Genomic DNA, 57,671 nt, shown 5'->3' with positions numbered 1-57,671 from the left:
GCTATGGAGACCGGGGAATGTTTATCGCGCTTTTGGAGAGCTGGGTAGAGGAGAGCGGGTGTAGCAGGGAGGGGACGTTTCCTTTTACCACCTATGAGACAGTAGCCCCGGGCCGCCCGGATGCCATAACGATGAGCGTGTGGATGAAGCTGAAAGATGTTAAGAAGTGATAATATTTACAAACCGTGAGCTACTATACTTGAGCTTAACCAGGAGAGGAGCTGACCTATGAATCTGAGCAAGCAAGCACTGCCGCAGCAAGCAGCTGAAGGCTATAGTCCCCGTGTGAAGCCGGTAATCCTGAGAATGGTGGAGGAGCTGAAGCAGATGGAGATGTTAAGTGAGGTTCATGTAGAGCAGGTTACGGAGCTGTGCAGCATTGTGGACAGGCCGGAAATGAAGGTTGTGGGGATTGCGCTGCCGATATCGTATGAGAGCCGGGGTTATGGCGGGTATTATGATTCCGGGCAGGCGGGCGGTACGATTAATGATTATTTTTATACGAAAAAGCTGGCGGCAGAAGGAGAGATTGCACTGCTCTCCAGTCTGATAGAGCACCAGATTAAGGGCCGGGAGATCGTCACAGTACGCACCGGGGTTCAGGGGGATGGCAACTACAAAGTGATTGTGGGCATGGAGGTAAGCAGCTTCGAGGGGCTGCCAGCGCATTTGCCGGAGTATACGGAGACGCTGACCGTACCCGCTTGCCGGTATGCCAAGGTTCTGATCAATGAATCGAAGAGCGCCGGGCGGACCGGCTACGAGGAACGGATGCACGCCGATGAATATTTCGTGGGTGAATTCCGCAACGATACAAGCTATGTCTATAATCCCGCCGGCCTCAGCTTCAATACATATGACCCGTCCGGTGAGATTCTTACCAAATACGAGCCGGTGATTCTGCCAGGGAATACGGCTGAACAGTTCGGCTCCCTGCGCTTCAAGCCGGTAACGCTGCCGGAGATGAAGATTGCCTGCAGCATGACGCTGCCGGAGGATGAGGAGTTTGTGATCACCAAATATTTCGGCGTGCAGGATCAGGTATTCGCCACCGGGGCAGCCCGTTATTACTTGCATGACTATTACGGATTCCCGGTGAACAGCGGGGAGGAGGGGAGGGTGAATTCCTGCTTCGGCACAAGGGTCAGCAGCTTCGATGGCCTTCCTGACAGTGTGGAGAAGATGACGGTGCCCGGGGGCATCTATCTGCATATTACCCAGCTTGAGGTGAACGGTGATCATCCGGGCATCCCGTATGATGCCGCATTCAATCATCTGGAGGAGCTGTACCTGAGCGCCCACCCTGAGTATACGCGTGACTGGAGCAGGCATGTGATTGCCCGGTTCCGCCAGGCGAACTGCGCCTCTGTCTTCGTACCGCTTGCTGCTGAATAGCTTGGCCGGGGGCCGGCGCGGGGATAATATGATAGTATAGAGGTACATTTATTTTCCCGTAGGGGTAGAAAAGAGCGTATCATGAGAATCATCATTTCACCTGCCAAAAAGATGAAAACGGACACGGATTTTCTGGAATCCCGCCAGGCTCCGCAGTTCTTAAACGAGTCACAGACGCTCCTGGCCCTGCTTCGTAAGTTGAGTTACGCAGAAGCCAAGGCGCTGTGGAAATGCAATGACGCTATTGCTGCGCTGAATATGCAGCGGATTGAAGAGATGGACCTGACCCGGAATCTGACCCCGGCGATCTTCGCCTATGAGGGCATCCAGTACCAGTACATGGCGCCGGGGATTTTTCAGACGGAGGAGCTGGACTATCTGCAGCAGCATTTGCGGATACTATCAGGATTCTATGGGATCGTCCAGCCGTTCGACGGGGTGGTCCCTTACAGGCTGGAGATGCAGGCCAAGCTGGGTGGGCGGGGCTTCAGTACCCTCTATGAGTTCTGGAACAGAAGATTAGCGGACCAGCTGTTCGCAGAGACTGACACGATTGTGAATCTGGCCTCCAAGGAATACAGCAGGTGCGTCTCTCCCTACCTCAGCAGTGATGTCCGGATGGTAAGCTGTGTATTCGGGCAGAACATCGGCGGCAAGGTGGTGGAGCGGGCGACACTGGTTAAGATGGCCCGGGGCGAGATGGTCCGGTTCATGGCGGAGCAGCAGATTACCAGCGTCGAGGAGATTCAGGGCTTCAGCGGATTTGACTTCCGGTATGAAGCGGCCTTGTCGGATGAGAACACGTATGTGTTCGTTCAAGCCAAGCAAGACAAAGAATAGGCTGATAGATTGAGCAGTATAGAGGGTAATCTTGAAGATGGTGGAAGCACCGGATTCGGGGTTACCCTTTTGTTTGAAATATTAGAATTTATATGTTTCATTCAATAACTTATCCTCATATTTCTCGCTGAAACGTTACCGTCCTTCAAAAGGACGGCAAAGCCGTTTCCACTTGTTGCGGGTGAAAGCTTACTTTTTGTAAAATAAGGAAGAACTCAGAACAGATTCAAGAGGAGGACTTATGACTGGGAGACGAGACCCATTGAATAAAGAGCGCTTACTGGGGGAGCTGGATGCCCTGGGGTATTCTGATAGAATCAAAACAATCACACGACTAGGCCGTGATCACCTGGGGTCCCCGGAATACTCACAGCTACTTACCTCCTTACTTGGGGGCGGGGTTTATGAAGCGCGGCTGGCCCTGATGGGGGCGATCGCTACGCTGGATGGTTCTGTGATCCGATCTGCGCTATATCATCCTATGGCGGGTATCAGGAAAATGGCTGCGGGCCTGCTGCCCAAGGCCGCTTCAGCCGAAGAGATTGAACACGAGCTTCCGCAGCTGTCACAGGATTGCCGCCGCAAGCTACTGCGCACGGTAGCCCTGATGAACCGCCAGGAGCTGGCGGAGCGGCTATTGCCAGTGGTACAGGCCCGGTGGGGCCCGGAGGAGGCAGCGATTGTGCTGCAGGCTTGCTCTGCGGCTACCGTCTGCGCGCGGCTGGCTGAGCTGGGGTACGCCATTAAGGATTGGAAAAAGCTGTCCAGCCGCCATCTGGAGGTGGTCGCGGAGTATTTCACCAGCGAGCTGGAAGCGGCCCCGCTAAGGGCTAAGGGGCTGGTCTGGTCGCAGTTCTCCTCCGCGATGGAGCATCTGAGTAGTCACAAGCCTGACCTGGTGCTGGCTTATGCGGTGAACCATGGGCCGGCAGACATGCTGCCGCCTCCGCTTAAGGCGAATCTTGGCACACTGATGCGCCTGAGACCAGGCGCGGTGTATGAGCTGCTGATCCGGACGCAGACGCGTGGTGAGCTTATGACTTATGGTGTGCCTGAAGCTGTGCTCAAGCGGGCGAAGCTCCTCTCCATGGATCAATTGTCGCAGCTTGCCAAGCTGCTGGCGGACGAGCCCTACCATGTGGCGCGGCTTCTGGAGCATCTTGCGCCTTCTAAGCGCCAGGAGATTTTCGATGCTGCGTATGAGGAGGAGAAGCGCCGGGAGCGGGTTTATCCGGAGGGGCTGCTGTATGTATTGCCGCATGCGCTGCGTGACCGGGAGGCTGCCCGGATGCTGGGCCTGCGTGAGATCAGGGAGAGCCGGGAGAACACCCTGCGCATCACAGCCGCCCGCCCGATTCTTCAGGTCAGAGAGCAGCTGGAGCAGGCCACCCGGGTATCGAATGCAGATGAACGCGCTACGGCGCTGATGCAGCTGGTCCGCAGCACCGTTCTGGCAAGGCAGGGAATGGATGCTACACTACTGACCTTAGGCCGCATCCGTAATGATCAGGACCCTGTCCGGGCGGCGGTGTTCAAGGAGCTGTCGGAGAGTCCGGCGTCTGTGTACGAGGCTGCCCATGTCCCTGCGCTTACTGTGCTGGTAGACAGTGTGATTGATGCCAGAGACACCTCCTATGGTACGAGGTACTCTGTGCAGCAATTGGCCTTCTCGATTCTGCGCCATCAGGCGGCGGAGACGGGCGGGGAGCTGTTCAAGTTCGCGCTGAACACGCTCCAGAAGCTGGCGAAGCAGGACGGGCAGCTCTCCCTGCCGTCCCTTGCGAAGAACATGCCGCGGGGCGTGGAAGAGATCATCTTTGACGGCATCTATTCCTACGCTGCGCAGGCGGGCAAGCGGGAGGATTACAACCTGGTGCTGAGCCTGGCAACTTCTTTTGGTAAAAGGGGGTACGGGATCTTCAAGCTACAGCAGCTTTTACGGGAAGCCACCCGGGCCAAAACCGAGGGAACCGCTATCCGGGCAACCCGTCTCTGGCTGGAGCCGCTGCAGACGCGCGATGAACGGGTGAAGGAGCTGCTGGATGCAGATCCAACGTATATCACCATCCACGAGGTGTTCTTGCATCTGCATCTGAAGCGCCAGGAATGGCTGGACCCTTATATTTCGGGCGCTGCGATCAAGGGCAAGTTCCTCTCGGGCAAAACGGTCTATCCCGTTCCGGCTGCGGACGGATTCTACCGCTGGCTGCCGCGCCAGCAGGAGGCGTACGGTGCTCTGTTAAGCACAGTCGCAACGGGTTCCAAGTACAGCTTGTTTGAGCGCTCGAGAGCGATTAGAATCATGGCCAGTATGCCGGATGGGAACCCGGAGCGGCTGTATGAACTGGTACAGGACAAAGAGGTGGCGGTAGTGGAGGCAGCGCTTCATGCCTTGTCCCTGCTGGAGGAGCCGGAGAAATCCCTGCCGGTGCTGCTGGAGCATCTGGATAGCGACCGGGCCCGTGTAGCGATGTACTCCATCCCAAGGTGTATCCGCCGGGTCAGTCCGCAGCGGCTGTCTCAGGCACTGAAGGCTCTGCTGAGCAGGGAGAAGCTGAAGATCACCGTCCGCAAGGAAGCCATCCGCCTGCTTGGTGCGTATAGAAGTGAGGACAGTCTTCCGCTGCTGTTGAATGAATTCGCGAAGCCTGCTGTGCATAAGGATGTGGTGATTGCTATAGGGCATGCTGCCAGAGGGCTGCTGGATGATGAACGGAGCTGGGAGGTGCTGCGTACCATCGCTGCTTCTCCAGAGCGTGATATCGCAGTAAGCTTGTTGTCCCAGCAGCCTGCTGGGCTTCCGCTTGCTTACAGACCGCGCTATCTGGACTTAATCATAGCCATTGCCGCTCACCCGGATGTATCCGTCATCAGCCAGGCTTATATTTCCATGAAGTGGTGGACAAGCGGTTATGAAGACACCGTTGCGGCGGCTGCGGCTCAGGCGGTTGCGGGTCTGAAGGACAGCTCCAGCTGGGAGTTCGCGATGATGACATTGATTGAAGCCGCCCGGGACGGCAAAGTGAACGCGGTTGTAGCCGATATCTGCCGGGAGCTGGCGGCAACACCCGTGACGCAGGAATGGAATGCAGCGGCGGATAGAGACCTGCCGCACCGGCAGCGCCTGCAGGTGCTCATCAAGCAGTTAACCGGTCTGCCTAAGAGTACAAGCATACAGCTTAACCCGTTGTACCTGGAGCTGGCCGGCACACTGGCCGCCGACGAGACTTTATATGAGCTTGTCTTGACCTTATATATCGCAGTGATCGATTGGAGTCGCGCAGAGGAGGCGTCCGGGTATGTGAAGCGGATCGCACGGGAGGTGACCCGTCAGCCTCAGCTCTTGAGCGAGTTGTACCGCGGGCTTGCCGCCAGCCTGGAGAACAGCGCCGGATTCTGGATACCGGAGACATTGCTTGAGATTGTGGATGTTCTGCGGGCAGAACCGTCTTACGAGGCTCCGTATCTCGGACTGTCGTTGCTGGAAGCGGCGGGAAGCGCACTGCGCTGGAGCCCGGAACCGTCAGAGCGTCTGCGGGAGTACAGGAATCATGCGAATCCCGCAGTCCGCACACAGGCGCTGAATATTTGGACGGCGAGAGAGTCACGGCTGTTTATGCTATAACCGCATATGCAGGATGGGCCAAGGCTTGCCTTGCTCATCCTGTTCGGAGCGGCCATAGACCCGGAAGCCTAAATGTTCATAGAATCCGGCAGCATTAAGAATAAATAAGAATCGAGATGAAGCGATATGATGACCCGTCAGCGGCTGATCCGGTTTGGCGGAATGGCGTTTATTTGTTCCGGCCTGCTCTTCCTGGCCCAATATCTGTTCCTGAGATCGGTGCCTGCTCCTCCGCTGGAGGATGCTGCGCTCTTATCATGGCTGAGCGAATGGCGATTCCAGCTCTCAATGGCAGACGAGGTGCTGTTCTTTGCTGCGGTATTGCTCATCCCCTCCATCGCGGCATTATACCGGCTGCTGGTGCAGGTGAATCCGGTCCTGACTGAGTTTGGCTGCGGCCTGCTGGCGGTTAGCGTTCCTGTCTATATCGTGTTGGTTATTATTCTGGGGAGGCTGGTCTATCCGGTATATGGGATTGAGCTTACGCCGGAGAGCTACAGGCTGATCATCAGCTTCTATTACGGGGGCGTGCATTGTGTCGCATTAGTTGTTGGAATCGCAACGATTCTGCTGAGCCTTGTGATTTGGAAGAGCGGACTGGGACAATTCACGGCAGCCCTCGGGCTTCTGACCGGGGTGTTTGATCTAATCGGCTCCTATCCATGGTTACTTGGTGAGGGAATGATCCTGATCTCCCAGTTGCTGTTCTCCGGTTGGCTCGTCATTCTTGGCGTTAACATGCGAATGAGTGCGACAAGAGGGACCGATTAAGGCCATCGACCCAAAAGATTAATGACGGGCCTTCCAATTCTTGATACAATAAAACCACTTAAGTGAAATTATTCACAACTAAAGCGGCTAATGATTGCTATAACGGGTGTGATTGCATATTATATGTATAAAATTATAAAGCACATTTGTAAAAGTGAGGGGGATTGGAATGGCGACACATCGCTTGAACAGTATGGAAGTTAAAAAGATGAACCGGAATGCCATTTACCGGTACCTGTATCACCGTGAATCCACTTCCATTCAGGAGATTGCACAGGCGCTGGGTCTAAGTCTTCCAACCGTGACACAGAATCTCAAGGAACTGCAGGAACGCGGGCTGATTGAGGAGACCGGGCTGTATGAATCCACCGGGGGGCGTAAGGCCAAGTCGATGGCCTGTAACAGTGTGGCGGGATATGCCGTCGGACTGGATATTACCCTGAATCATGTGGGGATTGTCGTCATTGACTTGAGCGGCAGAATCATTAAGAATGTCAGGAATCATTATCCGTTTGCAAATGAGGAGACCTACTTCCATGGGGTAGGCAAGCTGGTGGAGGAGTTCGTAGAGGAATGTCAGCTGGACCGCAGCCGGATTCTGGGAGTAGGCATTGCGCTGCCTGCGATTCTATCCGGGGACCGGCAGACGGTAAGCTATGCTACAGTCATAGATTTCAAGGGAGGCAGTGTCCGGCGGTTCGCCGAATACATCCCTTATCCCTGCGTCCTGAGCAATGATGCGAATGCGGCGGGACTCACTGAACTGTGGGGAGAGCAGGACATACACAATGTGGTCTATCTGTCCCTTAACAATAGTGTGGGTGGTGCCATTATAGCCGGTAACCAGATCTATGCAGGCCAGAACCACCGTAGCGGAGAGTTCGGGCATATGACGATTGTGCCTGAAGGGCGTACATGTTACTGCGGACAGAAGGGCTGTGTAGATGCCTATTGCTCAGCGAGGATTCTATCGGACAGCACGGGGGGGAGCATCGCGGAATTCTTCCGGCTGCTGGGAGAGGGCAAGGAGGAGCAGCGGGCTATCTGGCAGGAATATCTGGGCTATCTGGTGCTTACAGTGAATAACCTGCGGATGCTGTACGATTGCGATGTGATTCTCGGCGGCTACGCCGGGGCTCACATGGAGGAATACATTGATGAGCTTCAGGCGCTGGCAGCCCGCAAGAACACCTTCGAGCAGGATGGCTCCTACCTGCGGGTCTGCAAATATAAGCTGGAGGCCACCGCTGTGGGCGCTGCCCTGGAGCTGGTGACTGAATTTATCGACAGAATCTAGATCCGGGTTGATTTTACCCTAATACAATATCTGCTTTCCCCGCTCCTCCGGAAGAGGGACGTTGCTGCAATCGCAGCCTTGTCCTTCTCTGGGGGAGTTTTTGTTGACTTCACCCCAATTCCGTTTATAATCTTATTTAAATGGTTTTATAAAAGTATATTATTATTGAATGGTTGAAGAAGGAAGGCAAAATCCTTGAAGTAACAGGAGTTTGTTAAAGAGTATGCTAATGTTCCTGAGGAGGAGAAATGGATGAAGAACAGAGCTTTTTATATGACAGATCTGAAGCAAATGGCAATGAAGGACATCGATATGCCCGCAGTCCGGGAGGGCGAGGTCATTGTGAAGCTGGAGGTTGTCGGCATCTGCGGATCGGATGTACATTACCTGGAGCATGGCCGGATCGGTGATTTCGTGGTGGACGGAGATTTCATTCTGGGGCATGAATGCGCCGGGGAAGTGGTGGAGCTTGGCCCTGGCGTGAAGCATCTGAAGGTGGGGGACCGGGTGGCGCTGGAGCCTGGTGTGACTTGTGGCCAGTGTGAGTTCTGCAAGAGTGGCAAGTACAATCTCTGCCCGGATGTACAGTTCCTAGCTACGCCGCCGTACCATGGCTGTCTGATGGACTATATCGCTTACCCCGAGAATATGGCCTTCAAGCTGCCGGATAATGTGTCTTCGGAGGAGGGCGCACTGGTCGAGCCGCTGGCGGTAGGACTCCATGCTGCGGCGCAGGGCGGCGTTAAGCTGGGGGACCGTGTTGTGATTCTTGGAGCTGGCTGTATAGGACTGGTTACACTACTAGCCTGCAAGGCTTACGGGGCTACGGAGATTGTGGTGGTGGACATTATCGGGAAGCGGCTGGAAGCGGCGATGAAGCTGGGAGCTACGCGGGTCATCCATGCCAAGCAGGAGAATGTGCTGGAGACCATTGCGGCTTGGACCGATGGCGCGGGCGTGGATAAGGTGATTGAGACGGCAGGCAGTGAACATACGGTGAAGCAGACGCCATATCTGGTCAAAAGAGGCGGAACCATCGTCCTGGTTGGCCTGGCCGCCAAGGATATCATTGACTTCGACTTCATGCAGATTATGTTCAAGGAAGCCGGCATCAAGTCGGTCTTCCGGTACCGCAACCTGTATCCGGCAGCCATCGGAGCCATCGCGGACGGCAAGATCGACGTCAAGGGGATCGTCACACACGAATTCAACTTTGAGGAGACGCAGCAAGCGTTCGATTACGTGATTAATAATAAGGAGGATGTGGTTAAGGCGGTTATCAAGATGGGCTAGAGGGACTAAAGTTGATGGGGAATAGCTAGATGGTGAATAGAAAAAGTTAATAGATTAGCTATGGATGAATAGTGACAAGTGAGTATGGCAGAATAGCGCAGAGCTGCCCCGTTTGGGGCGGCTTTTTGGCGTTGGTCGGCTCTGAAGACGGGGTGAGGTGGAAGAAAGGGACCAATTCCTTTAGTGGGCTGAAGGTGAGCCGGAGGATGAACTGATAGGCCCCTCTTAGGTTACGAAGAGCATTAGTGCACCTGATTCCAGCCAACCCATCCTGAAGGAGTAAATGGTAGTCCGCCGCTGCCGAATTTCCCCCAATTTCCGCCCCTATCTTCGGCGAGAGTGGAATTCTCGTCGATTCATCCCAATAATTTCATAATATCAATAAAAATTGGGGGTTAATCTTTAGTTTGCGGAGAGTAATGTAAACGCTTACTAGATATAATTTTCTCGAAAGGAGGACAAGTAAATATATGGGATAACCATCAGGATAAGTTATTATTCTGTTGGGGGAAGCAAGCTGCAAGCAAACACATTATAATCGGGAGGTATTAATTGACAATGAAAAAGAAACTTCTTACGGTATTAATGACAGCGGCACTGAGCTTCAGCGCGTTCGCAGCTACTGCAGGCGCAACAGATTATTGGCAGAACTGGACCGATGGCGGCGGAACCGTGAATGCGGTGAACGGAAGTGGCGGGAATTATAGTGTGAACTGGTACAATACCGGGAACTTCGTAGTGGGTAAAGGCTGGACTTACGGATCACCGAACCGGGTTGTAAATTATAATGCAGGGGTTTTCGCGCCTTCCGGCAACGGCTACCTGACCTTATACGGATGGACCCGGAATTCCCTTATTGAATATTACGTGGTAGACAACTGGGGAACTTACAGACCAACCGGCGATTACAAAGGCACGGTGAACAGTGATGGCGGCACTTATGATATCTATCGTACCATGCGTTACGACGCTCCTTCTATTGACGGAAATGCTACGTTCCCGCAGTACTGGAGTGTAAGACAATCTAAACGGCCAATCGGCAGCAATGTCCAGATTACATTCAGCAACCACGTGAATGCCTGGCAGAGCAAATCAATGTATCTGGGAAGCAGCTGGTCATATCAGGTACTGGCTACCGAAGGATACCAGAGCAGCGGCAGCTCCAACGTAACCGTGTGGTAATGGACAAGCTGACAGGCGCCTTGCCGTTCCGGCAGTGCCGTAAGTTCAGCTAACCGTTGACAGGCTAAGGCCGGCCGGGTGGACAAGCTGCCGGCCTTATCATTTTCATGCACCGATCTGTGCTTAGGTCCTGTACCTTGCCCATCTGCTCAAAGGAGAGGTATTCATGAGAAAACCATTAATGATTCTGATTCTGTGTATGGCAATCGCGGTTATAGCCAGTGCCTGCGCGCAGGAGAAGCCTGCCGCGGATGAGCGTTTAGTGCGGATAGAAGGCGGTACTTTTAAAGATACGAAATCCAATTACTACGGGACAGAGATGACCCTCCCGGACTTCTACATTGGTAAATATGAGATCACCCAGCAAGAATGGCTGGAAGTGATGAAGAGTAACCCCTCGCAGTTCCAAGGAGACAAGCTGCCGGTGGAGAGCGTAACCTGGTATGATGCCGTGGAGTACTGCAATGAGCGGAGTGTGAAGGAAGGCCTGGCCCTCTATTATAATATAGACAAGAATACGGTTGATTCGAATAATACAAGTGACCGGGATTTCATGAAATGGAATGTAACGGCAAATGAAGGGGCGGACGGTTACCGTCTGCCGACAGAAGCCGAGTGGGAATATGCAGCAGGCGGAGGCCAGATGAGCACAAGCAATCCGTATAGCGGAAGCGACAACCCGGAGGAGGTAGCCTGGTACTGGAGGAACTCCGGCGATCAATTCCTGACTGGGGACTGGACCTGGCCTGCGATTGAGAACAACCATAGCCAGCCGAGAAATATCGGCCTCAAGCAGCCCAATGAGCTGGGACTGTACGATATGTCAGGCAACGTAAGGGAATGGTGCTGGAACTGGTACGGGAAAGCGGATTCGAATAGCAAGACCGGCTCGGTCCGGCTCGTGAAGGGCGGTGGCTGGATCGGCGGAGTGAACAATACGGAGGTATCCTTCCGCGGCCAATTCGACCCAAGCAGCCGGGGGAATGACCAGGGCTTTCGTGTGGTTCGTGCTGTTGCTGACAAGTGATTCACCCGCACGTATTCAACAGGAACAGAATAGTTTAAGCAGCAAGCCTTCGGGAACATTTTCCGGCATGAGCGCATCTATGGATGCAGCGGCTGGAGAGGACCCGGAGGTTTTTAAAAAATATAAGAATTTATATGTTTCACACGATAACTTATCCTTCTATTTCTCGCTGAAACGGTACCGTCCTTTAAAAGGACGGCAAAGCCGTTTCCACTTGTGATAAGGAAGCATCCTTTCAACTAACATTCAGATTCACTATGTATACTCCGTATATGGATTAAGGCACATGCGAAAGACTCGCCGGACGCTGCCGATCAGGAGGGTATCATGGTAAAAAGAATCCAGCAAATCGTAACGATCATCCTCGCCTTGTTCATTGGGCTGTTCATCGCTTCATCCCTCTTTTTCCGGGCAAAATATAATTATTCCGTGTATGGAGACCGGGCGGTGCTGGAAGGGCAGCAGCCGCTTATTTTCCTGCTATGGATCGTAGTTGTTCTGGGACTGGGCTTCGTGCTGTACAGACTCTCACGGAAGCTTGAAGGCTATAGCCGGGCCAAGATTATTCCAGCCGTTCTGCTGTCGTCTGGTATCCTGCAGCTCGTGATTATTTTTCTGTTCACCCGCATGCCTACAGATGATTCACAGACGGTGCTGTCCCTGGCCTGGGCTATGCTCTATGACAAGGACTATTCCTCCTTTCAGTCAGGCGGATACCTCTACATGTTCCCGTTCAATTTCTCCTTCGTGCTGTATCTGAAGACGCTGCTGCTTCTGTTCCCGGACAATTATCTGGTGATCAAAAGCTTCAATATCCTCTTCTCCCTCGTCACTACGCTGGTCATCTACCTGCTTTGCCAAGAGCTGAATCCTAAATCAAGCAGGAAGGACTATGGCCTTCTGATTGTGGCTGCGACCTATGTTCCAGCTTTGTTCATGAGCAACTTCATCTATAATGATGGAATTGCCACGGCTCTGCTCACCAGCGCGCTCTACTTCGCAGTCAGGTTCATCCGCAGAAGATCCATGAAGGATATACTGTTCGCGGCAGTTCTGCTGACACTCGGCAACTACTTCCGTAGTATAGGTATGATCTTCCTGATTGCCATTGTCCTCGGTCTGCTCCTGAACCTGCGGGCGATTGGCGTGAAAAAGGTCATGGCTGCCCTTGGAGTAACGCTGCTGCTGTGGGTTCTCCCTGCCTGGATTCAGAATACGGCGCTTCAAGCAACAGGCATTGTGGACGAATCGCCGTCCAGCAATTCTGCTCCAGTGTACATGTGGCTGAATATGGGGATTAATCTGGAGACACTCGGGTTCTGGGATGACCGGGAGAGCTATAATATCTACCAACAGGAGGCCGGCTATAATAAGGCGGAGAGTGTAGAACTGTTCAAGGCGTCTATCCGCAGCAAGCTCTCCGGCGCGACCTTAACCGAGCTTGCAGGAATGTATTATAAAAAGCTGGTCTGGACCTGGACGGAAGGGACCTATCAGATGGAGCGCTACGGGATAGGAAATGAAGGAGCCTCCTCTGTTGGCGGGAGGGGCGGCATGGTAATGGGCCATTACAGCTATTCCACAGCTGCAAGCAGACTGTTTGAAGGTGCTTCTATGTACCGGAGCAGCTTGCTGTGGGCCATATATGTCCAGAATTTCCTGATGTACGTCTTCATTCTGATCAGGTTAATCCGGGGACTGCGGACTAAGCGCTTCGCGGAGACCCCGCTCCTGCTGGTGATTCTTGGCTTCATCGGGTTCTACCTGCTCTGGGAGATTAAGTCCCGGTATCTGTATCCTGTGTATCCGCTGCTGCTTGTCTTATCCTACTTGGGTGTCCAAGACGTATATGTATTGCTGACCGGGACAAGGAGGTCTAATCATGCGGACTAAGAAATATTACATCACCTTAATCATTAGTATGCTTAGCTGTTCTCTGCTGCTCACTTCCTGCGAAGCGGTCACGGCTCAAAATATTACTAGTGCAGACTTCAATTCCCGGCCCGGCGGCTTCCCCGGCATGAACGGCGGGGGCACCAACTTCAAGGACGGGAGCAGGGGAATGAACCGTGAAGGCCCTGACAGGAGGGGGATGCAAGGGCCAGACGGGAGGGCAGACAGCACGCAATGATTGCGAAGCAGTGGACGCTAAGCTGCTATGCCACTTTGTCATATTGCCACTATTTCACTCTGCCAGTCCTTCAGGACAATGCTTTTTCCACTTCCGGATCTTCCCCCGAAAGGTCTTGAACGGAGCGGCAGAGTTAATGTGAATCCACCGGGCCATCGGCCAGTTCTCCTTGGTTCCGGTCCACTTACGCGCGCCTTGGATGAACAGCTCCTCCTCCGTCAATGTTCCGATCCAGTCCAGCCACTGCTGCTCTGATTGCCGGAAGAGCCCGCGCAACTCAGACAGGGAATACTCCGCATATTTGCTGTAGAAGGACTGATACAACCCGCCGAGCTGATTCCACTTGTAATCCGCAGCGGGCATGGAGAAGGTCTGTCCTTCCAGCTCGCTCCGGTCCCAGCTCCTCACCAGCTCCAGCCACCCCAGCTGATAAGCGATGATCTCGGCAGGGGTTTTGTCCACCTCGGGCATTCGCGTATCCTTATATGTATTGTTAATGCCGTCATACTCGGCATCCAAGAGCAGGTACAGATTATGGATCGTGTCCATCAAGTCCTGCCTTGACGAGTATTCATAGCTTGCCATAAGACAATCACTCCTTTACCTGGTTATATCACAGCGCCGTGACAGCAGTCTGTCAAGTTTAATCGGGTGCATCGAAACTATATGTGTGGCCAAGGGGGGGCTAGCGCCAAATACGCTGTACACTCACAAGCTTGTTCTCAACGAAGCTTAGCTTATAGATGTCTGGCATTTCTAACTGCTTCCAGAAGCTATAATCATAACGCTTATCCAGAGCATTCATGATCAGGACCATCATATTACCGTGAGTTCCGATAGCGATTGAATTTCCTTTATATTGCTGCAAAACTTTATAGAGTGCTTGTACGCCTCTCTTCTGGGCAACCAGATTGGATTCTCCTCCCGGCCAGGCGAAGGAAAAGTCCTCCCATACCTTGGAGATAGCCTGCCCGAAGTCCGGTACAGGTTCTGAAGACAAGATTCTTTCTTTAAAATCATCTTCAATTACAATCCTAGTCCTGAGCGGTTTCTCCAGCCCCTCAATGGTCTGTATAGCCCGTTTATAGGGACTAGAGATCAGAATGTTAATATTCTCATGAAGTAGTAGACGGGTAACTCTCTGTGCGTCTGCCCGTCCATCTTCGGATAAAGGTCTATTCAATTCGTCGGTAGAATAAGTAGAGTGGGCATGTCGTACGAAGTACAGAGTGGTAATCATTCACTATCGCCTCATCTATTAATATTTGTACAGTATTGTAACACGAAGAGGACGGGGGATTCAGTGATGAAGGAGCAGTATGGAGAGAGGATCAAGCAGGTCATTGCCTACATAGAAAATCACAGCAGCCAGCCGCTGCGGCTGGATCAGCTGGCGGAGATCTCCCATTTCTCCAAATATCATTTCAGCAGAATATTTACAGCCTTCACGGGCATGACGCCCATGGCCTTCGTTACCAGGAAGCGTATCGAGCGGGCATGGGAGCTGCTGACCAAGACGGACCTGACCATTCTGGAGATTGCATGGGAAAGTGGCTTTGAATCGGTATCTGCTCTGAATGTCCATTTCAAACGGCATTTCGGCTGTACGCCCAGCAGTGTCAGGAACAGCAGGCAGAAACATAGCAATTTCCCGTCACTCCTCAGCAATAAGCAGGCAGAGCCGGCCGCCCTGGCGGATTACAATAAAGCCGAAGGTAATTCGCTGTTAAGGAGGGCATGGGACAGTATGGTGGAACTTAGAGTAATTGCAGAAGTTGAAGTCGCTTATGTCAGGCATATTGGTAGTTACCTGGACACGCATCACGCATGGGACAAGCTAACCGGCTGGGCTACTGAGAAGGGGCTGCATCCGGCGAATCAGCAGTTCATCGGAATCTCACTGGATGACGGGGAACTTACGGAAGAGTCTGTATGCCGCTATGATGCTTGCGTTACACTTCCGGAGGGATTCGACCGGGAGGCCCATCGGGAGGAGGTAGCATACAAGACTCTATCCGGCGGGCAGTATGCGGTGTATTCCTACTATGATACGGTAGAGAGATTTGTCCTTGCGTATGATACGATGTTCAGCGTATGGTTACCCCGCAGCGGCTATGAAGCCGATGACCGGCCATGTCTTGAATTCTGTCTGAATGATCCTGCGCAGGACCCGCAGGGCAAGTGCATGGTTGAGCTGTACGTCCCCATTAGGCCAAGCGCTTAAGGATCAGAGAAGGGAGTGCCCCGGGTGAAGATGGAGATTGTGTTTGACCAGTTCCCTGTCTTAAGATCAGAGGAGCTGGTGCTGGGCAAGATTGAGGAGCAGCATCTGGACGGGCTGTTCGAGATTTACAGCAATGACCATGTGTTCGAATATTGCGGGATTATCCCCAAGCACAATAAGACTACAGTCAAGAGCATGATCGGTCATTATGAGCGGGATTATGGCAAAAGATCGCGGATCAAGTGGGGCATCTTCGCTCCAGCGGACGATACGCACCTGCTCGGAATCATTGAAGCCTGCGACTTCAATCAGAGGGTTAATATGGTCACCATTGGCTACTTCCTTGCGGAAGCCCAGTGGGGGAGGGGCCTCGCCTCCAGGGCCGTTGAGCTGTTGACAGCATTTCTGTTCCAGCAGGCTCAGGTGAACCGGATTCAGGCGGAAGTGATGCTGAATAATGAGCCCTCCAAGAAGGTGCTGCTGAAGAACGGATATGTCAAGGAAGGGATGCTGCGGCAGGCGGCCCTCTGGTCCGGCAAGGGCGTGGTCGATCTGGAGATCTATAGTATGCTGAGGGAAGAGTATATGAAGGTTCTACAACCGGACCATGAGGCCTTTATTTTGTGAAAAAGACAGCTTTATCGCTCGTCCGCGGACTGAGGGGCCGTTATAAGGCCAGTTGGTGATGGAAATGAGGCAAGCGCGGCTAGTTAAGTGCATGTGAGTCCGCTTAGCCCGCGAAATGGTGCAATGTACAGGAATAGCGGCTCTCCAGTCCGCATGGATCGCAGCAGGAGTATTAGTATTGCTTAATTGCACGAAATTGAGAAAGCCAGTAACAGTAGTCTTAGGCGGTAACGGATCTTACGTGAGGGCGCAATCTTCACTGGAGATGTGCTGTACGGTCCAACTAAGCGTGCCAAAAACCGCAGACAGGGGAGCCCCTGCTGCGGTTTTTGGCGATTTCTTAAAATATAAGAATCTATATGTTTCACACGATAGATTATCCTTCTATTTCTCGCTGAAACGGTACCGTCCTTTAAAAGGACGGCAAAGCCGTTTCCACTTGTTTGAACCTATATAAATTGAACTACAAGTACAATCTATATAGCCTTACTTGCGTTGCACGTCAGGCTTCCATCTTCTGCGCCGTATACAGCCGGTGGTACAGGCCGCGGCGGGCGATCAGCTCGTCATGGGAGCCGCTCTCGGCAATGCCTTTGTTCGAGACATACATGATCCGGTCGCAGTTCTTCACTGTAGACAGGCGGTGCGCGATGATGAACGAGGTCCGGCCCTTAAGCAGCTCATTCAGCCCCTTCTGGAGCAGACGCTCGGTCTGTGCATCAATAGAGGAGGTGGCTTCATCCAGAATGAGAATCCGCGGGTTGGCCAGCAGCGTTCTGGCGAACGAGATCAGCTGCCGCTGCCCCTGGGAGAGCTTGGAGCCGCGTTCGTTCACCTCGGTCTGGTAGCCCTGATCGAATTCGCGGATGAAATCATCCGCGCAGACCGCCTTCGCAGCGGCGATGACCTCCTGCTCGGTCGCATCCGGTCTGCCATAGCGGATATTATCCAGAATGGTTCCCGAGAAGATGAAGCTGTCCTGCAGCATGATCCCCATCTGGCTGCGCAGTGACTTCAGCGTGATCTGCGAGATATCCTGCCCGTCGATCAGAATGCGTCCGCCGGTCAGGTTATAGAAGCGTGAGATCAGGTTGACGACGGTGGTCTTGCCCGCTCCGGTCGGACCGACCAGAGCGATGCTCTCTCCCGCTGCGACATCGAAGGAGATGTTCTCCAGGATATTCAGGCCCGGATCGTAGGCGAAGGTGACATCATCGAACGTCACCCGGCCCTCCACTGGCGGCAGCGCCTTCGCACCGGGAATATCGCTGACCGTTACCGGCTCATCCAGCGTCTCGAAGATCCGCTCCAGATAAGCGACCGCATTAATGAAGTTATTGTACAAGTTCGACAGGTTCAGGATCGGCTGCCAGAAGCGTGCCGCATAGCTGCTCATCGCGAGAATGACGCCCAGCGTCATATTCTGCGGGTCCAGGGTCAGCAGGCCAACCAGGAAGATCATAGCCGTAACAATGGTAGACAGGTTATCGACACTGAACGGAATCAGTATGTTGTAACGCAGCGCCTTCATCCAGGCCGTGCGGAAGTTGCCGGCCAGACGGGTGAAGATCCCTTCATTGCGTGTCTCCCGGGAGAACATCTGGGTGACGCCGATGCCGCTGATACTCTCCTGCAGATAAGCATTCAGGTTGGAGCTTTTGTTCGATACGGCCTGCCAGGCCCGGCGCTGCCGGGTCTTGATCAGCAGCATGACACCGAGGAACACCGGCAGTCCGGCCAGAATGATGAAGGAGAGCCGCACATCCACGGCGAACATGAACACCGCGATGAAGATCAGGTTCACGATTTCCAGGATGAAGTTGATAATCCCGTTGGACAACACGTCAGAGACCCCGTTGACGTAGTTCACGACCCGGATCAGGATTTTGCCCTGCGGCCGGTCGTCATAATATTTGAAGGGCAGCTCCTGCAGATGCTTGAACAGGTCGGTGCGGATATCGAAAATAATATCCTGACCGACACGGGTCATAATCCGTGAGCGGATAGTCGCCAGAATGACACTGACCACGATGGTCGCCAGCATTAGCAGGGACCAGCCTGCCAGTGCTCCCATGTCTTTGGCGGGTATGGTCACATCCACCACATGCTGCATAATCAGCGGAGCCGACAGGGCGATTGCCGCTGACAATGCGCTGAGCGCGAATGCGATCAGCATCGGCTTCTTTTTACGCCGGATATAGACCATGGCCCGCCGGAAATGCTTGATATTAAACGGCGATTCCAGATTCTCATCGACATCGAATTTATTCCTGGCCAATCTCGGTCACCTGCCTTCCAATGCCCTCGTTCTGAAGCATGAATACATCATAGTAATAACCCCGCTTCGCCAGCAGCTCGGCGTGGGTCCCTTCCTCAATCAAGCGCCCGCCCTCCAGGATCAGAATGCGGTCAGCCTGGGCCGTAGTGGATACCCGCTGTGCGATGATGATCTTCGTGCAGGGATACTCCAGCTCCCGGAGGCTGCGCTGGATATGCTCCTCGGTCTCCAGATCGACCGCTGAGGTCGTATCATCCAGGATCAGAATCGGACGTTGGACCGCCAGGGCGCGGGCCAGCGCAATCCGCTGCTTTTGGCCCCCGGACAACCCGACACCGCGTTCCCCGACTACGGTATCGTAGCCTTCAGGCATCCGGACAATGAAATCATGGGCAGCGGCCAGAGCCGCGTAAGCCTGCGCATCCTCCTCAGGCAGATCGGGATCGCCGTAGGCAATGTTGCCGTCAATGGTATCGGAGAACAGCAGGACATCCTGCGTAGCCATCCCGATATTCCCGCGCAACTCATCCAGCTCAAGCTCCCGGACATCTCTGCCGTCCACCAGCACACGCCCGCCAGCCACATCATAGAAGCGGGGAATGAGGTTGATGAGCGAGGTTTTGCCGGAGCCGGTGGCCCCCATGATCGCAATGGTCTCGCCGGGGGCTATCGTGAAGCTCACATCATCCAGCACGGTAGCGTTATCATATTTGAACCGGACATGATCGAATTCAATCCGTCCCTCATAGCGGCGTTGCTCCACCGGGTTATGATCGTTGGCAATCGCCGGGCGGGCGTAATAGATATCGACGATTTTGGATAAGCTGGCAAAGAAACGCTGAATATCATTAATAATAATTCCGATATTGCGCATGGGGTTCGAGACCGCCCAGATCAGTGAGGAGAACGCCGTGAACTCACCGAAGGTAATCCGCCCCTCCATCACGTAGTAACCACCGGCCAGCATCAGAACCACGTTGAAGCCTTGGGCGAACGACTCCAGATAAGGGAAGTAGTCAAGCCAGACGAGAGCCGCTTTTTTATTCGCTACCGCGTAGTTGACGTTCTTCTCCGTGAACTTGGCAATCTCGAACTCCTCACGGGCAAAAGCCTTCACCACCCGGTTCCCGGAGATATTCTCCTGGGTCGTCGTATTAAGCTGGGACAGCCGCTCGCGCAGGTCGATGTACATCGGGCGCACTCGCTTGGCGAAGATAAAGGCCACTACAAAAATCGGCGGTGACAGGATCAGCATCCACAGCGTCAGCTTCACATCAATCGTGAGGAAATAAATGACGGCTGCCAGGAAAATCGTAAGCGATTCAATGATCGTCTTGAAAATCCACGCCATCGAGTGGCGGACCATATCCAGATCCCCGGTCATCTTCGTCATCAGGTCCCCGGTGCGGTTGCGGTCATAATATTCCCGGTCCTGGCCCTGAATCTTGTTGTACAGATAAATCCGGATATTGTACATCATATTCTGTGAAGAAATTTCGTACTGCATGGTCGTGAAGTATGCCAGCCCTGTTCGGAGCAGAGAGAAGCCGATCATGCCCAGGCAGAGTGCAATGAGCAGTCCGCGGCCTGTAGCAAGATTCTCTCCGGCGTGGTCACCGGCAATGAACGTATCGACGATGCGCTGGCTGATGTAGGGGTTCACAATCGTAAGACTTGAGCCCACCACCGAGAGGCAGAGCGCCACGATATACCGCGCCCGGTTGCCCTCCAGGTTCTGCCACAGCCATTTGATTTCAAACATCTGATCACCTGTTTCCTGTTGTCTTGTGATAAACAAAGTGATTATAACACTATGAACCAAAATGTATAGGTTCTGGGGCAATTTATTGTTACAAATGGTGAAACTTTCTGCTGGAGTAATCCAGTAATTCTGCATTGCGTTAATGTAGATCACAGCTTACAATGATGCTTACATATTAAGATAGATTGCGTGGAGTACATGTGAGGTGTACAGGTGTACATATGAGGAGGAGCATTTCGTTGGAATCCAAAGAGTTAACCAGAGGGCTTAAGCCGCGGCATATCGAGCTGATCGCACTGGGCGGCACGATTGGCGTGGGATTATTCATGGGCTCGGCAAGTACGATTAAGTGGGCGGGGCCTTCCGTGCTGCTTGCGTATCTTTTGGCAGGAATCATTATGTTTTTTGTGATGCGGATTATGGGGGAGATGCTGGTGATGGAGCCGGTGACCGGTTCTTTTGCCACGTTTGCCCACAAATATATCAGCCCGCTGGCCGGCTTCCTGACCGCCTGGAGTTATTGGTTCCTGTGGGTGACAGTCGGAATGGCGGAGGTTACGGCAATTGGTATCTATGTCGGGTACTGGTTCCCGGATATCCCGCAGTGGATTCCGGCGCTGATCGGGGTGGGCATCATTGCGGCAGCCAATCTGGCGGCGGTGAAGCTGTACGGGGAGTTTGAATTCTGGTTTGCGATGATCAAGGTGGTTGCCATTGTTGTGATGCTGGTGATCGGCACCGGGGTGATTTTTTTCGGTCTCGGGAATGGCGGGCAGCCGTTAGGTCTGTCCAATCTGTATAGCCATGGCGGTTTTTTTGCCGGAGGATTAAAGGGATTTCTGTTCGCGCTCTGCATTGTCACGGCGGCCTATCAGGGGATTGAGCTGGTGGGGATTACGGCAGGGGAAGCGGAGAATCCGAAGCAAACGCTGCGCAAAGCGATCAAGAATATCATCTGGCGCATTCTGATTTTCTACGTGGGGGCCATCTTCATCATTGTGACCATCTATCCGTGGAATGAGATCGGCGAGATCGGCAGTCCGTTCGTGCTGACCTTCGCCAAGGTAGGGATTGTCGCTGCGGCTGGCATTATCAACTTCGTGGTGCTGACAGCGGCGATGTCGGGCTGCAACAGCGGAATCTACAGTGCGGGAAGAATGCTCTACACGCTGGCCCAGAACGGACAGGCTCCGAAGTTCTTCGGCAGAGTCTCTGCCAGCGGAGTGCCCCGAAACAGCATTATTACCACGATCTCCCTGCTGCTCGTAGGCGTATTGTTAAACTATCTGATGCCGGACTCCAAGCTGTTTCTCTATATTTACAGTGCCAGCGTGCTTCCGGGAATGATTCCGTGGTTCGCCCTGGCCTTCAGCCAGTTCAGATTCAGAGAGCGATGGGCAGGCGAGATGGCAGTCCATCCGTTCAAGTCCCGCTTTTTCCCGGTCAGTAACTACATTATCATTATCTTCCTGTCGCTGGTCATCATCGGCATGTGGTTCAACCCGGATACCCATCTGTCGCTGATCGTCGGCGCGTCCTTCCTGGCTATTGTTGTGGCGGGCTACTTTGCTTTTGGGATCGGCAAGCGCCGGATGCCCGGGGATGGGGAGGAAGTGTAGGGTTGTTGCGGAAGGGTGGCAGGCAAGCGGCCGCTGCTATCTAACATAACAACAAGTGGAAAAACGTCATCTAATTATAACAAAATCGTTGTTTGGCGAATTGTAGTTGGAAATTATACACCTAATCCAGCCGGATATAGGTAACATCGCAGATATGGGCAGAGTTAAGTGTCATAAATCCAACTAATTTCCGTCACACGGGAGATCGCTGGTTAACAAGTGCCTGAAATCCAACTAAAAGGCTTCCGAAGCAATTACGCTCCGGAAGCCTTTTGCATGTCAGCCCTTAAGAAGAAGCTGCCGCCGCAGCAGAGGCTGCAGCTACAGCGATCGCTGTCTGCTGGGCAATGATGATGTTGGTCAGGCTGGTAGAGAGTGCGGATTCAATAATGCCGTTTCTCACATCGACTATATATTGATAGGAGACGAGTGCGGCAGACAGCAGGAGCAGCTCCTGCTTGTTGATCGACCAGCCGCCGAAGCCCTTCTGCGGACGCAGGAATTCATAGGTGTCCGAGACATCGCTTACCAACTGCTGCTGCTCATAAGGGATCAGGGACAGGATGCCAAGGGACGAGAGTGTATACTCCTTATCCAGCCGGATATCCCGTGCCCGGAACGCCTCACGCAGGCTAAGCACCCGGCTTGTGAGATCCTCGCCGCCTAGCACCAGCACCTGTGTCAGCGCCTGAACACTATTGCCGGAGAAGAACTCGGGCTTGAGCGTAACATAGAGCTGTTCCAGCTGCTCCAACCCTTGCTCTACAGGGATATCGGAGAGGCCGAGCATGGCGGCGAAGATATAGTCGTCCCGTCCGGTGAGGAAACGGTGCTTTGACCGCATTCCTTCATAGAAAGCTTGAGTGCGGTCTATGGCTGCGGCATATTGATCGTACGGGGTATGGGCAGCGATCTGATAGGCGGCAATGACCAGGTAGTCGGAGGCCCGGAATTTGCGTTCCTTGAGCAGGTCATATACAGCGAGCGTATTTGCAAGCTGCTGTTCCGGCTGGGCGGAGAGGGAGAGCAGCGCAGCAATACAGATGGCTGAGGTTCCGCGGAAGGAGGAGAAGCCCCGGGTGTTATCCTTGACCATCTCATGGTACATGCGGATCGCCTGTACGTTGACCATCTTGTCCTCCACGGCGTAGAGCAAGGCTGCCAGCCGGTTCACGGAGGCATTTTGCCACGGGAATTCCTGTTTAATCTGCTGCGCGTTAGTTACGAATAATTCAAGTCTGGCTATGTACGATTGCTTCATAGGATGCACCTCTCATTTAGTGGTAGTTAATTTGGGTATATTCTACTATAAAAACCAAAACGATGAAATTGAAACTCTTCCATTAGACTTGCCCCCAAACCTATGAGAGCGTATTCTTGAATAAAGTATACTAGAATGATGGATATTTATTCCGGAAAGAGAGGCACGAGAATGATCAGAGCATCTGAAGATAATGAATATTATGAGCTGTCCAGTCCCACCATTCTCCCCAAGGCTTCGGGGTTCCTGTGGAATGAGCAGATGATGATTCATATGAACTGCCGGGGCTATGCGGTAGCCCAGTTCATGCAGCCCGAGCCTGCTAAATACTCTTATGCGCCGAATCTGGAGGCCAAGACGTTCATGCAGCCGGAGCAGCCTTATTATGCCCATCACCCCGGCCGCTTCGTCTATGTCAAGGATGAGGAGAATGGAGAGCTGTTCTCTGCCCCTTATGAGCCTGTCCGCAACCCTCCGGATCATTACACTTTTGCAGTAGGTAAACATAATATTGTATGGACCATCGAGAAGAACGGGATCGCGATAGAGATGACGTTAAGCCTGCCTAAGGATGACCCGATGGAGCTGTGGCGGGTAAAAGTGACCAATCTGTCTTCAGTTCAGCGGAGTATCAGCCTCTATCCCTACTTCACCATCGGCTATATGTCATGGATGAATCAGTCGGGCGAGTATAAGGAAGCCTTGCAGGGAATTGTGGCTACAGCGGTCACACCTTATCAGAAATATCAGGATTATGCCAAGATCAAGCATCTGAAGGACAAAACCTTTCTGCTGGCCGACCATGCCCCGGCCTCCTGGGAAGTGAATCAGGAAGCCTTCGAGGGCGAAGGCGGAATCGGCTCGCCGTCAGCGCTTAAGAGTCAGCGGCTGGCGCAAGGTGAAGCCCGTTATGAGACCCCGGTTGCCGCCTTGCAATACAGTCTGGACCTGGCTGCGGGGGAAGAACGTGAATACCGCTTCGTCTTCGGCCCGGCCCGGAGTGAACAGGAGATTGCGGAGATCCGCCGGAAGCTGTTTCTGGATACCGATGCGGCAGGCGAGGACGGATTCATGCGCGCTGAGCGGGAATATGCCCAGTACATCGCGGAAGGCAGAGGAAGCATTGAGATCTCTACGCCGGATGCGGACCTCGACAATCTGGTCAACCACTGGCTGCCCCGGCAGATGTATTATCACGGGCAGACCAACCGCCTGACCACCGACCCGCAGACCCGGAATTATCTGCAGGATAATATGGGAATGAGCTATCTTAAGCCGCAGACGGCAAGAGAGGCGTTCCTGACGGCCTTAAGCCAGCAGGAGGCCAGCGGAGCGATGCCGGACGGCATTATTTTGCATGAAGCGGCTGAACTGAAATATATCAATCAGGTTCCGCATACAGACCATTGTGTCTGGCTGCCGATCTGCCTTAGTACCTATCTGGATGAGACGGATGATTACAGCATTCTGGATGAGGAAGTATCGTATACGGGCGGCCTGGAGACAGGACCTGTGCATGAGCATATCGACCGGGCGGTACAGTGGCTGCTCCATGAGCGGGATGAGCGCGGCCTGAATTATATCAATCAGGGCGACTGGTGTGACCCGATGAATATGGTAGGGTACCGGGGACAAGGCGTGTCCGGCTGGCTGACCATCGCTACCGCGTATGCTTGTATGGTCTGGGCGGATATTTGTGAGCGGAGCGGCCGTACGGATATCGCCAAGACCTTCCGCCATGCGGCGGAGGAGACGAATAAGCTCGTCAATCAGTACTTCTGGGATGGCGAGTGGTATGCGCGGGGAATTACCGATGACAATGTGGTGTTCGGAATCAGCAGCGACAAGGAAGGCCGTATTTTCATTAATCCCCAGGGCTGGGCGTTGCTCAGCGGTGCGGCCGGTGAGGAGAAGCGGGCGAAGCTGATAAAGTCGGTCCATGAACAGCTGGAGACCCCGTATGGAGTGGAAAAGCTCGCACCATCCTATACCGCCATGCGCGAGGATGTGGGCCGGGTGACCCAAAAGCATCCGGGGACAGCCGAGAATGGCGCAGTCTACAACCATGCCGCGGCCTTCTATATCTATGGCTTGTATGCAGTGGGGGAGCAGGATCACGCTTATCGTCTGCTGCGCAAAATGCTCCCCGGGCCTGATATCGAGGATATCATCCGGCGGGGCCAGCTGCCGGTGTTCATCCCTAATTATTACCGGGGGGCTTACAAGCAGTTCCCGCAGACTGCCGGACGCTCCAGTCATCTGTTCAACACCGGAACCGCTCCATGGGTGTACCGCTGCCTGATCGACGGACTGTTCGGACTGCAAGGCTGCCGGGAAGGGCTTCAGGTGAAGCCGCAGCTTCCTTCCGCGTGGCAGGAAGCCAGCGTGAAGCGCAGCTTCAGAGGCGCCGAGCTGCAGATTGAGATGAAACGTGAGTCTGGCGCAGCGGCAATCGAGGTATATTTGGACGGACAGCTTGTGGAAGACGGTGTTCTGAAAGAACTGAGACCGGGTAAGCAGTATCAGGTGCTGGTTAAGATTCCGGCAGAGGCTGCTGGAGGAGTAGAGTGAAGGCCAAACTGGCCGCTGACGGGCTGGATGAATCCATCGCCGCACTGGCCGCCACAAGTCAGCACGAAGTATTGGCTGCCTGGGCCGGGGACTGTGCAGAACGGGTACTGCCTTATGTGGAGGCGGCATCCCCGGAAGAGAAGCGGCCCCGGCAGGCAGTAGAAGCCGGACGCGCCTGGGTGCGCAGGGAGCTGAAGATGACCGCTGCACGGCAAGCTGCGTTCGCGGCCCACTCGGCTGCGCGTGAGGTAAGTCCGGCAGCGGCCTGCGCGGCTTGCCGCGCTGCGGGTCATGCAGCGGCTACCGCCCATGTAGCCACCCATGCAGTGCATGCCGCCACTTATGCGGTTAAGGCAGTGTACGAAGCAGCCGGACCCGGCCTGGCCGCTTCTGCCGTGATGCAGGAGCGCGAATGGCAGTACCGGCATTTGATCCGTCTGAATGAGGAATAACGAAGCATGAGATCGATGATCTTCACACAGGAGGCTCTTAAACATGACAAATCATATTCCGGAAATACTGCTGAATGATGGAAGGAAGGCACCTGCAATTGGCTTTGGAACTGCGCGGATCAGAGGCGCTGAGGGTGTGGAAAGTGTGAAGACAGCGCTGGATTTAGGCTATCGTCTGATCGATTCCGCATTCAACTATGAGAATGAGGGGGTTGTCGGAGAGGCGGTGCGGCAGAGCGGCATAGCCAGAGACCAGCTGTTCATTACCTCCAAGCTGCCCGGACGCCATCATAAGTATGAGGAAGCACTTAAGACCATTGAAGAATCGCTGTACCGGGCGGGGCTGGATTATTATGATCTGTATCTGATCCACTGGCCGAATCCCAAGGTGAACCTGTATGTGGAAGCGTGGCAGGCACTGATTGATGCGCGGGCAAAAGGGCTGATCCGTTCGATCGGCGTCAGCAATTTCCTGCCGGAGCATCTGGACCGCCTGATCAAGGAGACGGGGGTGGTACCGGCAATGAACCAGATTGAGCTGCATCCCTTCTATAATCAGGCAGAGCAGCGCGCATATCATGAGAAGCACGGAATCATTACAGAATCCTGGAGTCCGCTGGGACGCGGCGAGGATTTGCTGAAGAATGAACAGCTACGGGCCATTGCTGCAGCCCGGGGCAAATCCGTCTCGCAGATTGTTCTGCGCTGGCATGTGCAGCTGGGAGCCGTTCCGATTCCAAGGTCGCAGTCGGAGACGCATCAGCGGGAGAATATAGATATCTTCGGCTTCGAATTGTCGGAGGAAGAGATGAAGATGATCTCGGACATTCCGACCACCGGCCCGCTGTGGGAGCAGGACCCGGCCGTGTACGAAGAGTTCTGATTCATTAAATGTTATACAGTGGCGGCCCCTTGCTCTTTTGGCAGGGGGCATTTATTTTTGTGGCTGCACTCATACATAATTCGTTTAAGAAAAAGGGAAGCTGGTTACATAGAAAGAGTCAGAAGCCTACACAATCAGAAGCGAACAGAGGAGGAATTACATTATGAGTGATCAATATAAGATTCAAGACCCTGTGCAGCAATATGAAAAGGCTACGCCTGAATTCGAGCAGCAGCAGCCCAGTCCCGGCCTGGAGACGAAGATGCATCCGCGTCCCGATGACGGAGCGGGTACCTACAAAGGTAGCGGAAAACTCAACGGACGAAAGGCTGTTGTTACGGGAGCGGACAGCGGAATCGGGCGGGCGGTAGCGATTGCTTTTGCCCGTGAAGGCGCGGATGTGGTGCTGGCCTACCTGCCGGAGGAAGAAGCTGACGCGAAGGAAGTGGTTAAGCTTGTCGAGGAAGCCGGACGCAAGGCGGTGGCCCTGCCGGGTGATCTGAAGGACGAGAAGTACTGCGAGCAGTTGATTGCCAAGGCCGTAGAGGAGCTGGGCGGGATTGATATCCTGGCTAACATCGCCGGTAAGCAGCAGTTCGTGAAAGACATTGCGGATCTGACTACAGAACAGTTCGACGCTACCTTCAAGACGAATGTCTACTCGCTGTTCTGGCTCTGTAAGGCAGCGGTGAAGCATATGAAGCCGGGTAGTACGATTATTAATACATCATCAATTCAGGCCTATGAGCCTTCAGAGATTCTGCTGGATTATGCCACCACCAAGAGCGCGATCAACACCTTCAGCAAGGCGTTCGCCCAGCAGGTGGCGCCTAAGGGAATCCGGGTGAACGTTGTCGCACCGGGACCGGTGTGGACTCCGCTTCAGGTAAGCGGCGGACAGCCGGAGGAAGTCCTGAAGGAGTTCGGAGCCAAGACCCCGCTGGGACGCCCCGGCCAACCGGCTGAAATGGCCCCGGCTTATGTATTCCTGGCCAGCCAGGAATCAAGCTATGTCAGCGGCGAGACTCTGAATGCTAACGGCGGAATGCCGACCCCATAAATTAAGTTTGAGTAACAACATCTTTGAGCAAGAACCTCCGCTAGGAGGTTTTTTGCCGTGAGGGGAATACTCGCAGCAGTCTGCGTCACCTGGATTCAGCGGAGGGCGGCCTCCCCCACTTTTGCCATCATAGGGGGTTCATGTGCTACACTTGAGTAATTGAATCGGTATCTGCCAGTTCTGGTGCATTAGCGGTTTGTGGAGAAGACAGGAGGAGACGGCATGGCATTCGTAACGGTGAAGGACGAATATAAGCGCTATAAGATGGGGGAGACCCTGATTGTTGCCAATGACGGCATTGAGTTCGAGATTGAGAAGGGTGAATTTGCTGTAATAGTAGGGCCCAGCGGGGCTGGAAAGTCAACGGTGCTTAACATACTGGGCGGGATGGATTCCGCCGACGAAGGCCAGGTCATTGTGGACGGTACCGACATCGCACGATATAACGCCAAGGAACTGACCGGTTACCGCCGTAATGACGTGGGTTTCGTGTTTCAGTTCTATAATCTGGTCCCTAATCTGACCACCCTGGAGAATGTCGAGCTGGCTTCGCAGATCTCGCCCCGGGCACTCGATGCCCGGAAGGTGCTGGAGGATGTGGGGCTTGGCGCGCGGCTGAATAACTTCCCGGCCCAGCTCTCTGGCGGGGAGCAGCAGCGCGTGGCTATCGCCAGAGCGCTGGCGAAGCAGCCGAAGCTGCTGCTCTGTGATGAGCCGACCGGTGCGCTCGATTACAATACCGGCAAGCAGGTGCTTAAGCTGCTGCAGGATACCTGCCGCGACACCGGCACAACGGTGATTGTGATCACGCATAACCTGGCGATTGCTCCGATGGCCGACCGGGTCATTGAGATCAACAACGCCAAGGTACGGAAAATGGTGAAGAATCCAGCACCGGTATCCGTGGAAGATATCGAATGGTAAGGAGCCGGGAATGATGAAGAAACGGGCACTATGGAAGGATGTTTTTCGTGAGATCGGCCGCACCAAGGCGAGGTTCCTCTCGATCTTTGCAATTATTATGCTGGGGGTCAGCTTCTTCTCCGGGATCAAGTCGGCCGGACCGGATATGCTGGACACCGCAGCAACCTATTATAAGGATCTGCGGCTGATGGATCTGCGGGTCCAGTCCACTTACGGGCTGTCGGAGCGAGGGATTGAACAGCTTCGGGGGATACCCGGGGTGCAGACGGTTCAGCCTGTATACAGCTCGGACGTCTTTCTTGGCGACAGCGGGCTGATTGCCAAGGTCTATTCATATGCAGACAATAATGAACTGAACGGCTACAAGCTCACCGCCGGGCATCTCCCGGCAGCCTCTGGAGAGATTGTACTGGATGAGCACCTGCGCGAACAGGACAAATTCAAGCTCGGCGATTCTATTATCTTCGGCGGGGAGGCCGGGGAGAAGCCCGAACAGAGCTTCCGGACCAAGACCTATACCGTAGTAGGCTTCGCGCAGAGTCCGCAATATATTGAGACTGCGAACCGCGGAACCAGCCGGATCGGCAAAGGGACCCTTGATGCGTTCGCGCTCATCCCGGAAGGGGATTTCACACTTCCGGTATATACGGAGGCATACCTCAGCTTCAAGGATACGGCTGCCCAAACAGCCTATACGCCTGCGTATGATAAGCTGATTGAGCAGCATCTTTCCGGGGTGGAGGAGGCGCTGAAGGATTACCCGGCGCAGCGTCTGGAGGAGCTGAAGGCGGAGGCGGTAGCAGCGGCCAAGCAGGCTGCGGCTCAGCAGGGGACGCAACAGCAACAGCCACAACAACAGGCAGCATCCGCCGCACAGAGCCAGCCGGAGCTGCCCAAGATATATGTGGCAGACCGCACGATTAACCCGGGATACGCCGAATACAAGGATAATGCGGACCGCCTGTCCGCGATTGCGTCGGCTTTTCCGGTATTCTTTTTCCTGATTGCAGCGCTTGTCAGCTTAACGACAATGACCCGCATGGTGGAGGAGCAGCGGCTCCAGATCGGGACGTTGAAGGCACTCGGATACGGCGCTATGGACATCATGACCAAGTTTCTGGTGTACGGAACACTGGCTAGCCTTGCAGCATCTATTACGGGTCTAGCGGTCGGCTTCACGTTCTTCCCGGATCTGATCTATAATGCCTATAGCTCGCTCTACAACCTGCCGGATGTGATCAAGAGCTTCTATCCTTCCTACGCCGTGATCTCCATCATCGTAGCGCTGGTATGTACAACGATGACGGCGATGATCGCCGCGCGGGTGGAACTGCGGAGTAGCGCCTCTGTGCTGATGCGGCCCAAGGCACCGAAGAGCGGGCAGCGGATTCTGCTGGAGCGCTTCACCTTCCTGTGGAGAAGGCTCAGCTTCGTGCAAAAGGTAACGGCCCGCAATCTGTTCCGCTACAAGCAGCGGATGTTCATGACCGTTATCGGGGTGGCAGGATGTACTGCGCTGATTCTGACCGGCTTTGGACTGAAGGATTCCATTGGCAGCATCGCCGAGCGGCAGTTCGGCGGGATTATGAAATACAGCGCCCTGGTCGCCCTGCATGATAATGCAGCCGCAGCAGATCAAGCTTCCTATAAGGAGCTGATTGAACAGGAGACTGCGGTGACAGGCACGCTGAATGTACTGCAGGAGGCTATGACCGCCCGGGCCAAAGGCGTGAACGATCAGGAAGTACGGATATTTGTTCCCTCGGATACAGCTGATCTGGCGTCTTTCGTTAATCTCAAGGACCGCAGCACCGGTAAGCCGCGTGTACTTAGTGACGAGGGCGCGGTCATTACAGAGAAGCTGGCCAAGCTGTATGATGTTGCTCCCGGGGATACATTGACGCTTCTTGACAGCAATAATGAGCCATTCCAGGTCAAGGTATCAGCGGTCACTGAGAACTATGTGCTGCATTACGTATACATGACTCCGGCTTACTACACGGAGGTGTTCGGCAAGGAGCCGGTCTATAATACTCAATTACTCAACTACAGCGGCAAGGATAAAGGGTGGGAGAGTGCCTTCAGGGAGAAGCTGACTGCTAATGGCCAGGTGGCCTTGGTCAGCTTTTCCAGCGGAGTGGGAGAAGCCTTCGAGGAAACTATGGACAGTATGGATATCGTCATTGTGGTGCTGATTGTCTCTGCTGCCGCGTTGGCCTTCGTGGTTCTGTACAACCTGACCAATATTAACGTGTCCGAGCGGATCCGCGAGTTGTCTACGATTAAGGTGCTCGGCTTCTATGATAAGGAAGTCACTCTGTATATTTACCGGGAAAATATTCTGCTGACCCTGCTCGGCATCCTGTCGGGCAGTGCCCTGGGGGTGATCCTGCACCGTTTCGTCCTCTCGACCGCTGAGCTGGATGCCACCATGTTCGCTCCGCTTATCAATTGGCAGAGCTACATCTATGCAGCGCTATTGACCATACTATTTTCAGGGATCGTAATGGCTTTCATGCACATCAAGCTCAAGCGGATTCATATGATTGAAGCGCTGAAGTCGGTAGAGTAGTTCAGTCACGATTTTGTCAAAAAAATAAAAAAGCATCAGTATATAAGGAAGGATAATGAGCCGGGGGCAGAGGGAGCCCGGAGCCGTTATTCTTCTTTTTTGTGCCTGAAAAGGGCTGGATAACAAGAGGATTAGCGCAGAAACACACAGAAATATGATGAACAGTGTCGAAAAATAGCGAATATGATAAGAAAGTGTCATTAAAACTAACCCGATTAAACTCATTATAATGATGTGTGAAAGGTTTTTTTACAGTTATTCCAAGATACATTGGAAGTAAATGTTTCAGGAGCAAAAAAGTAAGATTATACAGCGGTAAATAAATATATTGACGTAAGATATATTCACATGTAATATAAACCATAATTTATGAGGGAAGTTGTGAGGCTTCCCGCCGGAAAAGTTATCCCTGATCCTAATTGACCTGCGGTCTATTTATCGCATTCCTTCAATATATATTAGGTGTGATGTTATGTCACATGTAATGCGAAGGCGGTCATTAGCAGTCTTAGGCGCATAACGATCCGGAGCATCCAGTCTCCCGAGAAGCTTTGAAGAGCAGGTACAAGCACCTAACTAAGGAGGAGTAAAGGAATGGCGAAAAAGAGAAAATGGTGGTCAGGTTTACTAGTCTTATCGTTGGTAGGGGTTCTATTTACAGGTTGCAGTACGAATAACACTGCGGGTTCTTCAACAAGTGCGCCTGCAGCCACTACAGCTCCGGCAGAGAGTACAGCGCCTGATGCTACGGAAGCACCTGCTGCTGACGCGCCTGTTGACGGCGGAACACTAGTTACAAGCTCATTCTCCGATATTGTTAATATTAATCCCCTCTTAGTTAATGACACCGCTTCTGGTGATGTGGCCCAATTCGTCTTCGCCAAGCTGTATAACCTGGACCGTGAAGGCAATGTACAGGCAGAGGATTGGTCGCTGGCTGCCGCGCTGCCGGAGATCTCCGAAGATGGCTTGACCTACACTGTGAAGCTGAAGGATACCGCCAAATGGAGTGACGGCCAGCCCGTCGTTGCAGATGATGTAGTCTACACCGTTGAAATGGCCAAGAATAAGGAGACTGGCTCGCCCCTGATCAGTGCCTTTGACAAGGTGAAGACCGTGGAGAAGGTCGATGACCACACGGTGAAATTCACGATGTCCCAGATTTACGCCCCATTCCTGTACGCGCTCGTTCAGGAGATTGTTCCCGCTCATGTTCTTAAGGATGTGAAGCCGACCGAAATGCAGAAAAACGCTTTCGGTACAGATCCGGCTAAGACCGTTACAAGCGGACCGTGGAAATGGACAGCCTGGAAGCAGGGAGAGAGCCATACCCTGGATGCTGATCCGGCCTACTGGGGAACCGTGAAGCCTCATATCGCTCAGATTATCTATAAGGTCTATGCCGACCAGAATACTGAAGTTCAGGCGATTATGAAAGGTGACACAGACCATATTAGTGCGATTCCTGTAACCCAGGTTGAAGCAGTTAAGGCTGACGGCAAAATCGATATCATCCAGAAGCCGGGCGCACAGTATGAATATGTTAACTTCAACTTTGACGGCAAGAACTTCCCGGATGGCTACGGCCTGTTCCAGGGACAGAAGACCAGACAGGCGATTGCCCATGCCCTGAATCGTCAAGGGATGGTAGACAATATCCTGAAGGGCGTAGGCGCACTGATGAATGCACCGTTCCTGCCAGATACCTGGGCTGACCCGGGTGATGCTGCTGTGAACTATGATTACAATGCTGAAACGGCCAAGAAGCTCCTGGCTGAAGACGGCTGGGTTGCGGATGCCAAAGACGGCATTCTGGTCAAAGATGGCCACCGCTTCTCCTTCGAGCTGCAGTATAATGCCGGCAACAGCCGTCGTGAACAGGTAGCCGCTGTTATCCAGCAGAACCTGAAAGATGTAGGCATTGAAGTGAAGCCTAAGGCGATCGATTTCGCTGCATGGATTGACCAGAACGTAACGCCGGGTAAATATCAGGCCCTGCTGCTGGCATGGTCGCTGAATACTCCGGACCCGGATGCAGAGAGCATTTTCTCCTCCAAGTATTTCCCGCCTGCCGGACAGAACAGCGGCTGGTATAAGAATGAGAAGCTGGATAAGCTGTGGGTAGACGGATATTCCACGGTAGATCAGGCTAAGCGCAAAGAAATCTACAAAGAAGTAGGTAAGGAAATCTCGACCGACCTTCCTTATGTCTTCCTGTATCAGTATGGTCAGGCGATCGGAACAGGACCTAGAGTGCACTGGGCAGAGGAGGATGCTCCTGAGCCGTCACTGGGCTACGGACAGTTCTTCCACGCTATCAAATGGTGGGTAACCGAGTAACGTACCGACTAACTGAATAGACTTGCGGGAGGTGAAAGAGAATTCTCTTTCACCTCCCCCTTTTGTATAAATGGGGGGCTTCCGTAATCTATCGCCTTACCATCTCTAGGAGGACAGCCAATGACAGAATATCTGATACGCCGTGTACTTCAATCGGTACTGGTCATCTTTCTGATTACCATACTAACCTTTCTTCTCATCCATGCGGCTCCGGGCGGCCCTACGCAAGTGATGCTCGCACCGGGACTGACGCCGGAAATATTTGCGCAGCAAGCCAAGAACCTGGGCTTGGATCAGCCCATTCCTGTACAGTATTTTCACTGGATCGGCGACCTGCTGCAAGGGGATCTGGGTTATACCTTTAAGAACCATATTGCGATCTCGGACCTGCTGTGGCCGCGTATCGGCAATACCATAATCCTGATGGGGGCAGCTTGGCTGGTATCGCTGCTGATCGCAATCCCCTGGGGAATCTACAATAGTACCAAAGTCTATGGTTTATCGGATCAGACGGCTTCCTTCATTTCTTATCTGGGCTTCGCCATGCCGACCTTCTGGTTCGGGATTCTGCTGCAGCAGTGGCTGTCGCTCAAGCTGGACTGGTTCCCATTGTCGGATATGCATACAAGAGGCAAGGAAGACAGTATCGCTGATTTATTCATGCATCTGGTGCTGCCAATAACAGTGCTGGCACTTGGTTTCCTGGCTTCTTATATGAAGTATGCGCGGGCCAGTATGCTGGAGGTGCTGGATCAGGATTATATCCGGACGGCACGGGCCAAAGGCGTCAAGGAACGGAAGGTCGTCTTCCGCCATGCCCTGCGCAATGCGCTTATTCCAATTATTACGATACTTGGCCTTGATCTTCCGATCCTGGTGGGAGGGGCCGCACTAACAGAGAATGTATTCAACTGGCCGGGAATGGGCCGTTGGTTCGTAGAGATGGCCACTGCGCGCGAATATTCGGCACTGATGGCTGTGACCATCGTAACGGCTGTGATGGTCGTCATTGGCAATCTTCTGGCAGATATACTGTATGTCGTAGTTGATCCCCGCGTGAAGCTCGGCAAGCAAGGGGGGAAGGCAGCATGAGTACAGACAATACTGAGCTTGCCAAAGGGAAGGTATCCAAGCCGCTGGGGACACCGGATATGAGTCCGATGCCGGGCGGGACCGACCCGGAAATTCCAGTGGTGGATCTGGACAGACCTCCCGGCCCATGGAGAGTGCTGTGGAAGAAGTTTTCACGCAATCCTTTTGCCATGGGCGGATTGGCCGTCCTGCTTATCTTTGTGCTGCTGGCGATCTTCGCACCGTTCCTGACTTCCTATGGGCCGGAGAAGATTGATCTGATGTTCGCCAACCTGAAGCCGGGAGCGGAGGGTCATCCCCTCGGCACTGATGAGCTGGGCCGTGATATTCTCAGCAGATTGCTCTACAGTGCGCGAATCTCGTTGCTTATCGGTTTTTCCGTTGCTTTTGTATCCGTGCTGGTCGGATCAGTGGTCGGAGCCATTTCGGGTTACTTCGGCGGATTTGTGGATACGGTATTCATGCGTATTGTTGATGTCATGAACTCCGTACCGTCCCTGTTCCTGAATATCCTGGTGATGGCGCTGTTCGGAACAAAGATTAAATTCATGATCCTGATTCTGGCGTTCACGAGCTGGATGAGTATTGCCCGGCTGGTCCGGGGAACCTTCCTGCAGCTGCGTGAAATGCAGTATGTGGAGGCGGCCAGAGCAATCGGGGTATCCAGCTGGGGGATCATCTTCCGGCATCTGCTCCGTAATGCAAGCTTCCCGATTATTGTCAATGCCACGTTGATGGTCGGCGGCGCGATTCTCAGTGAATCTGCATTGTCCTATCTTGGTCTTGGTATCCAGGCTCCGGCTACGAGCTGGGGGCTGATGCTTAGCAACGCGCAGGAGTTCATGCTGGTTGATCCGATGCAGGCGGTGTATCCGGGCTTTTGCATCCTGATGGTGGTGCTGGCGGTTAACTTTATCGGCGACGGCATCCGGGATGCCCTTGATCCCAGACAGCAAGTGACCAAATCCCGGAGGAGGCTGGAACAATGGCGCAAAAACTACTCGAAATCCGGAAACTAACCGCCGGCTTTGCGACAGAGAAGGGGCTGCTCAAAGCAACCGACGGCATCTCCCTTACGGTGAATAAAGGTCAGACGGTCTGTATTGTAGGCGAATCCGGCAGCGGCAAAAGTGTCACCTCGCTGGCGATCATGCGCCTGATTGATTATGCGGGCGGTATGATCCTGGATGGACAGATTGACTTCCATGGACAGGATCTGGGGGCGAAGAGCCAGGAGGAGATGCGGGAAATCCGCGGCAACCAGATCGCTATGATCTTCCAGGACCCGATGTCTTCGCTCAACCCGGTCTTCACCATAGGCGAGCAGATCGCTGAGAGTCTGCGGCTGCATCAGAATAAGAAGGATGCAGAAGCGCTGAAGCTGGCGGTCGATCTGCTTAGATTAGTGGGGATTCCCGCACCGGAGATCCGTGCGAAGCAGTACCCGCATGAGCTGTCCGGCGGGATGTGCCAGCGCGTAGTCATTGCGATTGCGCTGGCCTGTAAGCCCGAGCTGCTGATTGCCGATGAGCCGACCACCGCGCTTGATGTGACGGTCCAGGCGCAGATTCTGGATCTGCTCCGCAAGCTTCAGTCGGAGCTTGGCATGTCCATCCTGCTGATTACCCACGACATGGGGGTGGCCGCCGAGATGGCGGACCGCATTGCTGTCATGTATGCGGGTGCTATCGTGGAAGAGGGCGGTGTGGAAGAGATCTTCGACCATCCCAGCCATCCTTATACGATAGGTCTGCTCCAGTCAATTCCGGGGTTCGAAGGCGGACGGGGAGGCGAGCTCTATACGATCAGCGGAACGATTCCGCCGATAGGACAATTGCCTGCGGGCTGCCGCTTCCACCCGCGCTGTCCGCATGCTATGGAGATCTGCCGGAGCCAGGAGCCGCCGGATTTCATGATCACGGGTGATCACCGGACCGCCTGCTGGCTGTTCAAGGATAAGCCAGTTTCAGCGGGTACCAGCAGGGAGGCGAAGCGCGCATGATGAACAGGGCAGCAACCATACCAGACCGTAAGCTACCCGCTTCTTCTGAAGTGCTGGTGGAAGTTAAAGATATTAAGAAATATTTTCCGATCACCAAGGGTCTGCTTAACCGGACCGTTGGACAGGTGAAGGCTGTGGATGGGGTCAGTCTGGCGATCCGCCAAGGTGAGACGTTCGGGCTGGTCGGGGAATCCGGCTGCGGCAAATCCACTTTCGGACGGGTACTGCTCCGGCTGCAAAGTGCGACCGGGGGGCAGGTGTTATTCAAGGGCCAGGATATCCATTCGCTGGGTTCGCGTGACATGCGGAAGCTGCGGGAAGAGATGCAAATTATCTTCCAGGACCCGTTCGGGTCGCTCAATCCGCGCTTTCTCGTCAAGGATATTATCGGCGAGCCGCTGCGCATTCACTGGAAGATGTCCGGCAAGGAGATCGATGCCCGGGTAGTTGAGCTGATGGAGCTGGTGGGTCTGGATGCCAGCCGCCGGAACCGCTACCCGCATGAATTCTCCGGCGGACAACGCCAGCGCATCGGTATCGCCCGGGCGATTGCACTGAATCCGCAGTTTATTGTGGCCGATGAGGCCGTGTCTGCGCTGGACGTATCCGTGCAATCCCAGGTCATTAACCTGCTGATGAAGCTGCAGAAGGAACTGGGCCTCACCTTCCTTTTCATCGCGCATGGTCTTAACGTAGTCCGGCATATCTCTGACCGTGTTGGGGTTATGTACCTGGGTAAGCTGGTGGAGGTAGGAGAGACGGAGGAGCTGTTCGCGGCTCCGTTGCATCCGTATACTGCCGCCCTGCTCTCGGCCATTCCCAAGCCTACGCCAAGGCGCAAGCAGGAGCGCATTATGCTGGAGGGAGATGTGCCCTCCCCGGCCAATCCGCCCTCGGGCTGCCGGTTCCATACCCGCTGCCCGTTCGTCCAGGACAAATGCCGCTTCGTGGAGCCGCTGCTGGAAGAGGTCCTGCCGGGCCGTCCGGTAGCCTGTCATTTCCCGTTACTTCCGAAATCCTGATTAAGGATTACCCTACGCTGTATCGAAGAGGAACGCTGCTGAATCTTACGCAGTGTTCCTTTTTTGTCATGCCCGATCAAACTAATCATTGTGCTACAGGCATTTCTATAAGAAAATGAGAAAAAGACAACGCAAAGGTTGCGGAACCGGAGGCTATGGTGAAAAAGGTCAATACAGCAATTTCAGCACTCTTTATACTTGTTATGATATTAGCTGTCTGGGTATGGGCTGTGTCCGTGCATACCTGGACCCTGGCGGGGACCTTGGCTTCGCTGCTCTGTCTGGCCCTGTTTATCTGGACGGGCCTGCGGGCCATACCCGCTATAACCGGATACATCATGAGCCCAGGCGCACTGCGGACGGTGAATATGGACGACTCGCCGGAGGAACGGCAGCGGACCTGGTTGAAGATTGTGCTGTGGGTGATATTCAGCCGGGTGCTGCTGATCCTGGCAGCTTATGTGTTCTGGGTGCTTCGGGAGGGAGGCTCCGGCAGCCTGTTCTCCCGCTTCATTGAGATGTGGCATATCCGCGGAATTGATGCGATGTCCTATCTGGGCATTGCCGAGCGGTGGTATGTGACGGAAGGGGACCCCAGATTTCATATTGTATTTCTGCCGTTCTTCCCCGTTATGATCAAGCTGGCGCAGTTCTTCACAGGAAATTATATGGCTGCCGGATTTGTTGTAGCCAATCTCTGCACGCTTGTTGCGGCGTTGTTCGCTTATGAACTGGCCCGGCTGGATATGGGGCGCAGGAATGCCCTGCGGGTAGTGAAGTACATCTTTATCTTTCCGTCGGCCTTCTTTTTCTTCCTTCCCATGACGGAGGCGCTGTTCCTGCTGCTCTCCCTGATGGCGCTGTATTTTGTGCGCAAAAAGCGCTGGCTGCTGGGCTGCCTCTGCGCGGCGCTGGCCGGATTCACCCGTTCCCCGGGGATTCTGCTGGCCGTGCCGATTGCCGTGGAATTTGCCCGGGAGCTGGCTGCTGGCTACAGGTCAATGGACCGGAAGGCTTTTACGAATAAGCTGATCTTGGCTGTCCTCTCTCTGGTGAGCGTCTCGTTCGGTCTGCTGGCTTATCTCTACATCAATTACAATGTGACGGGCAACGCATTCCAGTTCAGTATTTATCAGCGGGAGCACTGGTCGCAGCGGTTCTACTTCTTTTTTGATACCGTGAGATATCAGATAGAGTATGCGGTGAATACCTTCAAGGATGCCGATTACCGGTCATTCCTGGGGCTGTGGCTGCCGAATTTGTGCGCGATCTTCCTGGTTCTCTTCATGATGCTCCGCAGTGCGAAGAAGCTTAATCCCGCTTATATGGCGTACATGATCGCCTATTTCGTCTATGTGGTGGCCCCGACTTGGCTGCTGTCTGCTCCGCGTTATTTCGCTGTAGCTTTTCCGCTGGCCTTCGCCGCTGTGCTATTGACGGAGGATAAGAGATGGAAGGATATCCTGCTCACGACGCTATTCATTGTGGGGGGTCTCCTGTATCTGGCGGTGTTTGTATCCGGTTATCCGGTGTATTAGTGTGTACTAGAAATTACAGAAACGATGGTGGCTATGCAGATTCAACTAGAAGATCAGATGGTGACGTTACATGTCCAGTATGTGAGGCGCAAGAAGCTTTCCGTAACGGTGGACGGCTCGGATCTCATTACCGTTAAAGCGCCCAAGGGAACGAGTGAAGAGACGATCCTCGGTGCGGTAGCAAGTCTAGGCCCGAAGATTCTGGAGAAGCTGCGCAGCAATGCCGCGGCCCGGCAGGTGCCGCAGGTTAAGGCTTATGAGGGAGACGAAGAAGCTTTCTTGTACTTGGGGAAGGAGTATGCGCTGCATGAGCTGATTGGGGAGCGGCAGGCGGATGCGGAGGCGCTGAAGCTTGCGCTGAAGAAGTTCTATACGGCCAGTCTGAAAAAAATCATCGCAGAGCGCATCAAGCCCTACCAGACGCAGCTCAGAGTGAAGCCGAAGAATATCGAGATTGTGGAATCCCGGACCAAGTGGGGGAGCTGCAGCTTTGACGGCAAGCTGACGTTCAATTACCGCCTGGCCATGGCGCCGCCTGAAGTGATCGACTATGTCATCATTCATGAGCTGTGTCATCTGCTGCATATGAATCATGACCGTTCCTTCTGGCGGCGCCTGGGCAGTATAATGCCGGACTATAAGGACAAGGAAGCCTATCTGGCCCGGCAGGGGCAGTTTATGACGCTGTGAACATTTTACAAGGTTAAAAGTGTAGCGTACGCCTAGGCGATGGAAGTAGCCGGATGCTTGACGTTAGCAGGATACTGCTGCCCGCCCTGAGTGCGGACGAATAGGCCCTCTGAATGGCTGGTGCCTGACAACTCCAGGCCAGGGTCATCCGGGGTGAAGTGGAAAACGATCGTCTCCGTGTCGCTGTCCGCAAGCTTCAGGGCGATGTCGCGGCAGGAGACGGGCTGTGTGCTGATCAGATCGAAAAGCTCAAGCTGCCCATTCTCCTGCTGGCAGATGGCAATGAGATTCTCGTCCTCCAGGTAGTAGAGCTGATCGCTGAACACATTCAGGCAGTAGAACATCAGCAGTCCATGGGCGCCGCTGACGCCAAGACGCTCAGATACCGGTACCCGCTGCGCTCCAAGGGTAGAGACCAGGCTCAGATCACGCGGGTCGGCAAGATCCAGCTTGCGGATTGCCGCAGATCCGGCAGCGCCTCCGAGGCAGGGCATGGAGAAGATCTGTTCTTCCACCGGGTGGAAGCCGAATTTTGGATAGAACTCCAAGACTGACTCATTGGCAAAAAGATACATGAATTCACACGCTTGTCCGTAATCCTCCAGCACCTTGTCCATCAACCGGGCAGACAGGCCGCGTCCTCTATAGTCAGGATGAGTCATTACTGTTCCGATCTGCACAGCAGGGGACTTCACCCCATTAATAATTAGCTCTATAAGATTCACCGAGACATTCGCCACGATCCGGTCTCCCTCCGCATAAGAATAAGGAACATACTTATCCGTCCAGAAGCCTTCCTCATACCAGCGCCCCAGCTCCAGCTCGAACGTATCTTTTGCCAACTCGAAAAAGCTGTTCCGCAGCGGCTCTATATCTTTATAATTACAGACAAATTGAAGAGTATCCATAGGTAGTTGCTCCTTCAGTGTATAGGTAAAAGAATACCCCCAACTATACTAAATCCCCTCTCCGCCAGACAGGTATTAGTTAAGTTAAATTAAATAATCCCGTTTAATATTCAACCCCGCGAACCTTTGAGTAGACCATCGTGTCTCTTAAGCTACCCGTTACATCGGTCTTGTCATTGCGCAAGATACCCTCCAAGGTAAAGCCAGTACGTTCGGCTACGCGAGCACTCTGTGTATTGCGTGAGTCGCAACGGATCTCCAGCCGGTTAGCCTGTAACTCCTGTATGGCGAAATCTGTAATGGCATTTACTGCTTCTGAGATGTAACCTTGACCCGCGTATGAGGTGCGAACCCAATATCCGATTTCAAATTTACGCACCCGCCAATCGATTCGGTGCAAGCCGCTGCTCCCGATAAGCTGTCCCGTCTTCTTATGAAAAAGCAGCAGCCGGATATCGCTGCGTTCCAGAAACTGCAGCCGTGATTTCCGGATGGATACCTCTGATTCTTCCACAGAAGGGACCTGCTGGGCCCAAGGCATCCAGTGCCGTAATTCCACTGCGCTCTCTTGTACCGCTTCATGTATAGTAGCGCCGTCTCCCCATGCTACTGAGCGAATTTGCAGGCGGCTGCTTTCGAAGCTTTCCGGTACGGGAATCAGGATGGGGTCCATTGAATAATTCTTCATAAATCTAGCTCCTACTAAAGGTATTTGGTGAATCAGTCACTTTTAGTATAAGCCATTATATACCATAGGTCATATTTCAGGGTTTTAATACCATAGATTTTAACTATAGTCAATACGCTAAAGGATACCTAAAAGTACTCTCAGGTACTATTCACATTTAATGGCAAGAACGTTATCTTAGGTAATAAGAAGTGTTCACTATTAAGAACCTGTTGTAATGAACCTAGTACTGTAACGGTAGCGAAATTATAGACAGCTGGAGGTTAACCCATGAGTGCAATCGCCGGGATCTATTCTATGCAGCATGGGCCGCTGGACCCGGAGCTTGGCCTGCGACTGATGCAGGAGCTGCAGCGTTATCCGGCGGATGATGCCCGGGGCTGGAATACGGAGGGGCTGTTCCTCGGGTGCCACGCACAGTGGATTACTCCGCAGTCCCGGGGCGAGGTGCTTCCCTATTATGATCCGCAGCGGAAGCTGACGATCGTAGCGGACGCCATCATTGATAACCGCAGCGAACTCTTCGGACAACTTCAGGTGGTCCGGGAGGATCAGGAGTCGATGCCGGACAGTCTGCTGATTCTTCTGGCCTATGAGAAATGGGGGGATCAGGCTCCGGTGCATCTGGTCGGAGATTTTGCCTTCATGATCTGGGATGCCGGCAGGCAGACGCTGTTTGGAGCGAGGGATTTCTCGGGGAGCCGGACGCTGTACTTTCACCGCTCTGGCAGACAGTTCTCCTTCTGCACCGTGATTCATCCCTTGCTCACGCTAATGGATGGAACACACGCACTGCATGAAGGCTGGATCTCTGAATACCTGGCAGGCCAGGGCCGGATGGATGTCGCGGATATGTTCTCCACGGTCTATCAGGGTGTGGAGCAGCTGCCCCCGGCGCATTCAATGACAGTCAGCGCGAAGGGGATAACCTTCTCCAGGTATTACACCTTCCAGACCCCGTCTCCACTCCGGTTGCGCAGCAATGGCGAGTATGAGGAGGCATTCCGTGAAGTGTTCGGACGTGCAGTCCGGGACCGGCTGCGTACCCATCTTGAAGCGGGTGCGAACTTAAGCGGCGGACTGGACTCAGGGGCGGTGGTGAGCTTTGCGGCAGAGGCGCTTCGCAGCGAAGGTAAGCCGCTCTACACCTTCAGTTCATATCCCCTGGATCACTTTACAGGGTTCAAGCTGGGCCAGCGGGTGACCGATGAGCGTCCATATATTCAGGAGACCGTCGACTACGTCGGGAATATTGAGCCTGGCTTTTACAATTTTCCTGACCGCAGCTCTTATGGCGAAATCGACGAATGGCTCGATATTATGGAGATGCCCTACAAATTCATAGAGAATTCCTATTGGCTGAGGGGCATATATGAACAAGCCGGACTGAAGAATGCCGGTGTGCTGCTCAGCGGACAGCGGGGCAACTGGAGTATCTCCTGGGGGCCGGCGCTGGATTACCAGGCGAAGCTGCTGCGGGAGTTCCGCTGGTTCCGCTTTTACCGGGAGAATAAGCTGTACAGCCATTCGATGGGCGTAAGCCGCAAAAGAATGCTGAAGATTGCCGGGCGCAAGGTATTCCCTGCCCTGGGCCAGCTGATGACCGGGAAGCAGGAGGCTCCGCCGGAACTGATCCATCCTGAATTTGCCCGGCGGACAGGGGTGCAGGAGCGCTTGAAGGAGCTGGACCAGTCGCCAGCCTCCCAGACTGTGTACGATATCCGCAGAGAGCATTTCCGCCAGCCGCATGTCTGGAATGTGAACGGAACGGCGGCTACCAAGCTGTCGCTGAAGTACAGGGTCTGGGACCGGGATGCGACGAATGACCTGCGTGTCATCAACTTCTGTATGTCGGTGCCTGAGGAGCAATACGTCCAGAACGGAATGGACCGCTCGCTCATCCGCAGGGCGATGGAGGGGCGGCTGCCGGATAAGGTCAGGCTTAACCAGACCCGCCGCGGTATTCAGGGAGCTGACGGCATTACCCGTATACTGCCCGAGTGGCAGAGGTTCCAGCAGGAGCTGAGGGAGATGCTGCAAGACCCTCGTGCTTCGTCTTATCTGAATCGTCCCGGGCTCGCCGGATGCTTGGACCGGCTGGGTAGTGAGCCCGAACCATTATTAATCTTTAACACAGATTTCCGCCTTCTTACGCGAGGACTGGTGTTCTACCGCTTTTTGAAGCGGCTCTCCTGAAGGACGTTTCTTGAAAGGGGGTGACAAGATGAAAAAGGAATACAGCAAGCCTGCATTGGAAGTGTTGGATGTGAAAATGACTATGGCTGGCCCGGGGGTATCCATTGCCGATGCGTTCCAAGCCGATCCAGATGAAATCGTTAGTCACTCCTAGTCTTCCTGCATTACCGCTCAGCCCTAATCCCTCTTAGCTTGCTGGAGGGGGATCAGGGCTATCCCTTTATCCGAAGTAACGTTCCGAAACGTTACCGTCCTTTCAAAGGACGGCAATGCCGTTTCCACTTGTCATCCGCAAGACAACGGGTGAAATTGACTGAGATGGAGTGAGCAGTATGGCTGGCACAGTGCAATGCCTCGGTTATAAGGCTTTTGGCCTGCATATCCTCAGTGAGTTCCCGTTGCCGGAGCTCCCCCGTATGGATCACCCCGGAAGGATAGGGAGCCTGTGGGTAGTGGAAGGCCTTCTGTCTGAACGATGGGAAGCGATACCGAAAATTACGCCGAACCTGGGCATCGCGGAGCATGAAGTGATGTTCATGGTGAAGGGCACTGCTATTTTTTCCATACAGAACGGCAGTACGATTACAGTCTCTCCAGCAGCAGGCGCCGATCCGGATAGCATCCGCTTATTCATTCTGGGCAGCTGTATGGGGGTAGTATTGATGCAAAAAGGAATACTGGCCCTGCATGGCAGCTCGCTTGTGCTGGACAATAAAGCCTATGCGCTGGTGGGGCGTTCAGGTGCGGGTAAATCCACGCTTGCCTCCTATCTGATGGATCAGGGACATCTCCTGGTCAGTGACGACGTTATTCCCGTGTTGGTGCATAATGGACATCCATTAGCTGTTCCAGGTTATCCGCAGCAGAAGCTGTGGCAGCAGAGCCTGGACTATTTGGGAATGAATTCGTCTGCATACCGTCCGCTGTTTCAGCGGGAGACCAAGTTCGCGGTACCGGTGCATGACCGGTTCCAGAGTGAGCCGCTGCCGCTGGCCGGCATTTTTGAACTGTCTGTGGTGCAGGACGGGCCGGTGGCCGTAGAGGCTATAAGCGGCTTGGACCGGCTTCATACCTTATACAATCATACTTATCAAAAAGCGCTGGTTGACCCTATGGGTGTCAGAGAATGGCACTTCGGGCTGCTGGCCTCGTTCGTAAACCGGCTGCCGATGTACCGGCTGACCCGCCCCGAGCAGGGCTTCAGTGCACCGCAGCAGACGGAAATGATTATGGAGACGATTATGCCTAAGATGAAGGAGATGAACCTATGAATATGAATACTACAGAAGTGCTGTCGCTGGAGTCGGTACTGGTTCAACGGGAAGGCAATATCGCAAGTGACATGGACGGCGAGAAGGTCATGCTGAATGTGAAGAACGGGAAATACTACAACCTCGGCGAAGTCGGCGGTGAGATCTGGGAAGCATTGGCTTCACCGGTATCGATTCGGCAGATTGCCGGGAAGATGCAGGAGATCTTTGAGGTACCGGCAGAGCTGGCGCAGCAGGATGTCATTGATTTTGTACAGAATCTGCTGAATGAGGATCTTGTCTCTATCGTTAGCGGGCCATGATGACTCTCCGGCGGCTCCGTCTTCTGCTGGTGCATGACAAGGCGTTGCTTGCGCTGATTCCCGAGACGTTATGGCGGCTGATGCTGGTCCGCATCCAGCTGTTGTTCCCCTTTGCCAGGACCGCCCCGCAGCTGGGGGTGAAATCCATGGAGACTCCCGAAGTATCCAGAACTTCCGATATTCGCCGCATCCAGCAGATTACCAAGGCGATCCGGGTGATGAGCCGCTATACTCCCTGGAAAAGCACCTGTATGGTCCGGGCGGTAGCCGCCCTGAAGATGCTGGAGAAGCGGGGGATTGAGAGTACCCTCTACATGGGGGTGGCCCGCGATAAGCAGGGCAAAATGATTGCCCACGCCTGGCTGCGCAGCGGAGCCCATTATGTCTCGGGGGATGACGCTATGCAAGGCTTCGTGGTGGTGGAGAAGTTCGCGAAGGTGTTACAAGCCGAGTAATCGAGGTGGGTCCATGCAAGCCATAATCTACTACGTCCGGCAGCTACAGCGGTTGTCGGGCGTGAAGCTGTATCTTAATCTGCTGGGCATGGTGATCAGCGGTCTGCTGGAGAGCTCCGCCATTCTGCTGCTGGTTCCCATGCTTGGCATGGCTGGCATTCAGCTGGGCGGCGCGGCGGCGGGCTATCATCTTCCTATGCTCGGATTCATCACTGAACTGCCGCAATCCACAGCGCTGCTGCTGGTGCTGGGCAGTTATGTTCTGATTGTGCTCTGTCAGAATCTGATTGCAAGATTCGTAGCGATCCGCAATGTCGAAATTCAGCAGACTTATGGCAGGCAGCTGCGATATGAGGTGTATAGCGCATTGCTGCGGGCGCAGTGGTCTTTTTTTCTGAAAAAACGCACCTCTGATCTGATCAATATGATGACCACCGAGCTGGCCAGAGTCCTGGCGGGTATCAGCGGCTTCCTGCAGTTTCTCACTTCGCTGTTGTTCACATTGGTGCAGATTGCCTTTGCCTTCTGGCTGTCCCCCAAGATGACACTGGCGGTTCTCGTCTGCGCGGCGCTGCTGTCCATCTTCTCCCGGCGGTTCATCCGTAAGGCGAAGAGGTTGGGCAGCCGCAGCACGGAGCTGGGCAAGACGTATCTGGGCGGCATTACCGATCAGCTGAACGGAATCAAGGATATCAAAAGCAATAATCTGGAGCAGTCCCGCCTCGAATGGCTGCATGCCTTCACCGGCGAAGTTAAGCAGGAGCAGCTCGACTATACGCGCCTGCGCTCTAACTCCCAGCTCCTGTATAAGCTGTCTTCCACGCTGCTGATTGCTGTATTTATCTTCGTCTCCTTCCGGTTCATGCAAGTGGAAGGGCCGAATCTGCTGCTGGTCATTCTCGTCTTCACCCGGCTGTGGCCGACCTTCTCGACGCTACAGTCGCTGCTGGAGCAGCTGGCCTCAGTAGTGCCATCCTTCAAACAACTGCAATCGCTGCAGGGAGAATGTCTGGCTGCTGTCGAGCATGAAGCGGATCAAGGCGGAGAACGGGTGCTGCCTTTGACGCTGGAGCGCGGTCTAGAAGCCCGGAATGTCGATTTCCGTTATCATGCGGACGAGCCGCAATATTCGCTCCAGAACGTGAATGTGCAGATTCCCGCCCGGCAGATGACGGCGATTGTCGGACGTTCAGGCGCCGGCAAAAGCACGCTCGTCGATCTGCTCATGGGACTGATGCAGCCGGAGAACGGGGAGATTCTGGCGGACGGTCAGCCGGTCACAGGGGAGCGGCTGCTGTCCTACCGGAGATCCATCGGGTATGTGGCGCAGGACCCGTTCCTGTACAACGCTACCATCCGGGATAATCTGATGATGATCAAGCCGGATGCGGAGGAAGCTGAGCTGTGGGAGGCACTGGAGTTTGCTTCCTCGGCGGACTTTGTCCGCAAGCTGCCGGACGGACTGGATACGCTGCTCGGCGACCGGGGTGTCCGCCTGTCGGGCGGGGAGCGGCAGCGCCTGGTGCTGGCGCGCGCCATTATCCGCAAGCCGTCGATTCTGGTGCTCGATGAGGCGACTAGTGCGCTCGACACCGAGAACGAGCAACGGATTCAAGAGGCGCTGGAGCGGATTAAGGCATCGGTGACCGTCATCGTCATTGCCCACCGCCTGTCCACGATCCGCGATGCCGATCAGATTCTGGTCATCGACCAGGGCCGGGTCATCCAGCAGGGAGTCTATAGCGGTCTGGCTTCGGAGAAGGGCGGCATGTTCAGCCGATTGTTGAAAGGGCAGGAAGAAGCTGGATAAGGGTATACCTAAAACGCGAATGTAGGCGAAAAACCGAACACATTCGGTGCTGCGTGGGTGTGTAGCCCGAATGTAATCGAAAAACCGATTACATTGGGCGAGCGCAGAGGTTGTGGCCCGAATGTAATCGAAAAACCGATTACATTGGATGGGCGCAGAGGTTGTAGCCCGAATGTAATCGAAAAACCGATTACATTGGCTGACCGCCACCCGGCTCCGAAACCGTAAAAAGGCAAGTGCTGCTAATCTAACGCAGCACTTGCCTTTTTGGTATGGCTGTCCCTGCCTAATTCTCCTTCTCCGCACCCGTAATCTTCCGCCAGCTCCACAGCAAAGGCCGCAGCGGAAAATACAAGAAATGCAGCATTCTCGGCAGCGGCAGCATCTTGGCATCCGCAGCATAAGGGTACAGGAAGCTGGCGGAGCGGAGCATCCGGCTTCGGGTGGATAGAATGCTTGGCAGATACCGCTTGAAGTGCTGCTCCACCTCCGGCTCCAGTGGAGGGGTATTCAAATTCACAATCCGAGGGAGATAGAACAGAATATCCTGCGCCAGCCTGTGGGCTTTGGGGCTGTCCATCAGAGGGGCGAGGCTGGAATCGACAGGCGTCTCCAGCAGCTCTCTGGCCAGAATCAGCGTCTGTCCTCCTATGGCGTTGTGATCATAGTGCTGTAGTAAGCGGACCAGCTTGGCGGAGTCGGGCGGCTGCTGTCCCATTAGCAGCATCTTGATGTCCTGCAGCCATCTCAGCCGGGACCAGGCATGTCTGGCACCGTGTACAGCCAGGAACATGAACAGATCCTCCGGCCCCAGATAGCGGACATTCTGGCCGAAGGCGCTGCTGGTCCGCGAGTGACGCCAGAGCTCGTCGAACGCAGGCTCTTTGGCAGGCCCTGGCCCTAACCGCCAGTGCAGCTCCAGATTAACATTGCTGAGCGGATGCACGAACGTCGAATGATGCTCCCGCCATTTCCAGTCGCCAAGCAGGCTCTCGAACTTGTCTTCCTTCTCATAGCCCAGCCGGATCAGCAAGGTTTCGGCATCCTCCAGCTGTTCAATCGGCACCAGGAAGTCAAGATCCCGGGAGGTGCGCTGCGACAGGTCTCCGTACAGCTCCTGCCCAAGCACCGGCCCCTTGAGGAACAGACAGCGGATATTCAGCTCGGCCAGCTGACCTGCGATAGTGCTCATTTCACCGCTAAGCTGGAGCATCTGCACCGTATTCCTGCGGTATTGCCATTTTAGCTGCTCCAGAACGTCAGAAGGGACCGCCTTCTCCTCCATCTTGCTCAGCCTGGAATAGAGGTAGGGATACACCCTGTGCTGACGGTTCAGCTCCACGAATAAGTCCCAGTTCACCTCTGTGAACAACTGCGGATGCTTCCGCGCCGTCTCATCTGGATTTCCGGAATTCAGTAGTGCAAGAATAAGGCGTACTTCCTTGGTTAAGCTTGCCTGATTAAGGATCTTCCGGTCAGTCATAGAGACGCTCCTCACCTGAGTTGTGAACAGATCCGCACCGGATTTGTTCTATTAAAAGAACGATATTAGTGAGCGTACCATCGCTAACCGAAATTTGTCAATTTTTCGCCGGGTGCGTCTCGGAGCTTATCATTCCTGCCAGCAGAGAATAGTCTTGACTCAATAGTGACGGCTGCCCTTATAATGCAGATTAAGAGAGAAAAGAATCGACGGGAGAGTTGCTGAGGAATGGTACTGCTCGGAGCAATCGTGAATGGAATAGCAATTATTGCCGGAACTCTGCTGGGCAAGCTGCTGGAGCGGATACCGGAGAGTATGAAGAACACTGTGATGCAAGCGATTGGACTGGCGCTTATGCTGCTGGGGGTGCAGATGGGCCTGAAAAGCGGGAATTTCCTCATCGTCATTCTAAGTCTGGTGATCGGCGCAGTGGCCGGGGAGTGGATCAACATTGAAGGCAAATTCACCCGTGCGGGCGATTGGCTGGAGCGCAGAGTAGGTGCAGGCGGACAGGGGAGTATCTCGCTGGGCTTTGTCACGGCAAGCCTGGTGTTTGTTGTAGGAGCCATGGCTATTCTAGGCGCGCTGGACAGCGGTATCAAAGGCAATCATGAAATCCTCTACGCCAAATCCATCATGGACGGCTTCATTGCCATAATTCTAACCTCAACGCTGGGCATCGGAGTGATGTTCTCGGCTATTCCTGTTGTTATGTATCAAGGTGCCATCGCTTTACTGGCTACGCAGATCACCCGGTTTGTGCCTGATGCGCTGCTGAACGACTGCATAGCAGAGATGACCGCTACAGGCGGGGTAATGATTATCGGAATCGGTCTGAACCTGCTCGGGATCACTAAGATCAAGGTAGCCAACCTGCTGCCCGGTATCCTGATGGCTGTGCTGCTGGTCGTGCTGGTACATAACTTTTAACTGAATTATCGCTTATCAATTATCGTAATAGCAATAACACCCCGCGTCTTCCCGCTTGCGCTGAGCGCATGTGCAGTGCGCAGCCCTTCTTCACTCAGCGGAAAAACACCGCCGATCAGCGGCTGCAGCTTCCGCCCGGCCGTCAGCCGGGCCAGCTCGCTCAACTGGTAGGGATCGGCAGCGGGAGTCAGATAAGCTGCTGTAACTCCTTGCTGTGCTGCCAAGGCTGGATCAGGTTGTTCAGCAGTGGAGATCAGCCTTCCGCCCGGAGCCAGTACCGCGAAGCTTCTGCTTAGCACCCTGCCTCCTACGGTATCGATCACCACATCGATACTCTGTCCCAGAATCGCGGCACAATCCTGCTCGCTGCTGTTAATCGCCTGATCGGCCCCGAGGCCCCAGGCAACATCCAGCTCCTCATCGCCGCTGACGGTAGTAATCACCGTAGCACCCCTGAGCTTGGCCAGCTGTACTGCGAAGCTGCCGGTTCCGCCTGTACCGTTCTGCACCAGCACGCGGTCCCGGCTTGCGACCTTGGCGGCAGCCAACGCCTGCCAGGCGGCAAGCCCGGCAGCGGGTAACACCCCGGCTGCTGCGAAGGATACCCCCGGGGGCTTAAGCGCAAGCTCATGCTCCTTGGCCAACGTATATTCCGCGTAACCTCCGCTCTCACTAGCGGGCTCCAGGCCGAATACCTCGTCGCCAGGCTTGAAGCGGCTCACCCCTGCGCCGGTGTCTGCAATGATTCCGGCTACAACAACGCCTGGAATGAATGGACAGGCAGCAGGGGGTTCCCCGCTGGCAATCCGTGCTTCATCCAGTATGCTGCAATCTGTCGGATTAACAGAGGTCGCATACATCTCAATTAGCACCTCATGCTCACCTGGAGCAGGCTGCCGGAGGTCAATTTCTGTTAGATTCCCATGCGGGCCGGGCATATGTATAGCAATGGCTTTCATCTATGGTGGGTCTCCTTTATCTACTGGTGGATGATTTGGTACATACTATACGCATACGGCTACCGTTAGTCAAAATCCGTCCGCCAAGTCTTTTTCCATGAATGTTTGGACAAAAGATTGAAATCAAGCAGCGCAGTACGGTAGAATTGCACTAAGTAAGATGATTACGTTCTATATATCAGATTTAACCAAGAAGGGGATTGTAACGCTTGAATAATGAAGAAGTAATCCAAGAGCTGCCAGAGAACTATGACGAACTGAAGAAAGCCGCCGGCCGTTCCGCAGACTGGAGAGCGCGTCTTGAAGCGGTAGAAGAGCTGGGCCGCTACAACCACAAACAAACTATCGATATCCTTAATCGCCTGATGATCAGCGATCCTGTATATACCGTGCAAGAAGCCGCATATAACAAGCTGGTGGCTTTCGGCGAAGAGGTCAAGGTTCCATCGAAGAACAAAGCCGAACTGTTCAAAGGGTTGTCCAAGATTATTCTGCGGATTAAGAAGAGCCTGCCCAAGGACCATACCTACGAAGAGTTCAAAGAGAAGCTGAAGAAGATGCGGGTTGATATCTACGATGCCTATGAAGGCGAGAAGGGCGCGGATTTCGATCAGTGGCTGGAGAAGATGTGGGCTTCGGCTGCCAAGTAACCAATCTCAAATAACATAGCGAATTAGCAAGACAGCACCAAGCGGAGAGATAGGGGCGTTCCTTATTGCTCCGCTATATTTTTGTGAGAAAGGATGATTACATGCTTACCGGTACATTTCAGGAATTCCTTAAGCTGTCCACGCAGCTGCGTCCCGGGTACACCGCCAGTCTGGGTGAAGCTCCGGCAGGGGGCAGCGATGCGATATTAGAGTTTACACCCGAAGTACCTGCGCTTCTGCGTGCGGTCTATGATACGGTTCTTGGAACGGGCGGCGCCGAGGAAGATCCCAGTCTGCTGGAGTTCATTCCGGGCTACCGGCTGATTCATATCGGAGAATACGGCCATGAGGTGAAGATACTCTCAGGGATTCTGCAGGAGAAGGGATATACCGGCGGTGGAATCGTGTTGCCGCTGCTGACGAACTATGGGAGTGATTTCATTTGCTACTACCGCTCTGAAGAAGGCGTGGAACGGATCTGCGATCTGTTGCACGACTACGGCGATCTGGTGGTGATGTACGATTCACCGGAGAAGTTCCTGGAGACGCTGTGCGAATTCTATAAGCAGGAGGTCTATTTCCTGGATGAGGAAGGCTACCTGGACTGCGATCTGGTAAAAGAAGGTGAAGTAGGTTCAGCGCTCAACCCGGATGCCGAGTATTGGTCCGAGTAAAGACAATGCCTCCAAGCATTTCTATGAATTTGCAGGGAGAACCCCTTGAAGTCCGTCTAATGAATGACAGGCAATAGAGGGAAGGGGAATCCGCAATATGCAAAATATATTCATGAACCGTAACCGGCAGCTTAGAGCAGGTTGGGAAATATCATGTGTCGTAGCGGTTATTGTTTTTCTGACGGCTCTTGTCTCCTTTGGCGTATCGCTGAGGATCGGCTCTGAGCAGCTTTTTGATCCGGACGGGTGGGTACGTGTATTCAAATCTACAGCGATCTACTCCTTTATTGTTGTTTGTTATACGGTACGGAGAATTCATAAGCGTCCGTTGTCCAGCATTGGATTATCCAGACCGGACGGTGTAAGCCTTGCCGCCGGATTTGCTGGCGGATTTCTGCTGCTTTCATTGATTCTGCTTGTGCTGTGGGGACTGGGGTATGCTGTTCTGCAAGGGGAATGGGCACACCCGCAATTCGGACAGCTGGATGCGGCGGATATTGTACTTACAGCATTGCTGGCGGGAGTATGCGAGGAGGTTGTTTTCAGAGGCTATCTTCAACAGCTATTGTCCTTACGGATTGGCGTTCCGGCTGCGGTGGGCGTGACTTCCGTCCTGTTCTCGCTGGCCCATCTGGCGAACCCCGGATATAACTGGGTCAGCGGACTCAATATCGTATTCATTGCCCTGATCTTTTCTTGGATGACACTGCGAACCGGCAACTTGTATGCGGCAATGGGACTGCATATCTCCTGGAATCTATTCCAGGGTTATATTTACGGGGTTGCGGTGAGCGGTAATAACACTTATGGCCTGTATTCCGTAGCTCTAAAGGGCAATGAAATGCTAACCGGTGGCCAGTTTGGTCTGGAGGCCAGTCTGGTGACTACGCTGATTCTTGCAGTATTGTTTGTATTGCTGTTAGCATTCCCGAAACACAAAAATCCCCGTCCTGCATCACTGTAGGAACGGGGATTTTATAGTTTCGGCTGGCAATATAGCAGCCTGATTTGCAGCCCTCCTAGGAAATATAAGTATTTATCTGTTTCACACGATAGCTTATCCTTCTATTTCTCGCTGAAACGGTACCGTCCTTTAATAGGACGGCAAAGCCGTTTCCACTTAACAGAGTAGCTTATGTTACAGGTTAGCGTGCTTCTCCTGCTCGCGCAGCTCGATTCTGCGGATTTTTCCGGAGGTAGTCTTCGGCAGATCCGTAATGTATTCGATTTTGCGCGGATATTTGTAGGGGGCGGTCTGCTCCTTCACATGGGCTTGCAGCTCTTTGGTCAGCTCCGGTGTTCCGGCATGGCCGTCCTTGAGTACAATAAAAGCCTTGACGACGGACCCGCGGATCTCATCCGGGCTTGCGATTACGGCACATTCCTTAACGAGGGTATGCTTCATCAGCGCCTCTTCGACCTCGAACGGCCCGATCGTGTAGCCCGAGCTGATGATGATGTCATCGCCGCGCCCCTCGAACCAGAAATAGCCGTCCTCATCCTTGCGCGCCCGGTCGCCCGTTACAAAATACTCCCCATGCGAGCAGTTCGCTTTGCGCTCAGGATCTTTGTAGTAGTTCTGGAACAATGCAGGCATGCTCAGATGTACGGCGATATCACCGACCACTCCGGCCGGCAGCGGATGTCCGTCCTCGTCGATCACTTCGACAATGCCTGGAGCAATCGATTTGCCCATGGAGCCGACCCGGATTGGTTCATCCTTCAGCGCTGCGATGATGAGTGTGCTCTCTGTTTGTCCATAGCCGTCACGGATTGTAATATTGAAGTGTTGCTGGAAGGTATGAATCACTTCCTGATTCAGCGGTTCACCGGCGGATACAGCGCAGCGCAGATTGGACAGATCGTAGTCTGCCAGACCTTCTGTCTTCGCCATCAGGCGGTATTCTGTCGGTGTGCAGCATAATACCTGGATCTTCTCGTCCTGCAGCAGCTGCAGGTAGCGTTCCGGATGGAAGGCTCCGTTATAGACAAAGCCAGTTACCCCATTGCCGAGTACCGTCAGGAACGGACTCCAGATCCACTTCTGCCAGCCCGGTGCGGCTGTGGCCCAGACCGTATCTGATTCACGGATATCGAACCAGAGGGAGGAAGTGATCCGCAGATGAGCATATCCCCAGCCGTGCGTGTGAACTACTGCTTTGGGATTGCCGGTGGTTCCGGAGGTATAGGCCAGAATGGCGATATCATCGCGGCGGCTGGCAACCGTAGGGTAAGAATCTGCTTGTCCTTCCATTAGACCTTCCAGGTCGATCCAGCCTTCTTCAGGCTCAGCCGCACCGCTGGAGACGGACAGCTGGTAGTCCAATGCGGGAAGATCATCGGAGATTTTGTTGACTTCTCCGGTAGCCTCAGACCAGACAATAACGGCCCGTGCTTCAGAGTGGCGGAGCCGGTATGAGAGATCCTTCGCCCGCAGCATTTCAGACGAAGGGATAACAGCCAGTCCCAGCTTCAGGCAGGCCAGATATATCGCATAGGCGATGATGCGGCGGGGGACCATGACCAGGACCCGGTCGCCTTGCGTAAGTCCGAGGCCGGCCAGTCCGCCGGCGAGACGGTTAGCCTGAGCCATGAGCGCACCATAGGTGATTTGCTCCAGGCTCCCATTTTCATGTAACCATTTAATTGCAATCTTATCTTCAGGATGCTGCTCCATTTCCGAAGTGAGATTGTAGAATTCAGGTGCGATCCAGCGTTGATTATCCAAATGAACCTCTCCTATTATAAGTAATGATGTATCTGTTAACTACAGTATAGCACGTTCTCCTAGTACCAGATGCTAATCGGCTCATAGGGAAGCGGAGAATGTTCTGTGACAGTCTTTATTTTGAAACATCTTGATGCGTACAGGCTCCCTGAAGGTATTTTTAACCGGATAAGGGGACCATACATTAGAGCCCTTCACGCAGCGAAGCGGCAGAAAGCAGGCCATTGCAATGGACGAGAATACAATGATCAATGAGACAACTATTCATGAAGCAGGCATTAGTGAAGTGGAATTCAATGAAATATTCGCGATCATGGAAGCCTCTTTTCCGGTAAGTGAGATTAGAACCCGCACCGGGCAGCAGGCTTTGCTGGATCGGCCGAATTATCATCTGTATACCAGCAAGGATGCGGAGGGGGAGATACTGGCTTTTTTGGCGGCATGGGAGTTACCCGAGCTGCGGTTCATCGAGCATATTGCCGTGAATCCCGAGTGCCGGAGCGGAGGGATCGGCCGTAAGCTGATGAGCAGCTACCTTATGCGTTCGGACAAGCCGGTGCTGCTTGAGGTAGAGCCGCCGGACGGTGAGCTGGAACAGAGAAGAATCGGATTCTACGAGCGGCTGGGCTTTTACCTGAATCCCTATAACTATATGCAGCCGCCACTGCGTGCAGGGCAAGCCGATCTTCCGCTGCGCATTATGACCTACCCGGAGCCGGTGACGATGAAAGAGTTCCGCCGATTTAGAGATATTTTGTATACAGAGGTGTATGGGGTGGGCGTTTGAATTACTTCTTTACAATCCGGATACAAGTTAGAAACAAGTTAATGGTTTAATGAATTCATAGCAAGGAACACACTAACATCACAGGCTAAGGGAGACGATATTCAATGAAAAGCAAAAAAATGATCATAGCAACGATGGTATTCGGAATGGCCGTTACAGGTTCAGCAGGGGTCTACGCAGGAACGAACATGCAGAAGATCAGCGCCTATCTTAACCACGGCATCGGGTTCAAAGTTAACGGAGCGGCCTATACTCCGGTTGATAACAACGGCAAAACAATGGCGCCAATCACTTATAAGGATACAACGTATCTTCCGGTCCGGGCGATGGCAGATGCACTGAAGGTACCGGTGACATTCAATGCCTCCACGAATGAAGTTATCCTTGGAACTGGAACAGGGGCGACAACGCCGGATAATGGTTCAGCTGTGAAGCTGACGGCGGTAGAATACAGTGCGGCGCAGAAGGAGCAGATTGCTAAGGCGTTTGCGAACTTCGAGGGTTTTGAGAGAGCCTATGCCCCGACACAGATGGTCAGCGGAGATGCCTTCCAGAAGGTTGCGGGCGGTGATGACGGCGTAAGCTTCCTGTTCAATAAAATGCGTGTAAATGTCTCGCCGCGTGACTATTCCGATGGATATGACAGCAGTACAGTGAAGCTCTCCAATGGAACAGAGGCGAAATGGTATACCCCTTCGGATACGCCAATGCTGACCTTCAAGCTGGCAGACCGTTTTGTAACCATCAGCTCCGCTGACAAATCACTCAGCAAAGCACAAATCGAGAAAGTGGCAGTGGGCGTAACGAAGCTGAGCAAATAATTACTACTCCTTCTATAGAATAGAATGCAAAAGGGATGTCCGCAGAGCCGTAACTGGCTGCGCAGACATCCCTGCTTTGTTTTGATATAGAAGAATGTATATGTTTCACACTATACATTATCCTTCTATTTCTCGCCGCAACAGTACCGTCCTTTAAAAGACGGCAAAGCCGTTTCCGCTTGTGGCATGCTTGTTACTGTTATTTGTTAGAGCTATGCTGCTTGTTGGCCAGTCTTGCGCCTGGGGTTCCTTTACCGCGGTTTCTGTTCTTTAGCGCTTTACGCTGATTCTCCTGGAACTTCTCCACGAATTCATGAGTGTCCATAACAATCCTCCTAGAAGGTTAGATAACGTAGGCTTGAGGCATGCATAGCTTACGTTTAGATATTCGGTTATTCTGTCCATTTACGGTTAATATCATTCTAAGATGTTAAATATAAAATAATGCTTGCAATGAATCTCTATCCATGATATATTCTATTTCTGGCCGCGAAACATCAACGCCGAGCTCGAAAAAGAAGTTAAAAAAAG

General features: G+C 53.7%; 50 protein-coding genes (1 of these 50 running past the window's edge). 39 read left to right on the top strand and 11 right to left on the bottom strand.

What is annotated here, in order from left to right:
* The 11 genes from C162_RS11985 to C162_RS11935 form a co-directional block, all read left to right on the top strand.
* A protein-coding gene (locus C162_RS11985; RefSeq protein ID WP_162174458.1) for a helix-turn-helix domain-containing protein crosses the window boundary here: on the top strand, positions 1-170 show its final stretch. It extends 1,102 nt beyond the left edge of the window; 170 of the gene's 1,272 nt are visible here — the last part of the coding sequence; its start codon lies beyond the left edge, outside the window; it ends in the stop codon at positions 168-170.
* Positions 171-228: 58 nt separating this feature from the next.
* A complete protein-coding gene (locus C162_RS11980) occupies positions 229-1,395 on the top strand; it encodes a GyrI-like domain-containing protein (RefSeq protein ID WP_036694648.1) in 1,167 nt (388 codons plus the stop codon).
* A gap of 81 nt (positions 1,396-1,476) precedes the next feature.
* Complete coding sequence (gene yaaA / locus C162_RS11975; protein ID WP_036694647.1) at positions 1,477-2,235, top strand: peroxide stress protein YaaA; 759 nt, start codon at positions 1,477-1,479, stop codon at positions 2,233-2,235.
* Between the two features lie 241 nt (positions 2,236-2,476).
* Positions 2,477-5,860 carry a HEAT repeat domain-containing protein gene (locus C162_RS11970; protein ID WP_036694646.1) on the top strand — a complete coding sequence of 1,128 codons (3,384 nt, stop codon included), beginning with the start codon at positions 2,477-2,479 and terminating at the stop codon, positions 5,858-5,860.
* 126 nt (positions 5,861-5,986) lie between these two features.
* Positions 5,987-6,631, top strand: a complete 645-nt coding sequence (locus tag C162_RS11965; protein ID WP_156949613.1) for a hypothetical protein — start codon at positions 5,987-5,989, stop codon at positions 6,629-6,631.
* 169 nt (positions 6,632-6,800) lie between these two features.
* Positions 6,801-7,928, top strand: coding sequence for an ROK family transcriptional regulator (locus C162_RS11960; RefSeq protein WP_036694642.1), 1,128 nt, complete (start codon positions 6,801-6,803; stop codon positions 7,926-7,928).
* Positions 7,929-8,180: 252 nt separating this feature from the next.
* A complete protein-coding gene (locus C162_RS11955; RefSeq protein ID WP_036694641.1) occupies positions 8,181-9,221 on the top strand; it encodes an NAD(P)-dependent alcohol dehydrogenase in 1,041 nt (346 codons plus the stop codon).
* Between the two features lie 558 nt (positions 9,222-9,779).
* Positions 9,780-10,403: a glycoside hydrolase family 11 protein gene (locus C162_RS11950; protein WP_036694640.1), complete on the top strand. Its 624-nt coding sequence runs from the start codon at positions 9,780-9,782 to the stop codon at positions 10,401-10,403.
* A 166-nt stretch (positions 10,404-10,569) separates the two neighbouring features.
* Entirely contained in the window at positions 10,570-11,430 is an 861-nt protein-coding gene (locus tag C162_RS11945; RefSeq protein ID WP_036694638.1) for a formylglycine-generating enzyme family protein, read from the top strand.
* Between the two features lie 327 nt (positions 11,431-11,757).
* Positions 11,758-13,323, top strand: a complete 1,566-nt coding sequence (locus C162_RS11940; protein ID WP_036694636.1) for a glycosyltransferase family 39 protein — start codon at positions 11,758-11,760, stop codon at positions 13,321-13,323.
* Positions 13,313-13,561, top strand: a complete 249-nt coding sequence (locus tag C162_RS11935) for a hypothetical protein (protein ID WP_036694633.1) — start codon at positions 13,313-13,315, stop codon at positions 13,559-13,561. Before C162_RS11940 ends, C162_RS11935 begins: the two co-directional genes overlap by 11 nt.
* 54 nt (positions 13,562-13,615) lie before the next feature.
* Here the strand turns inward: C162_RS11935 and C162_RS11930 are convergent, their stop codons facing one another.
* Together C162_RS11930 and C162_RS11925 are read right to left on the bottom strand one after the other, a co-directional pair.
* Positions 13,616-14,146 (bottom strand): ClbS/DfsB family four-helix bundle protein, encoded by a 531-nt coding sequence (locus tag C162_RS11930; protein ID WP_036694632.1) that lies wholly within the window; start codon positions 14,144-14,146, stop codon positions 13,616-13,618.
* 100 nt (positions 14,147-14,246) lie between these two features.
* A complete protein-coding gene (locus C162_RS11925) occupies positions 14,247-14,798 on the bottom strand; it encodes a histidine phosphatase family protein (protein WP_036694661.1) in 552 nt (183 codons plus the stop codon).
* 69 nt (positions 14,799-14,867) lie between these two features.
* Here C162_RS11925 and C162_RS11920 point away from each other — a divergent pair, with 69 nt between their 5' ends.
* Positions 14,868-15,785 (top strand): AraC family transcriptional regulator, encoded by a 918-nt coding sequence (locus C162_RS11920; protein ID WP_036694630.1) that lies wholly within the window; start codon positions 14,868-14,870, stop codon positions 15,783-15,785.
* Positions 15,786-15,809: 24 nt separating this feature from the next.
* Positions 15,810-16,412, top strand: coding sequence for a GNAT family N-acetyltransferase (locus C162_RS11915; RefSeq protein WP_036694629.1), 603 nt, complete (start codon positions 15,810-15,812; stop codon positions 16,410-16,412).
* Between the two features lie 502 nt (positions 16,413-16,914).
* On the opposite strand, the gene C162_RS11910 is transcribed toward C162_RS11915, so the two are convergent.
* Positions 16,915-18,690: an ABC transporter ATP-binding protein gene (locus C162_RS11910; protein WP_036694628.1), complete on the bottom strand. Its 1,776-nt coding sequence runs from the start codon at positions 18,688-18,690 to the stop codon at positions 16,915-16,917.
* On the bottom strand, positions 18,677-20,452 hold the full coding sequence (locus tag C162_RS11905) for an ABC transporter ATP-binding protein (protein ID WP_036694624.1): 1,776 nt from the start codon (positions 20,450-20,452) through the stop codon (positions 18,677-18,679). Before C162_RS11905 ends, C162_RS11910 begins: the two co-directional genes overlap by 14 nt.
* A 239-nt stretch (positions 20,453-20,691) precedes the next feature.
* On the opposite strand from C162_RS11905, the gene C162_RS11900 reads away from it, so the two are divergent.
* The gene (locus tag C162_RS11900; RefSeq protein ID WP_036694623.1) at positions 20,692-22,071 is read left to right on the top strand and encodes an amino acid permease; all 1,380 of its coding nucleotides are present in this window, start codon (positions 20,692-20,694) and stop codon (positions 22,069-22,071) included.
* Positions 22,072-22,357: 286 nt separating this feature from the next.
* Here C162_RS11900 and C162_RS11895 read toward each other — a convergent pair whose 3' ends face one another.
* Entirely contained in the window at positions 22,358-23,332 is a 975-nt protein-coding gene (locus tag C162_RS11895; protein WP_036694622.1) for a DUF4003 family protein, read from the bottom strand.
* 171 nt (positions 23,333-23,503) lie between these two features.
* Here C162_RS11895 and C162_RS11890 point away from each other — a divergent pair, with 171 nt between their 5' ends.
* From C162_RS11890 to C162_RS11830, 13 genes are all read left to right on the top strand, one after another.
* Positions 23,504-25,903, top strand: coding sequence for a GH36-type glycosyl hydrolase domain-containing protein (locus tag C162_RS11890; protein WP_036694620.1), 2,400 nt, complete (start codon positions 23,504-23,506; stop codon positions 25,901-25,903).
* Positions 25,900-26,355, top strand: a complete 456-nt coding sequence (locus tag C162_RS11885) for a putative immunity protein (protein ID WP_235218408.1) — start codon at positions 25,900-25,902, stop codon at positions 26,353-26,355. Before C162_RS11890 ends, C162_RS11885 begins: the two co-directional genes overlap by 4 nt.
* A 43-nt stretch (positions 26,356-26,398) precedes the next feature.
* A complete protein-coding gene (locus C162_RS11880) occupies positions 26,399-27,238 on the top strand; it encodes an aldo/keto reductase (protein WP_036694619.1) in 840 nt (279 codons plus the stop codon).
* 163 nt (positions 27,239-27,401) lie between these two features.
* A complete protein-coding gene (locus C162_RS11875; RefSeq protein WP_036694617.1) occupies positions 27,402-28,298 on the top strand; it encodes an SDR family oxidoreductase in 897 nt (298 codons plus the stop codon).
* 222 nt (positions 28,299-28,520) lie between these two features.
* Positions 28,521-29,222, top strand: a complete 702-nt coding sequence (locus C162_RS11870; RefSeq protein ID WP_036694614.1) for an ABC transporter ATP-binding protein — start codon at positions 28,521-28,523, stop codon at positions 29,220-29,222.
* Positions 29,223-29,235: 13 nt separating this feature from the next.
* The gene (locus C162_RS11865; RefSeq protein ID WP_051493415.1) at positions 29,236-31,794 is read left to right on the top strand and encodes an ABC transporter permease; all 2,559 of its coding nucleotides are present in this window, start codon (positions 29,236-29,238) and stop codon (positions 31,792-31,794) included.
* A gap of 594 nt (positions 31,795-32,388) precedes the next feature.
* Entirely contained in the window at positions 32,389-34,134 is a 1,746-nt protein-coding gene (locus C162_RS11860; RefSeq protein ID WP_036694611.1) for an ABC transporter substrate-binding protein, read from the top strand.
* A gap of 120 nt (positions 34,135-34,254) precedes the next feature.
* Positions 34,255-35,226, top strand: a complete 972-nt coding sequence (locus tag C162_RS11855; protein WP_036694610.1) for an ABC transporter permease — start codon at positions 34,255-34,257, stop codon at positions 35,224-35,226.
* Between the two features lie 59 nt (positions 35,227-35,285).
* Entirely contained in the window at positions 35,286-36,245 is a 960-nt protein-coding gene (locus tag C162_RS11850; protein WP_036694659.1) for an ABC transporter permease, read from the top strand.
* The gene (locus tag C162_RS11845; protein WP_036694608.1) at positions 36,212-37,228 is read left to right on the top strand and encodes an ABC transporter ATP-binding protein; all 1,017 of its coding nucleotides are present in this window, start codon (positions 36,212-36,214) and stop codon (positions 37,226-37,228) included. Before C162_RS11850 ends, C162_RS11845 begins: the two co-directional genes overlap by 34 nt.
* Positions 37,225-38,250 (top strand): ABC transporter ATP-binding protein, encoded by a 1,026-nt coding sequence (locus tag C162_RS11840; RefSeq protein ID WP_051493414.1) that lies wholly within the window; start codon positions 37,225-37,227, stop codon positions 38,248-38,250. The genes C162_RS11845 and C162_RS11840 overlap by 4 nt, the downstream gene beginning before the upstream one ends.
* Before the next feature lie 236 nt (positions 38,251-38,486).
* Positions 38,487-39,788 (top strand): hypothetical protein, encoded by a 1,302-nt coding sequence (locus tag C162_RS11835; protein WP_156949612.1) that lies wholly within the window; start codon positions 38,487-38,489, stop codon positions 39,786-39,788.
* A 33-nt stretch (positions 39,789-39,821) separates the two neighbouring features.
* Positions 39,822-40,478, top strand: coding sequence for a M48 family metallopeptidase (locus C162_RS11830; RefSeq protein ID WP_036694657.1), 657 nt, complete (start codon positions 39,822-39,824; stop codon positions 40,476-40,478).
* 32 nt (positions 40,479-40,510) lie between these two features.
* Here the strand turns inward: C162_RS11830 and C162_RS11825 are convergent, their stop codons facing one another.
* Together C162_RS11825 and C162_RS11820 are read right to left on the bottom strand one after the other, a co-directional pair.
* Complete coding sequence (locus C162_RS11825) at positions 40,511-41,386, bottom strand: GNAT family N-acetyltransferase (protein WP_036694605.1); 876 nt, start codon at positions 41,384-41,386, stop codon at positions 40,511-40,513.
* 103 nt (positions 41,387-41,489) lie between these two features.
* A complete protein-coding gene (locus C162_RS11820; protein ID WP_036694604.1) occupies positions 41,490-42,074 on the bottom strand; it encodes a GNAT family N-acetyltransferase in 585 nt (194 codons plus the stop codon).
* Between the two features lie 270 nt (positions 42,075-42,344).
* Between C162_RS11820 and C162_RS11815 the strand changes: the two genes are divergently transcribed.
* The 6 genes from C162_RS11815 (at position 42,345) to C162_RS11790 (ending at position 48,108) form a co-directional block, all read left to right on the top strand.
* The gene (locus C162_RS11815) at positions 42,345-44,270 is read left to right on the top strand and encodes an asparagine synthase-related protein (protein WP_036694603.1); all 1,926 of its coding nucleotides are present in this window, start codon (positions 42,345-42,347) and stop codon (positions 44,268-44,270) included.
* Between the two features lie 28 nt (positions 44,271-44,298).
* On the top strand, positions 44,299-44,424 hold the full coding sequence (locus tag C162_RS35945) for a paeninodin family lasso peptide (RefSeq protein WP_036694602.1): 126 nt from the start codon (positions 44,299-44,301) through the stop codon (positions 44,422-44,424).
* 178 nt (positions 44,425-44,602) lie between these two features.
* Complete coding sequence (locus C162_RS11805; RefSeq protein ID WP_036694600.1) at positions 44,603-45,541, top strand: hypothetical protein; 939 nt, start codon at positions 44,603-44,605, stop codon at positions 45,539-45,541.
* Entirely contained in the window at positions 45,538-45,843 is a 306-nt protein-coding gene (locus C162_RS11800; RefSeq protein ID WP_036694597.1) for a lasso peptide biosynthesis PqqD family chaperone, read from the top strand. The genes C162_RS11805 and C162_RS11800 overlap by 4 nt, the downstream gene beginning before the upstream one ends.
* Positions 45,840-46,298, top strand: coding sequence for a lasso peptide biosynthesis B2 protein (locus C162_RS11795; RefSeq protein ID WP_036694594.1), 459 nt, complete (start codon positions 45,840-45,842; stop codon positions 46,296-46,298). The genes C162_RS11800 and C162_RS11795 overlap by 4 nt, the downstream gene beginning before the upstream one ends.
* Positions 46,299-46,311: 13 nt before the next feature.
* Positions 46,312-48,108 (top strand): ABC transporter ATP-binding protein, encoded by a 1,797-nt coding sequence (locus tag C162_RS11790; protein ID WP_036694593.1) that lies wholly within the window; start codon positions 46,312-46,314, stop codon positions 48,106-48,108.
* A 286-nt stretch (positions 48,109-48,394) separates the two neighbouring features.
* Here C162_RS11790 and C162_RS11785 read toward each other — a convergent pair whose 3' ends face one another.
* The gene (locus tag C162_RS11785) at positions 48,395-49,591 is read right to left on the bottom strand and encodes a nucleotidyltransferase domain-containing protein (RefSeq protein ID WP_036694592.1); all 1,197 of its coding nucleotides are present in this window, start codon (positions 49,589-49,591) and stop codon (positions 48,395-48,397) included.
* A 228-nt stretch (positions 49,592-49,819) separates the two neighbouring features.
* Here C162_RS11785 and C162_RS11780 point away from each other — a divergent pair, with 228 nt between their 5' ends.
* Positions 49,820-50,521 carry a DUF554 domain-containing protein gene (locus C162_RS11780; protein WP_036694591.1) on the top strand — a complete coding sequence of 234 codons (702 nt, stop codon included), beginning with the start codon at positions 49,820-49,822 and terminating at the stop codon, positions 50,519-50,521.
* 5 nt (positions 50,522-50,526) lie between these two features.
* On the opposite strand, the gene C162_RS11775 is transcribed toward C162_RS11780, so the two are convergent.
* Complete coding sequence (locus C162_RS11775) at positions 50,527-51,480, bottom strand: NADP-dependent oxidoreductase (protein ID WP_036694590.1); 954 nt, start codon at positions 51,478-51,480, stop codon at positions 50,527-50,529.
* 209 nt (positions 51,481-51,689) lie between these two features.
* On the opposite strand from C162_RS11775, the gene C162_RS11770 reads away from it, so the two are divergent.
* From C162_RS11770 to C162_RS11760, 3 genes are all read left to right on the top strand, one after another.
* Entirely contained in the window at positions 51,690-52,130 is a 441-nt protein-coding gene (locus C162_RS11770) for a HEAT repeat domain-containing protein (protein WP_036694589.1), read from the top strand.
* 101 nt (positions 52,131-52,231) lie between these two features.
* Complete coding sequence (locus tag C162_RS11765) at positions 52,232-52,804, top strand: hypothetical protein (RefSeq protein ID WP_036694656.1); 573 nt, start codon at positions 52,232-52,234, stop codon at positions 52,802-52,804.
* A 97-nt stretch (positions 52,805-52,901) separates the two neighbouring features.
* Positions 52,902-53,768, top strand: coding sequence for a CPBP family intramembrane glutamic endopeptidase (locus tag C162_RS11760; RefSeq protein ID WP_036694588.1), 867 nt, complete (start codon positions 52,902-52,904; stop codon positions 53,766-53,768).
* A gap of 174 nt (positions 53,769-53,942) precedes the next feature.
* Here the strand turns inward: C162_RS11760 and C162_RS11755 are convergent, their stop codons facing one another.
* Positions 53,943-55,481 carry an acyl-CoA synthetase gene (locus tag C162_RS11755; RefSeq protein ID WP_051493416.1) on the bottom strand — a complete coding sequence of 513 codons (1,539 nt, stop codon included), beginning with the start codon at positions 55,479-55,481 and terminating at the stop codon, positions 53,943-53,945.
* A gap of 280 nt (positions 55,482-55,761) precedes the next feature.
* Between C162_RS11755 and C162_RS11750 the strand changes: the two genes are divergently transcribed.
* Both C162_RS11750 and C162_RS11745 read left to right on the top strand, forming a co-directional pair.
* A complete protein-coding gene (locus C162_RS11750) occupies positions 55,762-56,319 on the top strand; it encodes a GNAT family N-acetyltransferase (protein ID WP_235218407.1) in 558 nt (185 codons plus the stop codon).
* 104 nt (positions 56,320-56,423) lie between these two features.
* A complete protein-coding gene (locus tag C162_RS11745; RefSeq protein WP_036694584.1) occupies positions 56,424-57,140 on the top strand; it encodes a hypothetical protein in 717 nt (238 codons plus the stop codon).
* Between the two features lie 199 nt (positions 57,141-57,339).
* Here the strand turns inward: C162_RS11745 and C162_RS35355 are convergent, their stop codons facing one another.
* On the bottom strand, positions 57,340-57,465 hold the full coding sequence (locus C162_RS35355; protein ID WP_076161612.1) for a DUF4023 family protein: 126 nt from the start codon (positions 57,463-57,465) through the stop codon (positions 57,340-57,342).
* Between the last annotated feature and the right edge of the window lie 206 nt (positions 57,466-57,671).

Origin of the sequence: Paenibacillus sp. FSL R7-269 (genome assembly GCF_000517865.1) — a bacterium.
Classification (GTDB): Bacteria; Bacillota; Bacilli; order Paenibacillales; family Paenibacillaceae; genus Paenibacillus_AQ.
Note: the sequence above shows the minus strand (reverse complement) of the source record. Positions and strands in the feature narration are given on the sequence as shown.

What these genes read in the sequence shown, in the direction of transcription:
- C162_RS11780 (WP_036694591.1), top strand. Translation starts at nt 49,820, where the DNA reads ATGGTACTGCTCGGAGCAATCGTGAATGGAATAGCAATTATTGCCGGA.
- C162_RS11950 (WP_036694640.1), top strand. Translation starts at nt 9,780, where the DNA reads ATGAAAAAGAAACTTCTTACGGTATTAATGACAGCGGCACTGAGCTTC.
- C162_RS11860 (WP_036694611.1), top strand. Translation starts at nt 32,389, where the DNA reads ATGGCGAAAAAGAGAAAATGGTGGTCAGGTTTACTAGTCTTATCGTTG.
- C162_RS11890 (WP_036694620.1), top strand. Translation starts at nt 23,504, where the DNA reads ATGATCAGAGCATCTGAAGATAATGAATATTATGAGCTGTCCAGTCCC.
- C162_RS11960 (WP_036694642.1), top strand. Translation starts at nt 6,801, where the DNA reads ATGGCGACACATCGCTTGAACAGTATGGAAGTTAAAAAGATGAACCGG.
- C162_RS11870 (WP_036694614.1), top strand. Translation starts at nt 28,521, where the DNA reads ATGGCATTCGTAACGGTGAAGGACGAATATAAGCGCTATAAGATGGGG.
- C162_RS11760 (WP_036694588.1), top strand. Translation starts at nt 52,902, where the DNA reads ATGCAAAATATATTCATGAACCGTAACCGGCAGCTTAGAGCAGGTTGG.
- C162_RS11765 (WP_036694656.1), top strand. Translation starts at nt 52,232, where the DNA reads ATGCTTACCGGTACATTTCAGGAATTCCTTAAGCTGTCCACGCAGCTG.
- C162_RS35945 (WP_036694602.1), top strand. Translation starts at nt 44,299, where the DNA reads ATGAAAAAGGAATACAGCAAGCCTGCATTGGAAGTGTTGGATGTGAAA.
- C162_RS11880 (WP_036694619.1), top strand. Translation starts at nt 26,399, where the DNA reads ATGACAAATCATATTCCGGAAATACTGCTGAATGATGGAAGGAAGGCA.
- C162_RS11840 (WP_051493414.1), top strand. Translation starts at nt 37,225, where the DNA reads ATGATGAACAGGGCAGCAACCATACCAGACCGTAAGCTACCCGCTTCT.
- C162_RS11785 (WP_036694592.1), bottom strand. Translation starts at nt 49,591, where the DNA reads ATGACTGACCGGAAGATCCTTAATCAGGCAAGCTTAACCAAGGAAGTA.
- C162_RS11920 (WP_036694630.1), top strand. Translation starts at nt 14,868, where the DNA reads ATGAAGGAGCAGTATGGAGAGAGGATCAAGCAGGTCATTGCCTACATA.
- C162_RS11790 (WP_036694593.1), top strand. Translation starts at nt 46,312, where the DNA reads ATGCAAGCCATAATCTACTACGTCCGGCAGCTACAGCGGTTGTCGGGC.
- C162_RS11865 (WP_051493415.1), top strand. Translation starts at nt 29,236, where the DNA reads ATGAAGAAACGGGCACTATGGAAGGATGTTTTTCGTGAGATCGGCCGC.
- C162_RS11805 (WP_036694600.1), top strand. Translation starts at nt 44,603, where the DNA reads ATGGCTGGCACAGTGCAATGCCTCGGTTATAAGGCTTTTGGCCTGCAT.
- C162_RS11850 (WP_036694659.1), top strand. Translation starts at nt 35,286, where the DNA reads ATGAGTCCGATGCCGGGCGGGACCGACCCGGAAATTCCAGTGGTGGAT.
- C162_RS11775 (WP_036694590.1), bottom strand. Translation starts at nt 51,480, where the DNA reads ATGAAAGCCATTGCTATACATATGCCCGGCCCGCATGGGAATCTAACA.
- C162_RS11795 (WP_036694594.1), top strand. Translation starts at nt 45,840, where the DNA reads ATGATGACTCTCCGGCGGCTCCGTCTTCTGCTGGTGCATGACAAGGCG.
- C162_RS11970 (WP_036694646.1), top strand. Translation starts at nt 2,477, where the DNA reads ATGACTGGGAGACGAGACCCATTGAATAAAGAGCGCTTACTGGGGGAG.
- C162_RS11745 (WP_036694584.1), top strand. Translation starts at nt 56,424, where the DNA reads ATGAAAAGCAAAAAAATGATCATAGCAACGATGGTATTCGGAATGGCC.
- C162_RS11905 (WP_036694624.1), bottom strand. Translation starts at nt 20,452, where the DNA reads ATGTTTGAAATCAAATGGCTGTGGCAGAACCTGGAGGGCAACCGGGCG.
- C162_RS11875 (WP_036694617.1), top strand. Translation starts at nt 27,402, where the DNA reads ATGAGTGATCAATATAAGATTCAAGACCCTGTGCAGCAATATGAAAAG.
- C162_RS11935 (WP_036694633.1), top strand. Translation starts at nt 13,313, where the DNA reads ATGCGGACTAAGAAATATTACATCACCTTAATCATTAGTATGCTTAGC.
- yaaA (WP_036694647.1), top strand. Translation starts at nt 1,477, where the DNA reads ATGAGAATCATCATTTCACCTGCCAAAAAGATGAAAACGGACACGGAT.
- C162_RS11965 (WP_156949613.1), top strand. Translation starts at nt 5,987, where the DNA reads ATGATGACCCGTCAGCGGCTGATCCGGTTTGGCGGAATGGCGTTTATT.
- C162_RS11820 (WP_036694604.1), bottom strand. Translation starts at nt 42,074, where the DNA reads ATGAAGAATTATTCAATGGACCCCATCCTGATTCCCGTACCGGAAAGC.
- C162_RS11800 (WP_036694597.1), top strand. Translation starts at nt 45,538, where the DNA reads ATGAATATGAATACTACAGAAGTGCTGTCGCTGGAGTCGGTACTGGTT.
- C162_RS11895 (WP_036694622.1), bottom strand. Translation starts at nt 23,332, where the DNA reads ATGAAGCAATCGTACATAGCCAGACTTGAATTATTCGTAACTAACGCG.
- C162_RS11755 (WP_051493416.1), bottom strand. Translation starts at nt 55,481, where the DNA reads ATGGAGCAGCATCCTGAAGATAAGATTGCAATTAAATGGTTACATGAA.
- C162_RS11945 (WP_036694638.1), top strand. Translation starts at nt 10,570, where the DNA reads ATGAGAAAACCATTAATGATTCTGATTCTGTGTATGGCAATCGCGGTT.
- C162_RS11940 (WP_036694636.1), top strand. Translation starts at nt 11,758, where the DNA reads ATGGTAAAAAGAATCCAGCAAATCGTAACGATCATCCTCGCCTTGTTC.
- C162_RS11845 (WP_036694608.1), top strand. Translation starts at nt 36,212, where the DNA reads ATGGCGCAAAAACTACTCGAAATCCGGAAACTAACCGCCGGCTTTGCG.
- C162_RS11815 (WP_036694603.1), top strand. Translation starts at nt 42,345, where the DNA reads ATGAGTGCAATCGCCGGGATCTATTCTATGCAGCATGGGCCGCTGGAC.
- C162_RS11855 (WP_036694610.1), top strand. Translation starts at nt 34,255, where the DNA reads ATGACAGAATATCTGATACGCCGTGTACTTCAATCGGTACTGGTCATC.
- C162_RS35355 (WP_076161612.1), bottom strand. Translation starts at nt 57,465, where the DNA reads ATGGACACTCATGAATTCGTGGAGAAGTTCCAGGAGAATCAGCGTAAA.
- C162_RS11980 (WP_036694648.1), top strand. Translation starts at nt 229, where the DNA reads ATGAATCTGAGCAAGCAAGCACTGCCGCAGCAAGCAGCTGAAGGCTAT.
- C162_RS11930 (WP_036694632.1), bottom strand. Translation starts at nt 14,146, where the DNA reads ATGGCAAGCTATGAATACTCGTCAAGGCAGGACTTGATGGACACGATC.
- C162_RS11830 (WP_036694657.1), top strand. Translation starts at nt 39,822, where the DNA reads ATGCAGATTCAACTAGAAGATCAGATGGTGACGTTACATGTCCAGTAT.
- C162_RS11955 (WP_036694641.1), top strand. Translation starts at nt 8,181, where the DNA reads ATGAAGAACAGAGCTTTTTATATGACAGATCTGAAGCAAATGGCAATG.
- C162_RS11750 (WP_235218407.1), top strand. Translation starts at nt 55,762, where the DNA reads ATGGACGAGAATACAATGATCAATGAGACAACTATTCATGAAGCAGGC.
- C162_RS11825 (WP_036694605.1), bottom strand. Translation starts at nt 41,386, where the DNA reads ATGGATACTCTTCAATTTGTCTGTAATTATAAAGATATAGAGCCGCTG.